The organism is Cecembia lonarensis LW9, assembly GCF_000298295.1.
Taxonomy (GTDB): domain Bacteria; phylum Bacteroidota; class Bacteroidia; order Cytophagales; family Cyclobacteriaceae; genus Cecembia; species Cecembia lonarensis.
In genome coordinates, this window is the sequence record NZ_AMGM01000018.1 from 1 (window position 1) to 57,671 (window position 57,671).

General features: G+C 41.8%; 49 protein-coding genes (1 of these 49 running past the window's edge). 23 read left to right on the forward strand and 26 right to left on the reverse strand.

Going from position 1 to position 57,671, the window contains the following annotated elements:
• Positions 1–531 (forward strand): M20/M25/M40 family metallo-hydrolase (locus tag B879_RS07635; RefSeq protein WP_040400366.1); only part of this gene is annotated, 531 nt, incomplete at its 5' end.
• 127 nt (positions 532–658) lie between these two features.
• Positions 659–2,728 (forward strand): protein-disulfide reductase DsbD family protein, encoded by a 2,070-nt coding sequence (locus B879_RS07640; protein WP_009184583.1) that lies wholly within the window; start codon positions 659–661, stop codon positions 2,726–2,728.
• A 458-nt stretch (positions 2,729–3,186) separates the two neighbouring features.
• On the opposite strand, the gene B879_RS07645 is transcribed toward B879_RS07640, so the two are convergent.
• Positions 3,187–4,212, reverse strand: a complete 1,026-nt coding sequence (locus B879_RS07645; protein WP_009184584.1) for a phosphotransferase enzyme family protein — start codon at positions 4,210–4,212, stop codon at positions 3,187–3,189.
• 213 nt (positions 4,213–4,425) lie between these two features.
• Between B879_RS07645 and B879_RS07650 the strand changes: the two genes are divergently transcribed.
• A complete protein-coding gene (locus tag B879_RS07650) occupies positions 4,426–6,207 on the forward strand; it encodes a sodium:solute symporter family protein (protein ID WP_009184585.1) in 1,782 nt (593 codons plus the stop codon).
• Between the two features lie 4 nt (positions 6,208–6,211).
• Here the strand turns inward: B879_RS07650 and gldD are convergent, their stop codons facing one another.
• Positions 6,212–6,790: a gliding motility lipoprotein GldD gene (gldD, locus tag B879_RS07655; RefSeq protein WP_009184586.1), complete on the reverse strand. Its 579-nt coding sequence runs from the start codon at positions 6,788–6,790 to the stop codon at positions 6,212–6,214.
• A gap of 77 nt (positions 6,791–6,867) precedes the next feature.
• Between gldD and B879_RS07660 the strand changes: the two genes are divergently transcribed.
• Positions 6,868–7,398, forward strand: coding sequence for a DinB family protein (locus B879_RS07660; protein WP_009184587.1), 531 nt, complete (start codon positions 6,868–6,870; stop codon positions 7,396–7,398).
• Between the two features lie 265 nt (positions 7,399–7,663).
• A complete protein-coding gene (locus B879_RS07665) occupies positions 7,664–8,797 on the forward strand; it encodes an amidohydrolase (protein ID WP_009184588.1) in 1,134 nt (377 codons plus the stop codon).
• On the opposite strand, the gene B879_RS07670 is transcribed toward B879_RS07665, so the two are convergent.
• The 3 genes from B879_RS07670 to mfd all read right to left on the reverse strand — a co-directional run bounded on the left by B879_RS07670 (position 8,794) and on the right by mfd (position 14,952).
• Complete coding sequence (locus B879_RS07670; protein WP_009184589.1) at positions 8,794–10,095, reverse strand: aminotransferase class V-fold PLP-dependent enzyme; 1,302 nt, start codon at positions 10,093–10,095, stop codon at positions 8,794–8,796. The two genes, B879_RS07665 and B879_RS07670, sit on opposite strands and share 4 nt — an antisense overlap.
• A 95-nt stretch (positions 10,096–10,190) precedes the next feature.
• Positions 10,191–11,414: a gliding motility lipoprotein GldJ gene (gene gldJ / locus B879_RS07675; RefSeq protein WP_009184590.1), complete on the reverse strand. Its 1,224-nt coding sequence runs from the start codon at positions 11,412–11,414 to the stop codon at positions 10,191–10,193.
• 181 nt (positions 11,415–11,595) lie between these two features.
• Positions 11,596–14,952 carry a transcription-repair coupling factor gene (gene mfd, locus B879_RS07680; protein ID WP_009184591.1) on the reverse strand — a complete coding sequence of 1,119 codons (3,357 nt, stop codon included), beginning with the start codon at positions 14,950–14,952 and terminating at the stop codon, positions 11,596–11,598.
• Positions 14,953–15,097: 145 nt separating this feature from the next.
• On the opposite strand from mfd, the gene B879_RS07685 reads away from it, so the two are divergent.
• The 3 genes from B879_RS07685 to hflC are packed head-to-tail and all read left to right on the forward strand — an operon-like array spanning position 15,098 to position 17,673.
• Positions 15,098–15,706: a cytochrome c oxidase subunit 3 gene (locus B879_RS07685; protein ID WP_009184592.1), complete on the forward strand. Its 609-nt coding sequence runs from the start codon at positions 15,098–15,100 to the stop codon at positions 15,704–15,706.
• Between the two features lie 54 nt (positions 15,707–15,760).
• Positions 15,761–16,738 carry an FtsH protease activity modulator HflK gene (gene hflK / locus B879_RS07690; protein WP_009184593.1) on the forward strand — a complete coding sequence of 326 codons (978 nt, stop codon included), beginning with the start codon at positions 15,761–15,763 and terminating at the stop codon, positions 16,736–16,738.
• Positions 16,735–17,673, forward strand: coding sequence for a protease modulator HflC (gene hflC, locus B879_RS07695; RefSeq protein ID WP_009184594.1), 939 nt, complete (start codon positions 16,735–16,737; stop codon positions 17,671–17,673). Before hflK ends, hflC begins: the two co-directional genes overlap by 4 nt.
• A gap of 74 nt (positions 17,674–17,747) precedes the next feature.
• Here the strand turns inward: hflC and guaB are convergent, their stop codons facing one another.
• The 3 genes from guaB to B879_RS07710 form a co-directional block, all read right to left on the reverse strand.
• Positions 17,748–19,226, reverse strand: coding sequence for an IMP dehydrogenase (gene guaB, locus B879_RS07700; protein ID WP_009184595.1), 1,479 nt, complete (start codon positions 19,224–19,226; stop codon positions 17,748–17,750).
• A 139-nt stretch (positions 19,227–19,365) separates the two neighbouring features.
• Positions 19,366–19,806 (reverse strand): ABA4-like family protein, encoded by a 441-nt coding sequence (locus B879_RS07705; RefSeq protein WP_009184596.1) that lies wholly within the window; start codon positions 19,804–19,806, stop codon positions 19,366–19,368.
• Positions 19,807–19,890: 84 nt separating this feature from the next.
• Complete coding sequence (locus B879_RS07710) at positions 19,891–21,087, reverse strand: RsmB/NOP family class I SAM-dependent RNA methyltransferase (RefSeq protein ID WP_040400371.1); 1,197 nt, start codon at positions 21,085–21,087, stop codon at positions 19,891–19,893.
• Positions 21,088–21,162: 75 nt separating this feature from the next.
• On the opposite strand from B879_RS07710, the gene B879_RS07715 reads away from it, so the two are divergent.
• The 7 genes from B879_RS07715 to B879_RS07745 all read left to right on the forward strand — a co-directional run bounded on the left by B879_RS07715 (position 21,163) and on the right by B879_RS07745 (position 26,245).
• Positions 21,163–21,447, forward strand: coding sequence for a hypothetical protein (locus tag B879_RS07715; RefSeq protein WP_009184598.1), 285 nt, complete (start codon positions 21,163–21,165; stop codon positions 21,445–21,447).
• Between the two features lies 1 nt (position 21,448).
• Entirely contained in the window at positions 21,449–21,799 is a 351-nt protein-coding gene (locus B879_RS07720) for a hypothetical protein (protein WP_040400367.1), read from the forward strand.
• Between the two features lie 4 nt (positions 21,800–21,803).
• Positions 21,804–22,646 (forward strand): peptide chain release factor N(5)-glutamine methyltransferase, encoded by an 843-nt coding sequence (gene prmC / locus B879_RS07725; protein ID WP_306413692.1) that lies wholly within the window; start codon positions 21,804–21,806, stop codon positions 22,644–22,646.
• A gap of 149 nt (positions 22,647–22,795) precedes the next feature.
• Entirely contained in the window at positions 22,796–23,326 is a 531-nt protein-coding gene (locus tag B879_RS07730; protein ID WP_009184601.1) for a hypothetical protein, read from the forward strand.
• 96 nt (positions 23,327–23,422) lie between these two features.
• Complete coding sequence (locus B879_RS07735) at positions 23,423–24,274, forward strand: TorF family putative porin (RefSeq protein WP_009184602.1); 852 nt, start codon at positions 23,423–23,425, stop codon at positions 24,272–24,274.
• A complete protein-coding gene (locus B879_RS07740; protein ID WP_009184603.1) occupies positions 24,249–24,923 on the forward strand; it encodes a response regulator transcription factor in 675 nt (224 codons plus the stop codon). Before B879_RS07735 ends, B879_RS07740 begins: the two co-directional genes overlap by 26 nt.
• Before the next feature lie 5 nt (positions 24,924–24,928).
• Positions 24,929–26,245: a sensor histidine kinase gene (locus tag B879_RS07745; protein ID WP_009184604.1), complete on the forward strand. Its 1,317-nt coding sequence runs from the start codon at positions 24,929–24,931 to the stop codon at positions 26,243–26,245.
• Here B879_RS07745 and B879_RS07750 read toward each other — a convergent pair.
• Positions 26,235–26,852 carry a hypothetical protein gene (locus B879_RS07750; protein ID WP_009184605.1) on the reverse strand — a complete coding sequence of 206 codons (618 nt, stop codon included), beginning with the start codon at positions 26,850–26,852 and terminating at the stop codon, positions 26,235–26,237. The genes B879_RS07745 and B879_RS07750 overlap by 11 nt on opposite strands.
• Positions 26,853–26,873: 21 nt before the next feature.
• Positions 26,874–27,866, reverse strand: a complete 993-nt coding sequence (locus B879_RS07755; RefSeq protein WP_009184606.1) for a dipeptidase — start codon at positions 27,864–27,866, stop codon at positions 26,874–26,876.
• An 88-nt stretch (positions 27,867–27,954) separates the two neighbouring features.
• Between B879_RS07755 and B879_RS07760 the strand changes: the two genes are divergently transcribed.
• Complete coding sequence (locus tag B879_RS07760) at positions 27,955–28,467, forward strand: 3-hydroxyanthranilate 3,4-dioxygenase (RefSeq protein ID WP_009184607.1); 513 nt, start codon at positions 27,955–27,957, stop codon at positions 28,465–28,467.
• A gap of 482 nt (positions 28,468–28,949) precedes the next feature.
• Here the strand turns inward: B879_RS07760 and B879_RS07765 are convergent, their stop codons facing one another.
• The gene (locus B879_RS07765; protein ID WP_009184608.1) at positions 28,950–29,438 is read right to left on the reverse strand and encodes a DUF6702 family protein; all 489 of its coding nucleotides are present in this window, start codon (positions 29,436–29,438) and stop codon (positions 28,950–28,952) included.
• Positions 29,439–29,527: 89 nt separating this feature from the next.
• Here B879_RS07765 and B879_RS07770 point away from each other — a divergent pair, with 89 nt between their 5' ends.
• Both B879_RS07770 and B879_RS07775 read left to right on the forward strand, forming a co-directional pair.
• Positions 29,528–30,109 (forward strand): HupE/UreJ family protein, encoded by a 582-nt coding sequence (locus B879_RS07770; protein WP_009184609.1) that lies wholly within the window; start codon positions 29,528–29,530, stop codon positions 30,107–30,109.
• A 43-nt stretch (positions 30,110–30,152) separates the two neighbouring features.
• Complete coding sequence (locus B879_RS07775) at positions 30,153–32,489, forward strand: M1 family metallopeptidase (RefSeq protein WP_009184610.1); 2,337 nt, start codon at positions 30,153–30,155, stop codon at positions 32,487–32,489.
• Between the two features lie 34 nt (positions 32,490–32,523).
• Here B879_RS07775 and B879_RS07780 read toward each other — a convergent pair whose 3' ends face one another.
• From B879_RS07780 to B879_RS22085, 4 genes are all read right to left on the reverse strand, one after another.
• A complete protein-coding gene (locus B879_RS07780) occupies positions 32,524–33,648 on the reverse strand; it encodes a carboxypeptidase-like regulatory domain-containing protein (protein WP_009184611.1) in 1,125 nt (374 codons plus the stop codon).
• Positions 33,645–35,870, reverse strand: coding sequence for a hypothetical protein (locus tag B879_RS07785; protein ID WP_009184612.1), 2,226 nt, complete (start codon positions 35,868–35,870; stop codon positions 33,645–33,647). Before B879_RS07785 ends, B879_RS07780 begins: the two co-directional genes overlap by 4 nt.
• 73 nt (positions 35,871–35,943) lie before the next feature.
• Entirely contained in the window at positions 35,944–36,294 is a 351-nt protein-coding gene (locus B879_RS07790; RefSeq protein ID WP_009184613.1) for a HepT-like ribonuclease domain-containing protein, read from the reverse strand.
• On the reverse strand, positions 36,284–36,871 hold the full coding sequence (locus tag B879_RS22085) for an XRE family transcriptional regulator (protein WP_009184614.1): 588 nt from the start codon (positions 36,869–36,871) through the stop codon (positions 36,284–36,286). Before B879_RS22085 ends, B879_RS07790 begins: the two co-directional genes overlap by 11 nt.
• Before the next feature lie 300 nt (positions 36,872–37,171).
• Here B879_RS22085 and B879_RS07800 point away from each other — a divergent pair, with 300 nt between their 5' ends.
• Positions 37,172–40,303: a WD40/YVTN/BNR-like repeat-containing protein gene (locus B879_RS07800; protein ID WP_009184615.1), complete on the forward strand. Its 3,132-nt coding sequence runs from the start codon at positions 37,172–37,174 to the stop codon at positions 40,301–40,303.
• Positions 40,304–40,550: 247 nt separating this feature from the next.
• Here B879_RS07800 and B879_RS07805 read toward each other — a convergent pair whose 3' ends face one another.
• Positions 40,551–41,480, reverse strand: coding sequence for a DUF4097 family beta strand repeat-containing protein (locus B879_RS07805; protein ID WP_009184616.1), 930 nt, complete (start codon positions 41,478–41,480; stop codon positions 40,551–40,553).
• A gap of 321 nt (positions 41,481–41,801) precedes the next feature.
• Here B879_RS07805 and B879_RS07815 point away from each other — a divergent pair, with 321 nt between their 5' ends.
• The 4 genes from B879_RS07815 to B879_RS07830 all read left to right on the forward strand — a co-directional run bounded on the left by B879_RS07815 (position 41,802) and on the right by B879_RS07830 (position 46,899).
• Positions 41,802–44,477 carry a ligand-binding sensor domain-containing protein gene (locus tag B879_RS07815; RefSeq protein ID WP_009184617.1) on the forward strand — a complete coding sequence of 892 codons (2,676 nt, stop codon included), beginning with the start codon at positions 41,802–41,804 and terminating at the stop codon, positions 44,475–44,477.
• A 2-nt stretch (positions 44,478–44,479) separates the two neighbouring features.
• Positions 44,480–44,860, forward strand: coding sequence for a response regulator (locus B879_RS07820; RefSeq protein WP_009184618.1), 381 nt, complete (start codon positions 44,480–44,482; stop codon positions 44,858–44,860).
• 114 nt (positions 44,861–44,974) lie between these two features.
• Positions 44,975–45,781, forward strand: coding sequence for an alpha/beta fold hydrolase (locus tag B879_RS07825; RefSeq protein WP_009184619.1), 807 nt, complete (start codon positions 44,975–44,977; stop codon positions 45,779–45,781).
• On the forward strand, positions 45,778–46,899 hold the full coding sequence (locus B879_RS07830) for a sensor histidine kinase (RefSeq protein WP_009184620.1): 1,122 nt from the start codon (positions 45,778–45,780) through the stop codon (positions 46,897–46,899). Before B879_RS07825 ends, B879_RS07830 begins: the two co-directional genes overlap by 4 nt.
• 18 nt (positions 46,900–46,917) lie before the next feature.
• On the opposite strand, the gene B879_RS07835 is transcribed toward B879_RS07830, so the two are convergent.
• From B879_RS07835 to B879_RS07880, 10 genes are all read right to left on the reverse strand, one after another.
• Entirely contained in the window at positions 46,918–48,084 is a 1,167-nt protein-coding gene (locus B879_RS07835) for a lycopene cyclase family protein (protein ID WP_009184621.1), read from the reverse strand.
• A 381-nt stretch (positions 48,085–48,465) separates the two neighbouring features.
• Positions 48,466–49,614: a hypothetical protein gene (locus B879_RS07840; RefSeq protein ID WP_009184623.1), complete on the reverse strand. Its 1,149-nt coding sequence runs from the start codon at positions 49,612–49,614 to the stop codon at positions 48,466–48,468.
• A gap of 21 nt (positions 49,615–49,635) precedes the next feature.
• Positions 49,636–50,655, reverse strand: coding sequence for a S41 family peptidase (locus B879_RS07845; RefSeq protein WP_009184624.1), 1,020 nt, complete (start codon positions 50,653–50,655; stop codon positions 49,636–49,638).
• Positions 50,652–51,419, reverse strand: a complete 768-nt coding sequence (locus tag B879_RS07850) for a hypothetical protein (RefSeq protein ID WP_009184625.1) — start codon at positions 51,417–51,419, stop codon at positions 50,652–50,654. The genes B879_RS07845 and B879_RS07850 overlap by 4 nt, the downstream gene beginning before the upstream one ends.
• Before the next feature lie 68 nt (positions 51,420–51,487).
• Positions 51,488–53,812, reverse strand: coding sequence for a TonB-dependent receptor (locus B879_RS07855; protein ID WP_009184626.1), 2,325 nt, complete (start codon positions 53,810–53,812; stop codon positions 51,488–51,490).
• Between the two features lie 147 nt (positions 53,813–53,959).
• Positions 53,960–54,823: a LytTR family DNA-binding domain-containing protein gene (locus tag B879_RS07860; RefSeq protein ID WP_009184627.1), complete on the reverse strand. Its 864-nt coding sequence runs from the start codon at positions 54,821–54,823 to the stop codon at positions 53,960–53,962.
• Between the two features lie 94 nt (positions 54,824–54,917).
• On the reverse strand, positions 54,918–55,733 hold the full coding sequence (locus B879_RS07865) for a type II CAAX endopeptidase family protein (RefSeq protein WP_009184628.1): 816 nt from the start codon (positions 55,731–55,733) through the stop codon (positions 54,918–54,920).
• Positions 55,730–56,488 carry a CPBP family intramembrane glutamic endopeptidase gene (locus tag B879_RS07870; RefSeq protein WP_009184629.1) on the reverse strand — a complete coding sequence of 253 codons (759 nt, stop codon included), beginning with the start codon at positions 56,486–56,488 and terminating at the stop codon, positions 55,730–55,732. Before B879_RS07870 ends, B879_RS07865 begins: the two co-directional genes overlap by 4 nt.
• A gap of 114 nt (positions 56,489–56,602) precedes the next feature.
• Positions 56,603–57,394, reverse strand: a complete 792-nt coding sequence (locus B879_RS07875; RefSeq protein ID WP_009184630.1) for an alpha/beta fold hydrolase — start codon at positions 57,392–57,394, stop codon at positions 56,603–56,605.
• Positions 57,391–57,671, reverse strand: the end of a protein-coding gene (locus B879_RS07880; RefSeq protein WP_009184631.1) for an alpha/beta fold hydrolase. 505 nt of this gene lie beyond the right edge of the window; the window shows 281 of its 786 coding nt (coding positions 506–786); its start codon lies beyond the right edge, outside the window — the gene reads right to left on this strand; it ends in the stop codon at positions 57,391–57,393. Before B879_RS07880 ends, B879_RS07875 begins: the two co-directional genes overlap by 4 nt.

The following is a 57,671-nucleotide window of genomic DNA, read 5'->3' on the forward strand; positions in this document are numbered from 1 at the left end:
GGTGAAGCTAGTTACACTACCATTGAAAGGGTAGGTATCCGACCAACTTTGGATGTCAACGGTATCTGGGGAGGTTACACCGGTGAAGGAGCCAAGACGGTTTTGCCTTCCAAAGCCTATGCTAAAATTTCCATGAGATTGGTGCCTAATCAGGACCATAAAGAAATCGCCAAGCTATTCGAGGAGCATTTCAAGGCAATTGCACCAGAATCCGTGAAGGTGAAAGTGACCTCACACCACGGTGGTGCAGCGGCGGTTGTTTCCACGGATACGCCAGGTTATAGGGCTGCTGACCTTGCCATTCAGGAAGCTTTTGGCAAAAAAGCCATCCCCACCAGAGAGGGTGGTTCCATTCCAATCTGTGCCCTATTCCAACAAGTGTTAGGACTTGATCCCATCTTGTTAGGCTTTGGACTGGATACAGATGCGCTCCATTCCCCAAATGAACACTATGGCGTGAAAAACTACCTGATGGGCATTGAAACCATCGCTTTGTTTTTCAAGCATTTCAAAAATGAAGGAAGCAAATAGTAGCCCAAAAAAGGTCCATAAAGCAAAAGAGTGATTTTATGGACCTGCTTTGGCTTATGTAAGACATATTACTGAACTATTTTACCCAAACTCCCATTATTACAGATTAGTCAAGCTTAACACCGAGATGTCAAAATACTTCAAAATCAGCATCCTTCTTTCACTGTTCCTGCTTTTTGCAAATCTGGGTTATTCTCAGATCATTGCACCACCAAAATGGACCATTCAATTGTCTGAAAAAGAATTGAAAGTAGGTGATGAGGTTAAAATCATATTCAAGGCCCAAGTCCCCAGAGATTGGTACATTTATTCCAATGATTTTGACCCCGATTTAGGACCAATGTTGACAGAATTGGAGTTGAGCCAATCCCAAGGCTTTTCATTGGTAGGGGGATTGAAAGCCATTAATCCCAAAAAGAAATACGACGAGATCTGGGAAGGAGAAGTCACCTATTTTGAAGGGACAGGAACCTTTGAGCAGACCATCAAAATTACAGGTACCAACATCAAGGCAGAAGGATTCATTGGTTACCAAATGTGCACGGACGTTACAGGACAGTGCATCCCTTTTGAAGAGGATTTTACATTAACGGCCAGTGCCAAGCAAGCACAGAGCAGTAGCCCTGTGCCACCTGTTGAAGTGGAAGAGCAAATTGAGGAAATTGCAAGTACGCCAGAAGTAGACGAAGAACCCGCTGAAAATGTAGCTGAGTCCGCCAATCAAGAGAGGAGTTTCATCAGCTTGGATGATGAGGAAGAGCAGGGAGGATTGATCGGGTTCATGATCATAGCATTCCTGGCAGGGCTGGCAGCCCTTTTGACGCCTTGTGTATTCCCTATGATCCCCATGACGGTTACCTTTTTTACAGGAAGGGCCAAGTCCAGGATCGGAGGCATCCGAAATGCCTCCATTTATGGATTTTCCATCATCGCCATTTATACGGTAGCGGGCACTGCGGTGGCTTCCATTCAGGGACCTGAGTTTGCCAACTGGCTTTCCACCCATTGGGTTCCCAATGTATTCTTCTTCTTGGTCTTTATCTTTTTTGCTTTTGCCTTTCTAGGTATGTTTGAATTGACTTTGCCCAGCAGCTTTGTCAATAAAATGGATGCCAAAGCCGATAAAGGGGGTCTGACAGGCATCTTCTTTATGGCTTTTACTTTGGTTTTGGTTTCTTTTTCCTGTACTGGTCCCATTGTAGGATCCATTTTGATCAGTTCAGCTGGGGGAGCCCTACTTAAACCCATTTTGGGAATGTTTGCCTTTTCTTTGGCCTTTGCCATACCTTTTACCTTATTTGCGATTTTCCCTGAATGGCTGAATTCCTTGCCCAAGTCCGGTGGCTGGTTGAATTCCGTCAAGGTGGTTTTAGGTTTCCTGGAATTGGCTTTGGCCTTTAAGTTCCTGTCTATCGCTGATCAAGTTTATCATTGGGGTATCCTGGACAGAGATATTTACCTTGCCATTTGGATTGTGATTTTTGCACTATTGGGATTCTACCTACTTGGAAAAATCAAGCTACCTCATGATTCTCCGATGGACTATATCGGTGTCCCTAGGTTAATGCTGGCCATTACCACTTTCGTATTTGTGGTCTATCTGATCCCAGGATTATGGGGTGCTCCGCTTAAAGCCTTGAGCGGCTACCTTCCACCCATGGCTACCCATGATTTCAACCTTTTTGAAAATAGGTATGCGGCCATCGCTCCGGAAAACCAGTTGGATGATGTGCCCAAGTACGCCGATTTACTTCACTTGCCGCATGGCATCCAAGGTTATTTTGATTACGAACAAGCTTTAGCGGCAGCCAGAAGAACAGGTAAGCCACTTTTCATTGATTTTACGGGACATGGCTGTGTGAATTGTAGGGAGATGGAAGCCAGGGTATGGTCTGATGCTCAAGTGCTCAAAAGGTTGAAAGAAGATTTTGTCCTGGTGGCTTTATACATCGATGAGCGCTTTGAATTACCGGAGTCAGAATGGTACATATCTGAATATGACGGCAAGGAGAAAAAAACCATCGGCAAACAAAATGCCGATTTCCAAATCACCCGGTTCAACAATAATGCCCAGCCTTATTATGTGATTTTAGATCACAATGAAGAGTTATTGGTCAGGCCCAAAGCCTATGATACCAATATTCAGAACTTTGTGAACTTCCTGGAGGAAGCCAAGGAAGAGTTTGGGAGGAGGTAAGTTTAGGTAAGGCATTCAGGTTCAAGAGCTTATTTGCAATAGGCAATGACAGAAATGTACGTCACTCTGAGAATTCAACATTTAGGAAAATGTTCAGAAAAAGAAATGACAGTCATTGAAGCTTCATCCCTCTCTACCGCAGAAGGACATTTTTGGCAGATTTTTTTTAACCACATAGGAGAAGATAGCACACATAGCTTCCCTGTATCAACCGGTTGATTTTAAAAACAAAGGTTTGCTGCTGCCCTGCTATGTATACTATGTTTCTATCCCGCATGCAGGACAAGTTGTGGCAAATAAAAAAGGATTTTTGTGGAGGTTCAGGTTGTTTTTGGACAACATAGTAACATAGTTAGGCTGTCGCTGCCGTGGTTTTTGGTATTGGAACGGCCTGGATCTGATGACCGTATTATTTGCCGGATTTTTGCTATGTATTCTATGTCGCTCCTATCTGTCAATTACATATCCTGTAAGGCCTTCAATAGTACCATCTGATTCTTTGCCCGGTGAAAGTTTTGTTCCTCATAATGGATGCTGTAATAGACGTTTCCATCAAGGTAATCTGCCAAGAATCGAAAGCCCATGATACAGGTCATCATTTGGCCGCCAAAAGGCAAAGACTGCATTTCTTCTTCTGTAAAAATACCCTCACCTACCTCAAGAAACCCCTGTAGCAAAGCATCATATTTTGCCTTATCCGCTTTGATATTTCCCCAATTTTGGGAAGATTCGCCTTCTGTACAGACTACCGTTCTGACCAGGTCTCCAAAATCATAATACACATAACCGGCCATGATGGTATCCAAATCGATCACTGCATTAACTTTTGAAAAATCATTGGCGTAAATCAGGTTATTGATTTTCGTATCGCTATGGGTCATCCTCAATGGAAGCCGATGCTTCCAAGAAACATATTCCTCTACTAATTTTTTTTGCTGCAGGTAGAAATCCACCAATATCTTTAATTCACCTACAACTTCCCTTTTGGTATCATGAAGTGCTTGCTTCAATTGCTGATAGCGCAGTTCAAGATCATGAAAACCAGGAATAGATTCCTGAAAGGAAGTTGACTGAATATGGATACCTGACAAGATAAACTCAGCAAAAGCCTTAGCAGCCAAATAGGCTTGATGGGGAGATGTCACCTCATTGACGCATTTACCTGCTACGAAAGGAGAAAGTCTGAAATATTGCCCATCGACCAATGAAAACAATTCCCCCTGCTGATTGGGTATTGGAAGGGGCAATATAAAGGGCAAAGCTTCCTGATTGATTTGATCAAGGAGAATTTTATGGTTATTTGAAATCCGTTCTGGGTATTTAAAAACCTGTTGATTGAATTGTTGCAGGATCAATTTTTCATATCCCATATCAACCAAATAAGTTTTATGTATATGGCCATCTCCGAAAAGACTGACCTGATCCTGCTTGATTTGAAGCAGATAAAGCCTATTGATCTCATCTATCCAAAAAAGTTTTTGCATGGCGTAAAGTGATTTTTGTTCTAAAGCTAATATATTCCTGCTTTATGAAAATATATTTTGCCTAAGTTGCCAAGGGGCAATCCCGTCAATTTGAATTTTTTAGGTTTTGCAATTCCTGATTTTCTATTTACATTAGAAAAATTTATTGAACAAGTGTTTCTCTATAAATAAAAAAATTTAAGAACTCCGCCTAAAATTTAACCCAAAGCACCTATGAACATCTCCTTAATCGACTGGGCCATTATCTTGGCATTCTTTGTGATTTCCATGCTGATCGGGGTGTTGACCTCCAGAAAAGCAGGTTCTTCGGCCAAAGAATTCTTCCTTTCCGGTAGAAATATGCCCTGGTGGTTATTGGGTGTTTCCATGGTGGCGACCACCTTTTCAGCGGATACACCTAATTTAGTTACAGACATCGTTAGGAAGGATGGAGTCTCCGGCAACTGGGTTTGGTGGGCCTTTCTTTTGACAGGCATGTTGACCGTCTTTGTTTATGCCAAATTGTGGAGACGCTCAGAGGTGACCACTGACTTGGAGTTTTATGAGCTGCGCTATGGCGGTAAACCAGCAGCTTTTCTAAGGGCTTTTCGCGCCATCTACCTTGGGGTATTCTTTAATGTGGTCATCATGGCTACTGTCTCCTTGGCTGCCATTAAAATAGGTGGGGTCTTGCTTGGTTTATCACCCTTAGAAACCCTGCTTTTGGCATCTGTAGTGACGGTAATTTACAGTTCCCTTGGTGGTTTGAAGGGGGTTTTATTGACAGATTTTTTCCAGTTTTTCATTGCCATGGCAGGAGCGATAGGAGCCGCTTATTATGTATTGGATTTGCCTGAAATCGGTTCACTGGATAACCTATTGAGTCATCCCAATGTATCTGATAAGCTCAATATCTTACCTGATTTTAATGATTGGAATCTCGTGATCCCTTTGTTGATCATGCCCTTGGCCATACAATGGTGGGCTACTTGGTATCCTGGTGCTGAACCAGGAGGAGGGGGCTACATTGCCCAAAGGATGCTTTCAGCAAAGGATGAAAGAAATGCCATGGGAGCAACCTTATTCTTCAACATTGCCCATTATGCCTTGAGACCATGGCCATGGATCATCATTGCCCTTTCTTCTTTGATCATATTCCCGCAAGTTTCCGACATGCAGGAGGCATTTCCGCATATCCCGGTAGATAAGTTGGGAAATGATTTGGCTTACTCTGCCATGCTAACATTCTTGCCTACAGGTCTTATCGGAGTGGTGCTTGCTTCCTTGATTGCGGCAGTTATGTCCACCCTATCTACCCACTTGAACTGGGGTTCATCTTATGTGGTCAATGACTTTTATTTGAGGTTTGTCCGCCCGGAGGCTACAGACAAAGAACTTGTCGCAGTGGGAAGAATTTCCACAGTATTGCTCATGGTTTTGGCAGCCATTTTGGCATTGGCACTTTCTTCTGCTTTGGAAGCTTTCAATATCCTTTTACAAATCGGAGCGGGTACGGGCCTGATATTTATCTTGAGATGGTTTTGGTGGAGGATCAATGCTTACACTGAAATTGCGGCCATGATCATTTCCTTTTTGGTAGCTATTTTCTTTGAAAGTATCAACCCAAGAATGGGCATTATCGATATTCCGGCAGACCAACAATACCTGAAACTATTGTATGGTGTAGGGCTTACCACAGCAGTATGGGTATTGGTTACTTTATTCACCAGACCCGAAAAAGATGAGGTACTGTTAAGTTTTTACAGAAAAGTAAAGCCAGCAGCTTTTGGGTGGAAAAATTTGTTGAATAAATACCCGCAAGAACAGCAGGAACAGGGTCAATTACCTATGGAAATTGGGTTGATGTTGACCGGATCCATCATGGTCTATGCAGCCTTATTCTCCGTAGGTTTTTGGATTTACGGCAATGTCCTCGCCGCTTCTGTAGCCACCGTAGTAGCCCTAGTAGGTGGGGGGATTATCATTACAAAGTGGAAAAAGATTAAGTTTTCTTGATTGATTATTGCTTAAATTCCAAAGTATTCATCAGGTGGGCCATATCCACCTTGATATACTCAATGACTGGAGCTAAGGAATCATTTTTCATGGCTGTTTCAAAGTACAAAGCTCCACGTAAAAAATTTCTGGTAGAATCTGTCACGAAAAACTGAAACTGTGTGGGCACCTCTCCAGTAAGTTCAGCAACAACCCCAGTATAGCCTTGGGGTGTTAACAGTACGGACTCTTCTATACCATAGGCTTTGATCTGATGTTTGGCCGTAAGGTTGATCGCATCATTGACCACTGTCTTTATATCTTTGCCCTGGGTATCTAACTCCAAATAAGTGAAATGTACTTTTCCCCCCATTCCCTTGTAATTCAAGTTGATCCAAGCAGTCTCCTGCAAATTGAAAGAATCCACTTCTACCAAAGCATGTACAGAATGTTCAAAAGTATAGGGGCGTCCATTTTCCAAAGAGATAAAGGCTCTTTCAGGAAGATCAATCCTGTTATAGCCCATGGGTTTGGGTAGGTAATCTTCACTGCATCCAGCAAAAATGAACATAATGGAAATAAGCAGGTTCAAATTCTTTGACATGGTTCAAATTTATCAAAATCGTTTGATATGAAACCAGTTCATCGGATATTTATATAATCAACAAAAACCAAAACAGAATGAAAAATCTAAAAAATTCATTAGCCATTGGCTTAAGCTTAACGCTTTTGCTATTTGTTCAAGGTTTTGCGCATGCGCAAACTACCATTGAGGAGTTTGCTGCAAAATGGGAAAACAGCAAACAGTTTACGCTGGAAGTAGTAGATAAAATGCCGGATGATTTAATGAATTACAAGCCTCATGAGTCAGCCATGAGTTTTGCTGAACAGATCATTCACCTTTCCTCTGCAGCGGCAGGAATCAGCCAAAGGTTTCTTAATGGAGCGGCCCCAAGTTTTGATATTGGCGCTAAACCATCCAATAAAGCTGAGATGAAAGCATTCGTCACGGCTTGTTTTGATTATGCCAAAGCTACAGTCGGAGCTCTATCAGCCGAACAATTAGCAGAAAGCGTTGAAATCTTTGGAAGCACAGGTACCCGTCGACAAGTGGTGGGCTTAATTGACGATCACACCACACACCATAGGGGAGCTGCTATTGCCTATATCAGGGCCAATGGTATAGAACCTCCTAGGTTTAGAGGAATGTAAAAACAAAAAGGGTTTGTTATTAATGAAATATCAAACCCTTTTTTCATTCTGCACCTGTATTGGGGATTGAATTAATTTTCAGATGGTTTAGTGGTTAGCAATGCTTAAGATAAAAAAGTTCTTTTAAGTTTTTACCTGCCTGGCTTACAATGGCATAATTTTTTTAGTAAATAACATACAACAAAAATTTACATTAGCTTGAGAATACCTTACTTTCAGGGCCAGAAAGATAACTTCTCTTTCTTCGAATAAGTCGCCTTAGATCATGAACAATTCAGACATCAAAAAACTATCCGTTTTTAGAAAAACCCTACATCGGTATCCCGAGCTTTCAGGAGAGGAAAAGGAAACCGCCAAACGGGTACTGGAATTTTTTGAACCTTTAAAACCAGATATGGTTTTCAAAGGACTGGGGGGTAATGGACTGGCCTTCATTTTTGAAGGCAAAGAAGAAGGACCGGTATCTTTGTTCAGGTGTGAGCTCGATGCACTTCCCATAAAAGAGGAGAACGATATCAAACACCTGAGCAAAATTCCGAGCAAATCCCATGTTTGCGGTCACGATGGGCATATGGCTATCATTTCGGGCTTAGGCATGGAGCTGTCGCAAAACCGCCCCCAGAAAGGAAAAATAATCTTGCTTTTCCAGCCTGCTGAGGAAACAGGCGAAGGGGCCGAAGCCATCATCAGGGATCCTAAATTCAAGGAAATCCAACCGGATTATGCTTTTGCTTTGCACAACCTTCCGGGTTTTGAGTCCCATCAAATTGTGATTAAGAAAGGTGCTTTTGCTGCCGCCTCTATCGGGATGATTATCCTGTTTAAAGGGAGAAACAGTCATTCGGCGCATCCAGAAGCAGGCAATTCTCCGGCAGAAGCCATGGCCAAAACCATAGTGGCCTTGGAGAAGCTCCCGGATGCCATGAAAAAATTTACACTTGTCACCGTAATCCACGCAAAATTAGGTGAAGTTGCTTTCGGTACCACGCCCGGGGAAGCTACTGTCATGGCCACATTAAGGGCCCACGAAAACGAAACCCGAGATCTATTGGTGCTTTATGCAGAGAAACTTTGTACGCAAATTTCCAAAGAATATGGTTTAGAGGTTGCTTTTGAATACACGGAAGTATTTGCAGCGACCCACAATGACCCAGAAGCTTGGGAATTAGGGAATCAGGCAGCTAAAAATCTTGACCTCAAAACCAAACATATCCGAATCCCTTTTCGATGGTCTGAAGATTTTGGTTTGTTTTCCAGTTACACTAAAACTTTACTATTTGGACTTGGCTCAGGCAAAAACCAGCCCCAACTACACGAGCCCAATTTCGATTTTCCAGATGAACTGATACCAACTGGTGTCAAAATGTTTAAAGAAATCATGCAGCAACTGCATTATTAAGATTTAGAAATTTTCCATAGGGCCTCCACCAACCTGTCCAAATCAGAAATTTTAGTATAGACATGCGGAGATACCCTTACGCAGTGGATATTTTCCAAAGAGATAGAAGTTGTATGAATTTTATAATCCCGCATAAGCCTTGAGCCAAGCTCTCCCGATGTCATACCATCAACAGAAACGCCTGCCAAAGCACAACTGTATTCTGGTTTTAAAGAAGTATGAATTTTGACGCCTGGGATCTCCAAAGCTTTTTGGGCCCAGTAGTTTTTCAAATAGCGTATCCTTTCTTCTTTTCTTTTTGTGCCAATGGCATTATGAAAATTTAGCGCCTCCCCTACTCCCTGTTCAATTGGAAAGCTTCTCGTACCAAGGTTTTCAAATTTACGAATATTGTCACTTTTTGGATCTCCTGCGCAAACCAAAGGCCATAATTGGCTGATTTTATCTTTTTTGACCCACAGCATCCCGCTTCCGATAGGTGCAGAGAGGTATTTATGAAGGCTTGTACCAAAATAATCTCCCCCAAGGTCCGGAATATTGAAATCCAAAAGTCCATAGGAATGGGCCCCGTCGATAATAACTTCTAAACCATATTCATGCGCCATACTTGCAATTTTTTTGACCGGCATGATCTGCCCGTTCCAATTGATTACGTGGGTAAGGTGAATAAGCTTGGTTTTGGGTGTGATGGCAGCCTTATATTTTTCTACGATTTCTTCATCATTTTCTATGGGGAATTCAAATGTAAGCTGTTTGTAAACAATCCCGTCCCTAAGTGCTCTTTGCTTCCAAGCCTGCATCATATTTGGATAATCCTGGGTGCTTCCAATCACTTCATCTTCCCGTTTCAGGTCCAAACCATAAATGATGGTCACTAATGCTTCAGTAGCATTCCTGTTGATCGCAATTTCTTCAGCCGAGCATCCACCTAAATTAGCCAACGCTTCCCTAAGGTTCTCCCTTCCTTGATCCAGGATTTGCCACATATAATAGGAAGGCCCTTGATTACTCAATTCGTTATATCGTTCAACCGCTTTTTGGACAACTATGGGGCTTGGAGAAACACCCCCATTATTGAGTATGATAACTGGAGAAGAACTTGCAGAATAGCCTTGCTGTATCACTGACCAATAGTCCTCATTGGTGGCCAAATCGCTTGCTCCCCAATTTTTGAAAGAAGCTCCTGCCTCATGCCAATCAGTGGCATGTATTTTATTGAAATAGCTGTTTATAGAAAAAGCACCGGCTAAGGCGCTGGCTTTTTTGATAAAAGACCTTCTGCTGTGGGAATTGTCCATTTGCTTGCTGGATGATTGGCTATAATTTGCAAAAAAATCGGAAATAAAAAAAGGAACCCTTGAGAGGTTCCTTATTTATTCAAATGGATAAAGTTTTATTTTCCTTGCTGACCGATGGCAATCATAGCACATCTAAAACCAATATGGTTGGTAGCGGAATCCTGATGCATGAATCTTCGGGTACCTGGCGCTAACCAATAGGTAACGTCTCTCCAAGAGCCACCTTTGTATACCCTATAATCGTCAGTGATAAGCGTGGTAGCATAAGTATCTGCTTCGTCAAAGATACCATCCTTCCTCAGTGGGTTTAGGTCATCGAAATCCTGGAATGAAAGTGGTCTGTAGACATCATTCACCCATTCGTTAACGTTACCAGACATGTTATACAAACCAAAGTCATTGGGTGGGTAATCATACACATTGGCAGGGATGATATCTCCATCATTGGAGACTGAACCCGCAATACCGGCATAATCACCACGACCACGCTTAAAGTTAGCGAGGAAATCCCCTTGCCTACCCTTTCTTTTGATATTATATGGATTTCTTACACCACGACCATCCCAAGGATAAATTCTTCCCTGCTCCTGATTTTCATCCATATATTGGGTTCCAATCATAGCCTTGGCCGCATATTCCCACTCTGCTTCTGAAGGTAGCCTATATTCTGGTAAACTCACACCTCTTTCAATCAGCTGGTTTTTGTTGAGCGCTGAATCAATTTTATTTTTTTCACGCATCAATTCACTGACATATTCTGTCCTCCACTTGGAGTAAGCGGTCGCTTGTGACCAAGTTACACCCACTACAGGATAGAAATTGAATCCAGGGAATCGGTAGTAATAGGTATCATACACATCATTGTATGAAAGGGAACCCGCCCATACTTTTTCTGAAGGTTCAAGATTTTTAACGGAATCTGCACTGACCTTCTTTCGCATGTTGAAAATAAATTCCCGATAATCATTATTGGAAATTTCTGTCTCATCCATGTAAAATGAAGCTATGGTTACTGTTCTTTCCACATTATCCCGGAAGGCCATGACGTCCTGCTCTTGGGAACCTAAAACGGCTCTACCACCTTGAATGTACTTTAGATTTGGACCTACAATCTGCTTGGCTAATCTAGTTACCCTAAAACTGGTGGTATCCTTGTCGTTAAAACTAAAAGCTGCCCCGGTTGTAGGACTTGCTTTGCCGGGCTTAGCCGCGGTTCTCCTACCGTAACCGGTCTGTTTGTTACAGGATGAAAGGATGGCTCCGCCAACAATCAGCAAACACGCTGCGATCAATCCTAATTTTCCTTTTCCAAAAACCATTGAACAATACTGTTTTTTGTGCACGTTTAGAACGCTAATATATAAGCAATAATATCTTTTTTCCAATAAAATTTTCAAAGCCCACTTTTTATCTTTTGGGCAGTTGTATGGAAATCAACAAAATACTACAATTATCCTTGAAGGAAAAGCAAATATCGCGCCATTAATTTTTTTCAAAATTTTATGATTTTTTTATATCCTGAAGCCATTTTTTGGCAGTTTCGACAGTTTTTACCCCAGATACAATTAATATTAACCGTCCCTTAACCTCCTTGATCTTGCAGTATTTTGGCTGGGTTTGTATATAACGCAGAATCTTGCCAAAAGTATCTGACTTGTAATAACTCTCTTTGGAAGAAGGCACAAAATAACATTTCATCAGCTCATTTTTTAAGGTAAGCTTTTCAAAACCCAATTGCTCCGCAAGCCACCTCAGCCTCACCGTTTCAAAAAGATCATTAACCACATCAGGTACGGGACCAAACCTATCTTCCACAGAAGCTGCATATTGCTGAAGCTCCTCTTCCTTTTTGATATTGTCCAACTTGGAATACAGGTTTAATCTTTCGGAAATATTAGAAACATAACTTTCCGGAATCAATAATTCAAAATCTGTTTCAATCACACAATCCTGAACCAATACCTCAACTTTTTCTTTCAGGTCAACTTCAAAAAGGGCGGCAAATTCATTTTCTTTCAATTCCTGAACAGCCTCATCCAGTATTTTATGGTACATATCAAATCCAAGATCCGTGATAAAACCACTTTGCTCTGCTCCAAGCAAATTACCTGCTCCACGAATATCCAAATCTCTCATGGCCACTTTAAAACCATCACCAAGGTCTGAAAACTCCTCCAAAGTTTGGAGCCTTTTCCTGGCCTCAGGGGTAAGCCCAGAGGTAGGCGTTGTCAAAAGATAACAAAAAGCCTTTTTATTGCTTCTTCCAACCCTGCCGCGCATCTGATGCAGATCACTGAGTCCAAACATATGGGCCCTGTTGATGATGATCGTATTGGCATTGGGAATATCCAATCCTGATTCAATAATGTTGGTAGAAATCAAAACATCATATTCCCCTTCAATGAACTTGACCATGATTTTCTCCAGCTTTTTCCCATCCATCTGTCCATGGGCTCCTGCCACACGGGCATCAGGGACCAAACGCATGATGAGATTCGCAATGGAATCTATTTCCCCTACCCTATTGTGCACAAAGAAAACCTGTCCACCCCTTCTTAATTCGAAAGCTACTGCATCTCGGATGATTTCTTCGTTGAAAGTGTGTATTTCGGTCGTAACCGGCTGTCTGTTTGGTGGGGGTGTAGCAATGACCGATAGGTCCCTTGCTCCCATAAGTGAGAAATGCAGTGTTCTTGGGATTGGGGTTGCCGTAAGTGTCAATACATCCACATTGACCTTCAGTTCCTTGAGTTGATCCTTTACCTTAACACCAAACTTTTGCTCCTCATCTATCACCAATAATCCCAGGTCTTTGAACTTGATGTCTTTATTGACGATGCGGTGGGTGCCCACCAAAATATCTATTTCCCCAGAACTTACTTGTTTGGTGATTTCCTTAATTTCTTTAGCAGTACGGAAGCGGTTGATGTATTCAACCTTTACCGGAAAGTCATTTAACCTCTCTTTGAAAGTTCTGTAATGCTGCATTGCCAAAATGGTGGTTGGAACTAAAACTGCTACCTGCTTACGGTCATTTAGGGCCTTGAAAGCAGCACGAATTGCAACTTCTGTTTTACCGAAACCCACATCTCCACAAACCAGCCTGTCCATAGGATAAGCCTTCTCCATATCTGTTTTGACATCTGCCGTTGCCGTAGCTTGATCAGGGGTATCCTCAAAAACAAAAGAGCTTTCCAGTTCCACTTGTAACACCGAGTCCCTTGAAAAAGCAAAACCAGGTGCATTCCTTCTTTTAGCATACAAAGCAATCAGTTCTTTGGCTATGTCCTTGACCTTGCTTTTGACTTTTTTCTTTTTGTTTTCCCATTCCGGTGAGCCCAATTTGGACATGGAAGGAGCAGAGCCCTCCTGACCGGAGTACTTGGAGATTTTATGCAAAGAATGAATGTTGAGATACAACAAGTCATCGTCCCGAAACACCAGTCTGACTGCCTCCTGCATTTTGCCATTTACATCCACTTTTTCCAATCCCGCAAATCTACCCACACCATAGTCCACGTGTACCACATAATCTCCAGGGTTTAGGGTCTTCAGTTCCCTTAAGGTCAGCGCTTTACTCTTACTTGTCCTTTGCTTGGTTTTGTACCGGTGAAAACGTTCAAAGATCTGGTGATCGGTGTAGCAGGCCAACTGCAAGTTTCTATCCACAAACCCTTCCCTCAACCCAATGAGCATAGACTGCACTTTCAGAGTAGGGTCCAATTCCAGAAAAATGTTTTCCAGGCGGTTGATCTGCTTATCACTTTCTGAACAAATGATGTTCAACCATCCATTTCTTTCATTCTGAACCAGATTATCCACCAGTAACTCAAAATTTTTATTAAAAGAGGGCTGGGGCTGTGCATCAAAAGTAAAAATCTGACAGTTGTCGAAATAAAATTTATGCCCAAACTCTAGTAATCGATAACTTTTGATTTTTTCAATAAACTTTTCTCCATTGTCGAATAAGTCTGCCGGTTTTATGAGCAACTTATCATTTTCAGTGGTTTTGACGATCTGATGGAATTGTTTTTCTGCTTTATCAAAACTATCATCAAGGGTATCTAAAGTAAACTGATAATCTTTAAACCATAGGCATGTATTTTCGGGAAGAAATTCAAGAAAGGACTGCCTTACTTCCTGAAGCAGTTTGGTCTGCACATTTGGGATAATGCTGATCTGATCAATTGGGTCAATTGACAACTGGCTCTCCGGATCAAAAGTCCGGATACTTTCAATTTCTTTACCAAAAAGTTCCAAACGGAAAGGAAGATCGTTGGCGTAGGAAAAAATATCAACAATTCCCCCTCTAATGGAAAATTGTCCAGGCTCGTATACAAAGTCTGTTTTTTCAAAATCATAGGTTAAAAGCAACTCTGCAATAAACTCAAGATCTACTTTCTCACCCACTTTAGCTTTAAATGTATTGTCTCTTAGGGCCCTTTTATTGATTACTTTTTCATACAGTGCTTCCGCATAGGTCACGATAATCCCATTTGGCCTTTCTTTGGTCAGAATTTTATTGAGTATTTCTGCCCGCATCAGTACATTGGCATTTTCTACCTCATCATACTGGTAAGGCCTTTTGTATGATGAAGGAAAAAGAAAAACGTCATGGTTGGGCGAGAGTAATTCCTGTAAATCATTGTTCAGATAGGCTGCTTCCTCCTTATCCTGTGCAAGGATAAGATGATGACCTCCTATCTGATTAAATATGGAAGAGAAAAGTACTGTATCCAAACTCCCGGAGAGTCCTTTGACCTGGAACCGGTCTTTATCATGATGCTGAAGATTTTCAGCTATGTTTTTAACAAAAGGATCGTTTGCGTAAAGGCTTAAGAAACTGGATTTGTCCAAGGCTCAGAAATTGATTTGTGATTCAGGTGCAAAGGTAGGAAAATGATTTTGTTTCCTTGTTTTTAGAGTTGAATGTGAAAATGTATCCAATAATCCTGAACCTACCGGGCTTTAAAATGTTTTATGTACAGAGCAATTAAGGAATATGGAAAAACCCAAGGAAACCTGGTTTCAAAAAATTGAAAATATGCATCCCTATCAAACACTCATGTATTTGGGTATGTTTGGTAGTGGCTTGATCTTTATTTTTATGACGGTGGCTTTCTTAGCATCAGCTACTGGAAATACGGAAGGCCTTGGATTTAAAATGCCAAAATCCTTTATCATCAGCACCTTTGTCATATTAATCAGTGGCTATACGGTTTCCAAAATGCTCTTACATTATAAAGAAGAATCTCTTTTCAAACTCAAAAACAGCCTATTATCGACTTTTTTTCTAGGCCTAATCTTTACATTGCTGCAGTTTTTGGGTTGGAAAGAGCTGACTTTAATAGGTGTAGATTTCAGAGGACTTCCCAGTGGGAGCTTTTTATATGTATTGAGTGGCATCCACATTTTCCACCTTCTGGGAGCCATGGTTTTTGCCATCATCATGGTGGTTAAATATAAACGCACCGAAAAGGATGATATCAAACACCTGGTATTATTGACCAATCCTTATGAAAAAATGAAGATTCAACTTTTTACTACTTACTGGCATTTCATGGATGCCATTTGGTTGCTGCTTTTTATGACTTTTGTTCTAACCTTCTAAGAATTCATTCGTAAATTAATTTCTTGAAAGATTAAATAGCCTAAATACTTAAACATGTCAGATAACAAATATGAAATAAACATTGACCCGGATTGGTTCAAGAAATATGCCTTACGCATCGTTGCGGGCTTCTTGCTCTTGGCAGCTTTGGTCACCGGAGTCAAGACCGTTGGTCCTGAAGAAGAAGGAGTAGTCATACAACTTGGAAAATACAACAGGACCGTACAGCCCGGATTGAATTTCATCATTCCCTTTGGCTTTGAGTCTATGTATAAAATTCCTGTACAAAGACAGCTCAAGCAAGAATTTGGATTCAGAACCAGAAGTGCAGGTACTCAATCCGAATATGCAAAGAGCTCATTTGGAGACGAGAGCATGATGCTGACTGGAGACCTGAACCTGACCGATGTGGAATGGGTAGTTCAATACCGAATCGTGGATTCTTACCGCTATTTATTTAGGGTTAGAAATGCTGAAAAAACCCTACGGGATATGTCAGAAGCCGCCATGAGAAAAATTGTGGGAGACAGGACTGTCAACGAAGTCCTGACAGTAGGAAGGCAAGAGGTAGCCAGTGCAGTGGAAGTATTACTCCAAAGAATGTGTGATGAATATGAAAACGGTATACGCATAGACCAGGTGGTATTACAGGATGTCAACCCGCCTGAGCCAGTCAAACCTTCTTTCAATGCTGTAAATGAGGCACAACAGGAAAGAGAAACTTTGATCAACCAAGCAGAAGCAGAATACAACAGGGTAATCCCAAGAGCAAGGGGTGAAGCAGAAGAGACCATTCAATTGGCTGAAGCTTATGCTTTGAACCGGGTTAACAGGTCCAAGGGTGAAGCAGACAGGTTCAATGCTTTATTTGAATCCTATGTAAAGGCACCAGAAGTGACCAAGCAAAGGATTTATCTGGAAACCATGGAAAGGGTGCTTCCTAAAATCGGGAACAAAATCATTGTAGACGAAAAAGGAAATAACGTACTACCATTGTTGAACATTGACAAAGTAAAAAGCAACACACCATGAAAACGAAAAGTACTATATTGATCATCATTGGAGCAGTAGCCGCCATTTTGTTGCTGAACGGTGTCTATATTTTGGATGAAACCAAGCAAGCCATAGTCACCCAATTTGGAAGGCCCGTAGGTGAACCGCGCACTGAACCAGGATTGAATTTCAAAGTCCCATTTCTCCATAAAGTTCAATTCTTTGATAAGAGATACCTGGAGTGGGATGGGGACAAAAACCAAGTTCCTACCAAGGACAAGAAGTTTATATTTGTGGATTCTTATGCACGATGGGAGATTACCAACCCTTTACAGTTCTTTATCCGTCTCAGGGATGAGCGTTCTGCCCAATCCAGGTTGGATGATATCCTTGATGGAGAGACCCGGAATGCAGTAGCCAGCCACGATCTTTTGGATTTGGTCAGGTCATCCAATAGGGATCCCGAGGTTACTGAGGATTTCATGGAGGAAATAGAAATCTTGGAGGATATTTCTGTTGGAAGAGCTATCATAGAAAAGATCGTCCTTGAAAAAGCCAACGAAAGAACAGCCGACCTTGGAGTAAGAATTTTGGATTTCCGTTTCAAGCGAATGAATTATGTGGATGAAGTGAGGGATAGGGTTTACGATAGAATGATTTCCGAAAGGTTAAGGATTGCCGATCAGTTCAGATCAGAAGGTCAGGGTGAGGCTCGCATCATTGAGGGTAACAAGGAAAGGGACCTGGCTCAAATTCAGTCTGAAGCTTTCAAATTGGCTGAAGAAATCAAAGGTAGGGCAGATGCTGAGGCAACGGATATTTATGCTTCTGCCTACAACCGCAACAGACAGGCTGTTGACTTGTACAAGTTTTTACGTACTATGGAAAGTTTTGAAAAATCTATGGATGAAAATACCAGCTTAATACTTTCCTCAGATAGTGAGTTTTTCAAATATCTAAGAAGATTGAATTAATCTGGGAATAAAAACCTGAAATTGCCTCTGATTTGTAGGACAAAAAAAGCGGTGGATTTCTCCACCGCTTTTTTTTACATTTTAGCTGAATAATTAGGTGCCTCCCTAGTAATACTTACATCGTGTGGGTGAGACTCTTTTACACCGGCAGCGGTTATTTTCACAAATTTACCATCCCGCTGAAGGTCTTCTATGGTCTTGGTACCACAATATCCCATACCTGCTTGCAAGCCTCCAACCAATTGGTAAAGCACTTCAGCAACCAATCCTTTATAAGCGACCCTACCGACAATACCCTCTGGCACTAATTTCTTGATATTGTCTTCCGCATCCTGAAAATAACGGTCTTTTGAACCAGATTCCATAGCTTCTAAAGAACCCATCCCCCTGTAGGTTTTGAATTTTCTTCCTTCATAAATGATCATTTCTCCCGGAGCTTCTTCAGTGCCCGCCAGTAAAGACCCGATCATGATGGAACTCCCTCCTGCAGCAATGGCCTTTACCAAATCGCCTGAATAACGAATCCCCCCATCAGCAATTACCGGAACATGCTTTCCCTTCAGGGCTTCAGCACATTCAAATACGGCTGAGAGTTGGGGAACTCCCACGCCGGCAATGACGCGGGTCGTACAAATACTACCTGGACCAACACCCACCTTTACCGCATCCGCTCCAGCTTCTGCCAAGGCTATGGCCGCCTCAGGCGTAGCGATATTACCAACAATCACATCCAAATCAGGGAATGCTTTTTTAATTTTTCTACAGGTCTCAATGACACCCTTGGAATGTCCATGTGCAGTATCAATGGAAACTACATCAACTCCAGCATTTTTCAAGGCTTCTACACGCTCTACGATGTCAGCGGTAACACCAACTGCAGCACCCACACGCAACCTGCCGTATTCATCTTTACAAGCATGAGGCTTGTCTTTCCTTTTTAGTATGTCCTTATAGGTGATGAGCCCGGTAAGCTTATTTTCCTCATCTACGATTGGTAGCTTCTCAATTTTATATTCCTGAAGGATTTCTTCCGCCTGTTCCAGAGAAACCCCTGCCTTAGCAGTAATCAGGCCATCGACCGTCATGATGTCTTTGATCATGACGTTTTGGTCTTTGATAAAACGTAAGTCTCTATTGGTGATGATGCCTTTGAGAATCCTGCTCTCATCCACTACAGGAATACCACCAATGTGGAATTCCCTCATGATGGCTTCAGCATCTTTTACCCTTGCATTGATGTCCAATGTAATGGGGTCCAATATCATCCCTGCCTGAGATCGTTTTACCTTACGGACCTGGGCAGCCTGCTTTTCAATGGACATATTCTTGTGGATGAAACCCAATCCTCCCTCAAGGGCCATGGCAATAGCCAGTTCGGCTTCTGTAACCGTATCCATAGCAGCTGAAACCAAAGGAATATTCAGCCTGATGTTTTTCGTAAGTTGGGTGGAGGTATCTGTATCCCTTGGAAGGACTTCTGAGTATCCAGGGACTAGAAGCACATCGTCATAGGTGAGTGCTTCGTAAAGGAATTTATCTGTATTTCTGTTCATGGCAAATAATGGTTATAGGTAACCCTATTTGCCCGTCAAAGATACAAAGATTTTAACTTGCCAATCAAACCTGCTTCAAAATAAATTTCAGTTTTACCGAATATTTTTTCGACTTAACAAATTTTATTCGGCATGTTTGTCAATGATAAGGACTTTGATTCAGGGTCTTGGTCTTAATGCCTCTTACAACAAAATAGACCAACACACCCACTGGGCCCATCATAAATGTAAATAGCAAACAGGGAAAAACTGCCCATCTGCTGATATCCTTTTCCCAGGCATCTTTGGCTATCCACATCCCTACAAATAAGTCAAAAGCCAGGTAATGAATCCAGCCTGCCAAAAGGGCCTCGTCAGATTGGAAAACAGCCCTCACTTTGGATAGGCTGTCAAAATTCAAATCAGCAGGACTTCCAAATGCATAAAAAATATAATACACATACGTGATTCCAAGTATGATCAAAGTTCCAGAAAATAATGTCTGATAGATCCATTTTCTGGGATAAAAAATAAAAAGGGCAATCCATGAAAAAATAGCCAGTAAGCTGACCATGCTGAATACGGCTTCTAATGTGCTCATAGTGTTATGCGGTTGAGTTGATAGAAATTTACACAAAAAATTTACTTTGCGCTTAAAAACCAAGAGAAAATACCGGAATCCACTTTATTTGGCTTTTCTTTTCAGCTTGGCGATATAAAATCCATCAAAACCACTTTCATGCGCCAATACCTTTTGATCCTCCATCAATTCAAAATCTTTTCCTTTTTCAGAAGATAGAAATTTTTCTACTTGAAGCTGGTTTTCGGAAGGAAGGATACTACAGGTAGCATAGACCAAAAGACCTTCTGGCTTGACCATGGAGGCATAATTCTGGAGAATCTCTTGCTGCATTTTCTGTACTTTCTCTATGGATTCCGGGCTAAGTTTCCATTTGGTATCAGGATTCCTCTTTAGAACTCCAAGCCCTGAACATGGCACATCCAACAATACCCGATCAGCTGATTCATTTAACCTTTTGATGGTTTTACTGCCTTCTATGACGCGGGGTTCAATAATGCTTACCCCGTTTCTTCTGGCTCTCAGTTTGGTGTTCTGAAGCTTCCAACCTTCCACATCCATGGACAGGATACGACCTTTATTTTCCATAAGGGCAGCCAAATGCAGGGATTTCCCACCGGCACCTGCACAGGCATCAATCACCCGCATACCAGGTTCAACCTCCAAAGCTGCGGCCACCAATTGGGAAGAAGCATCCTGAACTTCAAAAAGCCCATCTTTAAAAGCCTGGTTCTTGAAAATATTTTGCCTTTTAGCCAAAACCAAAGCGTCTTTATACCCTTTTGGGGAATAAGTTTCTATTCCATCCTGGGCCAATCTGTTCATCAATTCCTCCCTGGAAATCTTAAGGGTGTTTACCCTGATCACTACTGAGGCCTGCTGGTTCAGTGTGTCAATTTCCTCATCCCACTTATCACCGAGAAGCGCAGCACCCATTTGATCCAACCAGTCCGGAATAGACTGTTTGAGAGCCCGTATATCCTTCACCTTTTCATACTTGGTCTTGATTTTATAAGCATCCAGTCCATTGAATTCCCGCCAATCAGGCAACTTATTGCCTTGTAGCAGCCAATAAGTACCAAATAGATGATAAAGGTCTTTACTTGGACTCACTTCATTGATCAGCCTCCACCAGCGTACCATCTCATATATTGTTTCTGCAACAAAAGCCCTGTCCCTTGCTCCCCATTTCGGATTGGATTTTAGGGTTTTTTCGATCACCTTGTCCGCGTATCGGTTCTGATTGAAAATTTCGTCAATGGCCTGAACGACTCCTCTGACAGTGTTGGGAAATAATTTCATGGTACAAAGATAGGTATTCCTTTCCTCATTGAGGTTCAAAATGGGCAAATTGAGAATCCTTTCTTATTTTTGAACATGGGACAGAAGAAATGCCCCCATTGTGGGGAATGGTCCAGCTGGACTACCAATATGAATGATATCTGCGACCACTGCGGCAAACCACTGGGGGGCAGGGATTTAGAATACCATGAAATCCGGCAAAGGGATGAACAGGCCAACAAAGAACAGTGGATTTTTAATATCCGAGAAGACGATTCTGAATTGATGAAAGTGTTAAAAAAAGTGGGTAACTTCTTCTACACCGTGTATATGGCTATCTTGACCTTTTTGGCCTGGTTAATCGCCGCTTTACCAGGATAAGATGCATGTACTTAAAAATCCCTTTTTCTTAACTGCTTGTCTATTGTTTTGGATCAATCAATATCTGGAAAAAGTAAAGGGTGTTTTTATTCCTTATGTCCATGCCTATTTGGATGACTTACTGGCCATGCCTGTTGTTTTGGGCATTAGCCTTCAGGTATTTCAATGGATCCATCCCTTAAAAGCGGGGTTTAGGTTTACTAAAGTGCAGGTAATGGTAGGTTGGCTCTACTTTTGTCTGCTCTTTGAAGTACTGCTGCCCAAATGGTCAGATCAATATGTAGCAGACCCTTGGGATGCACTGGCCTATGGCATTGGGGCAGTTATTTTTTACCTGTTTATCAATAAATAAGTCAATGATGATCACACTAAGGCAATTATTTTCCAAGTATACAACCCAATTGGACTCCCTCTACTCCGCCCAGGAAGCAGAAAGTCTTTGCTTTTGGCTTTTTGAAGAATATTTGGGTAAAAAAAGACTTGACATTGTCAAAGATGGAGAGCTACAAGAAATCCCTGATTCACTTCAACAAGCTTTTGAACAATTGCTTGAAGGCAAACCCATTCAATACATCACCGGAAAGGCTCCTTTTTATGGACGGGAGTTTGAAGTTGGACCGGAAGTATTGATCCCAAGGAATGAAACCGAGGAACTGGTACACCTGATCATAAAAGAAAATCCACAAGAGGGTTTGAAAATCCTGGATATAGGCACTGGTTCAGGCTGTATTCCGATAACTTTGGCTTTGGAGTTAAAACAGCCAAAAATATTTGCTGTGGACATCAGTCCGGAGGCACTGAACATAGCCGAAAGAAATTCGGCCAAGCATGGAACCTCCGTAATTTTTAGAAAACTGGATATTTTGGAAGAAGCAATTCCCATTGAAGCAATCGATATTCTCGTCAGTAACCCCCCTTATGTGCGGTATTCTGAAAAAGAAAAAATGCACAAAAATGTACTGGAATATGAACCGCATTTGGCGCTCTTCGTTTTTGATGAAGATCCTTTGCTTTTTTATAGGGTCATCGCAGAAAAAGGCAAAAAGGCATTGAAGCCGGGTGGTAAACTATATTTTGAAATCAATGAGACCTTGGGAGATCATGTAAAAGGACTGTTGGAAGAATTGGGTTACGTACAGGTAAGAATTATAAAAGACCTGAATGGAAAAGACAGGATAGGAACAGGTCAGCATGTTTAGACCGTTTATTTATCTCTGCAAACAAAAGGGAAATCCAAGCATTTAGAATTGAAGAAAAAATTTTTGTAAATTTTTACAAATGATGGAATTTTCATTTTCCCTTCATCTTGACACCTTTCCTTTGTAGAAGAAACTTAAAGAACCAAGATATGAAAAAGTTAATCTTAATCCCTGCTTTTGTGATGGCTGTTGGTTTAGCCTATGCACAGACAGAAGAGAAGAAAGACCCTGTTCGTCCTGTCAATACAGAAATCAACGAAAATGCTGCCAAGGGGCAAGAAATCAGTAATATGGGAACCACCTTGGAAGGTGGAAAAGAAAAAGGCTTGGGTATTTCCAGTGCTGCCAGAAGAAGTACATTGATAAGAGAAAGGGCTGCGAAAGGAGCTGAAAATTCAGAGGCTGGCAGAGAAAGGGCGGCCATGGGAGCTGAAAATGCTGCTGCTGGCAGAGAAAGAGCTACTATGGGGGCTGAAAATGCAGAAAGGGGCAGAGGAATATCCAATCAGATGCGACCTGCTTCTCAAGTAAGACCTGAAGTTCCTGCACAAGCTAGGCCAAATGTGACTGTACCACAATCCAGACCTAATGCACCTGTGGTAAGGCCCAATGTACCTGCACCCAACAGGCCCACACCACCTGCCGGAAGACCTGGTGGCCTACCTGGCGGAGGTATTTAAATTTGAAATATTCGGTCTATCTTGCTGTCCTTACTGCCTATTTGCAGTAAGGCAGCTTCTTTTTAAGCAATAAATCACCCCAAATACCTTTTGATCATGAAATGGAAAAGCCTAGTTTTTACGATGCTTTGGCTGGGTACATTCACGCACAGTATGGCGCAGGAAGCCGATACATTGGCAGTCAGTGATGAAAAAACCGTTTATGATTTTATCATTCTTAACTCCAGGTATCAAAATGCCTTTACTTTTCTCGGTAGAGATTTTGGACTGAACATCCCTCTGGTTTCTTCCGATGTGATGTATTTCTTCAACTCGGGTCTGTACTTCAATGCCAGTGGAATCAAGTTTTTTCAAACTGGTGTACCTTGGCAGTATGCACTTACCGGCGGCTACGCGAAGGATATTTCAGATAAAACAGACATTAATTTGAGTTACTCTCAATTCATTGTAGTCGATGAAAGTGCCGTTACAGGCATACAAAACCTTGCTTTTCTTCAAGGTACCTTTGGTTGGGAATGGGGTCCCCTTTATAGCAGTATTCAGGGTCAATTTTTATTCAATGAGGATTTAGACTATTTCGTAAGTACCCACCATTCCAGGTATTTCGAGTTTGATAGAAAGTTGTTTAAAGCATTTACAGTATCCTTCGAGCCAAGACTTTCCATAATGGCAGGAACAAGTAGGTTTTACCTGATGGGGCAATATGAATTTACCCCCAATGAGTTGGATGACCTGGATAAATTCAGACTGCAAAGTTGGGAATTCATGCTTCCATTGACATTCAATGTGGGTTATTTTGATTTTGAATTCCAAGCCAGGTATGTGAGGCCACTGAATGTACCTGATTTTGATTTATCAAATGGGAGATTTGTCTTTGGTGGACAGCTGTCTTATGCCATTCCAGTAAAAAGAAAAAGAAACCATGAGGATATTGTTGGTAGAAGATGAAAAAAACCTTGCCATGGAGATCAAAAGCTTTATGGAAGTTGAGGGGGACATTTGTGATCTCTCAGGGAGTCTCAGGGAGGCCTCAGAAAACCTAGCGGTCAACCCTTATGATTTTGTTTTGCTGGATCTTGGACTACCAGATGGAGATGGGTTGGATTTATTGGAAGAAATTTCCGATTACCAAGAGCGCACTTCTGTGATTATCCTTACTGCCCGATCAGAGGTAGATGATAGGGTAAAAGGACTTCAATTGGGGGCAGATGATTACTTGGCAAAACCGTTTTCTTTAGTAGAATTAAAAGCACGCATGCAGGCTATTCTGAGAAGAAAAAGTGGTTGGAACCGGGACTTAATAAGCATTGGAGACTTTGAAATGGATCTGAATAACAAGAGTATTTCCTACCAAAAAGAAGAGATTGCTTTGACTAAAAAAGAATTCACGCTACTACATTTTATGGTGATCAACAAAAACAGGGTCCTAAATAGGTTTCAGCTTGCGGAACATCTTTGGGGAGATCATTTGGAAGATGACTATCAATCCAACTATATTGATGTACACATCAAAAATATCCGTAAAAAACTAGGACAATATGCACCTACGGATTGGCTGGAAACAGTCCGCGGATTAGGATATAAAATTAAAGCTTAAACCCTATGCGGCTTTCAACCAAGTTTTTATTATTCAATTTTTTAGCTAAGGGAATCATTCTCCTTGTTTTTTTAGCTGCCAGTCCTTTTGTATTGAGGTACTTTGCGATCAAGAGTACTGACAGGCAACTCGTTGAAAAGAAAAACGAAGTCTTGGCGATTGTAGCGGCTGAAGGCATGGAAAGTTTTATTTCCCAGGAAAATCCAGAGTTGGGATTTGGTTCCTATAATATTTTGAAGGAAGAATACATCCTCTTAGAACAGGTCCCACAGCTTTATGATACAGACCTGATTTTTGTAGAAGAGCGTATTCTGGATAATGAATCTGTCACTTATAGGGTGTATTCTTATGCATTTGAAATGGATGGTGCATACTTTCTATTGGAAATAGGCAGGAGCTTACAGACCATCAAAGAAATAGAGGCTCTCATTTTTAAAATACTTATCAGCACAGTGATTTTGTTTTTTTTCCTATCATTCTTCCTGGACAATACCTTTAATAAAAGCATTCTTCGCCCTTTTTCACAGATTATTGACAAAAAGCTTTCTCATATTAAGGAGCCACAACAATTTTCTTACAAGGCGATTGAGACGAATACCGACGAATTTGTTTTACTGGACGAATCTCTTTCCGAAATGATGCGCAGGATACAAAGGGCTTTCAATCAGGAAAGAATTTTCATTTCCCATGCTTCCCATGAGCTTAAAACCCCGATTTCTGTCTTACAGACCAAGGTTGAAACCCTATTTGCCCAGGAAGGCCTCAGCGGTGAGCAAATGGATAAGCTGATGGACATGCAGCAAACCATTCAAAAGATGAAGAAAACGGTCAATGCCCTCTTGCTGATTTCCAAGGTCAATAATGCGCAGTTTATAAAAACTGAAGAAGTCCCCGTGCACGAGGTCCTGGAAGAATTAATAGAAGACTGGGAAGCTATGGCTACTGAAAAAAACATACAGCTTTACTTCGAAGAAGCCGATGCTTTTGTAATTAAGGAAAGCAACCGGTCCCTTTGTCTGATGATGTTGAGAAATGCCTTGGTCAATGCCATCAAATACACACCGGAGTCCGGTAAGATTTACATCACTGGAAAAAAGCAAGAGAATCAGTACAGGGTTTCAATTAAAGACAGCGGCCCCGGAATTTCTACAAAACTTTTGGAACAGGTGGAAAGGGGTACGGTTTTTCTTAAAGATGTGGAAAAAGATAAATCAGGTTTTGGCTTACAGATTTTATATAAAGTAGCTTTATACCTGGGGGTAAAAGTTGAAATTAAGAGTGGGAATTCAGGTACAGAGGTCATTTTTGATTTTACGAATTAGATAAAAACTCCCCTATCCAAAAAATCCCTTTGGAAGAGAACTCAGAAGTACCTTCGGGTAATTCCATCATGGTGCTATGGTGCACTTCAATAATTTGAGCTGCCTCCTCGTTTTTTACTTCAATCAATGTGCCTTCGGGAGCATGCAACTGAACGTTACATGGGACAAACCACTTCCTGAAATGGCCAGATTTGATGGGAAAATACCGAATCGGTCCATCCCATACCACCAAATCTAACCTTTCCAGTTTGGGTTCCAGGTCAAATACCTTTTGATGATTAAAACCAATGATATTGGCTGCCCCATGCTTGGTCGCCACAAGGTATTGCAAAGCTTCTTCCAGGTAGTTCCCATTTTGCACCCCTAAAAATCTGACCGGATATTGCTCTTCCAGTAAATTGAAATGACTTTTTTGAAATGCAAGATCCGCCAATATTATGTCAATTTTGATCCCCCAGGAAATCACTGTGTAAACCTCTTCCTGAGTTACCAGTACTGTGGGCACCCATTCTAAAAGTGGAGCTATTTGCTCAAATTGGATATTATTGGTATCCAAGATGATAAGGGCCGGTTCCTGCTGCTCTTTGACAAAGTGATGGGAGGACATACCTTTAAGTTATTACTGTTATTACTGTCTCCAGATCTTGGAGAAAAACCTTTGCCCATTTTTGTAGGCCAACTTTTCCAATTGGATTACACTGAGGTTTTCAGATAGTTGTTCCAATATGTTGGGATATTTTGAAGCATTTTCTACCAAGGGGAAGTAAAAGGGATGCCTGGACTTATCGGGAAAATCCTTGGTATAGAAGAAGTCTGCCCCAAAACACATTTGGTCTTCCGCTCCAATATCAAAGCCATGAAGGATATGTTCGAAAATCCTTTCAGGCTCCTTATCGTCCAAAAATGCCCGCAGAAAATTAATACCAATAAGTCCTTTTCTTCGGATTACTTCCTGAGCAAATTCATGATTGAGGTTGCGTTTGTGGTCCCAAACCGTTCTAAAATTAGAGTGACTGGCCATCACGGGGATAGCTAACTTTTGGGCATCAATATGGCTTAAAATGCCTTTGGCCAAATGATCAGAGGTATGTGAAAGATCTATGGCAATTTTTTTCCCCGAAATATAATCCAGCAATAACTTTCCGTCCTTTTTAAGACCTATTCCAGTAGTATAATTACCCCCCCCAAACCTGTTTTCGGTATGGTGGGTCAAGCTGATATAAGCAATTCGCCCCGTCAATTTGATCAATTGGTCGAGTTGGGCAAATGCATCCTCGATGGGGACTTCATCCTCTGCCAGTCCCGCAGCATTTTCTATGGCTGCCACCATACCAATCTTGGAATTCTGATCAAGTGAATCTAAAAAATCTGCATCTGCCTGCATTACCTGATCGGCATAGGTCATAAGCATTTCCCGGTATTTAAAGGCCTGCTTGATTGCCAAGCTCATGCTACCCGGCTTGACATCGGTGTAGATGGCGCAGACCTGCATTTTGACATTTCCCTGCTGCAGCAAAGGAAGGGCACAGGCGATCTCTTCTGCTTGGTCCGGTCTGGCTCCAGGGATTTTGGCCAAATAGGATAGAATGTCACAATGCGTGTCGATAATAGGTATTTGCATGGGCTTTAGATTGATTCACCAAAGAAACCAAAAATTGCTGTTTTTTTGGCTATTTTAGCAGTCATAAAAATCTAAATGTAGAATAATTATGTCTATCGCCCAACCCATCAACTTTCAAAAGTGGATTGAAGAAAACCGTCATTTGCTGAAGCCACCCATTGGCAATCAGGTAATGTACAAGGGAAATGATGACTTCATCGTCATGGTAGTCGGTGGGCCAAATTCCCGTAAGGATTTTCATTACAATGAAGGGGAAGAATTTTTCTATCAAGTGGAGGGTGAGATCGTTTTGAAGGTTGTGGACGAAGGTGAGGTCAAAGATATTCACATCAAGGAAGGAGAGATGTTTTTACTGCCTGCCCGTACGCCCCATTCACCCAGAAGACCGGCCAAAACCATAGGGTTGGTCATGGAGCGTTACCGAAAACCGGGGGAAAAGGATGGCTTTATCTGGCATTGCGAAAACTGTGGAAACAAGTTGTATGAAGAGTATCATGAAATTACTGATATCGTGAACCAGTTACCACCGATAATGGAGCGGTTTTGGAAAAATCCCGACAACACCAAATGCAAAAAATGCGGAAGGGTGATGAAACCGTGAAAAGAGAAGCGAGATGTAAGAAATTAGAATTTTATGGGTAGAGAGATTGTGGGGGTAAACTAAAACATGCTTTGTGATATATTTTAGAAATACTCCTTTTATCAAAGCTGAGCCGGACCAAAACAAAAACCACATCAAATATGGGAAAGCTATGTTTTCTATGATTCTATGCGGCTCAAAAACCTTATTGAAAGTCTATTATCATTTTTTATTTACCACATAGGATCGACATAGCACACATAGTTAAAACCCCTACCCATGTTATCCTGGTTTTGCAATTTGAAAGCATGGTTTTAATCATCCACAGGACTTGTTCCGCAAAGCGGGATGAATTTGGGAAACTTTTGTTCTCTTTTGTTACTGTTGTGGTTTAAAAAAATTTAGATTCATTGGTCTAATTTTCGGAATAGCTATTTTCTTAATGAAATCTTTAAATCCCTTAACTAAATGGTTTCATCCGAAATCCAACTTGAAAGTCCCTTTCAAAACCTCAATTCCCCTCTTTCCTTGCCTTTATATAAGATCAGGCTTTTAGGTTTACGGTCCATATAAAAATTCACAATGTTCTGTTGTCCGTCAAAATGCTGGATCAAGACGGAACTATAAACCTCCACTGTCTTTGGGGTGGGCACTTTTTCCGCTTCTAGATAAAACCATGCTGCTTCTTCCTCAATTTCAAAACCCAGGTAATTCAAGGTCACTTTTTGCCCATTGATGCGTATTTCATTTTTTTCCAATAGATAACCTTTGGCCATTTCCTCCAAAGCTTTGCGGTCCATTGGATTCAAAAAATCTACCTTGGTCTTATGGATATCTCCTAAGGCTACTTCCAGGTCGTCCCAAAATATCTTTTGGGCAATTTCAAGACTTTTATTGGCAGGGTTGTACCTGATCTCTGTGAGACTGATGTAGAAAGGATGAAAAAACGCCTTCCATCCTAAAAAGAGCAGGAAAATGTAATTGAATTGCATTCGGAACGCTTATTTTATTTTCTTTGCAAATTAGAGATTTAATATACATACCTGAAAACTATTCGGGAAATAAAAATTATAGCGCATTAATGGGACAGTTTCAACTGTATTTTCAATTGGGGGTCCAACATATTTTGGATCTGGACGGTTTTGATCATATTCTCTTTGTTGTGGCCCTATGTGCCATCTACGTCCTGAGAGATTGGAAAAAGATCATCATTTTGGTTACTGCATTTACTGTGGGTCATTCCTTAACCCTGGCTTTGGCCACCTTAAATTTGGTCAGGGTCAATACCGATTTGGTAGAATTCCTGATTCCTGTGACCATTGCCATTACGGCATTGAGTAATGTCGTCAAACCCAAACCCAGTACAGGCAGGGGAATACAGGTCAATTATATCTTCGCCCTTTTCTTTGGTTTGATCCATGGATTGGGTTTTTCCAACTACCTCCGCTCACTTTTGGGGAAGGAAGCTTCCATTTTTGAACCTTTATTGGCATTCAATATCGGATTGGAAGTGGGACAGTTGGTAATTGTCGCTATATTTATGGTGGCAGGCGGTATCCTTCATGGAATCATTGGCATCAATCGTAGAGATTGGTCTATGATCATTTCTGCCATTGTATTGGGTATGTCCCTGATGATGATGTTGGATACAAAATACTGGTAATAAAATTTATCACTAAACTAAAAGGCACAGCAACCTATAACGTATGAAACAATTATTTACTCTTTTCGCCATGCTCTGCGTTATGCTCTTTTCCATCCCTGCAAATGCACAGTGGTCGGAGCAGAACCATGCCGAGCGATTCGAACAATTGGGCCCTATGCTCCGCTCCCCTAATGTGTACAGAACGGCTTCCGGAGCCCCGGGTCACATGTACTGGCAGCAAAAAGCTGATCATGAGATAGAAGTAGAACTCAACGATGACAACCAGTCTATCAAAGGTTGGCAAAAAATTACCTACTTCAACAATTCACCCGACCCCTTGAAATACCTATGGATCCAACTGGATCAAAATGAAAGGGCAGCTGACTCTAATACGCCAAAAATAGCGCAGAACAGCATCAACCCAAGAATGAGCCTGCGTCAAATCGAAGGCATCCTTTGGCATGACTTGGATCTTGGTTATAAAATCCTTAATGTCAAAGATATGGAAGGGAATGACATCCCGGTTACCATCGTCCAAACCATGATGCGTGTGGATTTACCAGAGCCTTTGATGCCAGGACAGCAGACTGAGTTTACCATGGATTGGACATTTAATATCCACGACAGAATGAGTTTCATCGGTGGTCGCCCAGGCTATGAGTATTTTCCAAAAGACGGCAATTACCTCTACACCATGGCGGAGTGGTTCCCAAGAATGGCCGTTTACTCTGACTTTGAGGGCTGGCAGCACAAACAATTCGTTGGACGTGGTGAATTTGCCTTGACATTTGGAGACTATAAAGTAAAAATTACCGTTCCCGCAGACCATATGGTGGGATCTACCGGTGTTTTGCAAAACGCCGAAGAAGTACTGAGCTCCACGGAATTACAGCGCTGGGAACAAGCTCAAAAATCCTATGACAAACCTGTTATCATTCGTACCCAAGCCGAAGCAGAGAGATTAGAAAAGCAAAAAGCCAGAGACAAAAAAACCTGGGAGTTTCACGCAGAAAATGTAAGAGATTTTGCCTGGACCTCTTCCAGAAAATTCATCTGGGATGCCATGGCGGTCAAGCAGGGAGGCAATGATGTCATGGCCATGTCTTACTATGCGAAAGAAGGTAACCCACTTTGGGAACAATATTCCACCCGCGTGGTAGCACATACAGTAAAATCTTATGCAGCGAGAACTTTTGACTACCCCTATCCCGTAGCCATCTCTGTAGAGGCAAGCAATGGGATGGAATATCCGATGATTTGCTTCAATTATGGGCGACCTGATGAGGACGGGACTTATTCGGATGCGATTAAGTATGGTATGATTTCCGTGATCATCCATGAGGTAGGACACAACTTTTTCCCTATGATTGTCAACTCTGATGAACGTCAGTGGTCTTGGATGGATGAAGGCTTAAACACCTTCCTTCAATATCTGGCGGAGCAGGAGTGGGACAGGAATTATCCTTCCAGAAGAGGTCCTGCCCATAAGATAGCCCCTTATATGGCCAGTGAAAGGCATTTGCTGGAACCCATTATGACGAATTCGGAAAACATCATACAGTTTGGACCCAATGCCTATGCCAAGCCGGCCACGGCCTTGAATATCCTTCGCGAAACCATCATGGGTCGTGAACTTTTTGATTATGCCTTCAAGGAGTATTCTCTAAGATGGATGTTTAAGCACCCTACCCCTGAGGATTTCTTCAGGACCATGGAAGATGCTTCGGGTATTGATTTGGACTGGTTCTGGAGAGGCTGGTTCTTTGGCACCGATCCAGTGGATATTTCATTGGAAGAAGTAAAATGGTACAAGCTGGATAACCGTACACCTGCAGAGAAGAAGGCAGACCAGAAAAAGGCAGCTGATAGAGAAGCTTACCATATCTCTATGGATTATAACAAAAAAGATATTCCACAGACGGTGGTTGAAGCCGATCCGGCCACTAGGGATTTCTACAACTCCTACAATCCCTTCACAGTAACCCCTGAAGATGAGCAGGCCTACAAAAACTTTATGGCTTCGCTTACTCCAAAGGAAAAGGAGCTAATGAACAGCGGATTGAATTTTTACGAGATGCGTTTCAGAAATGTGGGCGGATTGGTAATGCCATTGATCATTCAGTTTAACTATACGGATGGAACCTCAGAAGTGGAAAGGATCCCTGCTGAGATTTGGAGACTTAACGAATGGGAGGTGACCAAGGTGTTTGCCAAGAAAAAAGAAGTGGCCAGCATTATTTTGGATCCTTACAGAGAGACTGCAGATATTGATGAAGGTAACAACTACTGGCCAAGACAATTTGTGCCAAGCAGGTTTGAATTGTTTAAGGGAGCGACAGGTGCCAGAGGCGTATCCACCGGAGATAATCCAATGAGACGCGCTCGGAGTAGGAGATAAGATTGATTGAAGGAATTTTAAAAGCCCTGAAAAATTAATTTTCAGGGCTTTTAATTTGTAAAGTAGTTTCCCCTTGTGGAACATATCCAAAGGGCATCAAATCACCTACGCGCTCCCAACCCATATATCCTTCCGTATAAATCCCTGATGCTGGAAAATATCTTCCATCCTGTTCCAATCTAATTCGATGCACCCTCAAGATAAATTTACTGGTTTGATAGAGGCTTTTTCTTTTGTTGAAACGCATACTGAATGCGGTCTCTTCTGATTCATTATTGTATTTAACGAAGATGGGTTTTCTGTAATGAAAGTATGCATTGCCTTCTTCATTACGAAGCACCATTTCTCTAGCACTTACAGCTACCTCTGAAGGCACTTCCTCATAAAGTTGATCTTCGCGTTTCAACCGATTAACCAAATACACCTCAAAACCCTCATCCTCCAATTTATCTTGATAAACTGCTTGCAAAAAATGCGTCAAGCTGCCGAAGTATGCCCTATCTCTATTTTTGGCTACCCGATTCATCCGACGGGCTGGGACTTCCAGCTCCTCAAAATAGGGGTAACCATAGTAGCTCCATCGCCTTTCTTTTGGGTTGCACTCAAAGGATTGTAATACAAATCGAATCTGATAACCCAGATTAGGATTTTCAATCAATATAGGTTCTCTAGCAGAAACTATTAGGTGTCCTGGCTTTTGTTGATCATCCATAATGAGTATTTTAGGGTTGAGGATCTTGCTCCTCTTGGCATTCATGCTTGTACCTAAAAAATACTCTTCGAATATTTTCAAGTTTGCATACCAGGATTTATCTCTTATATCTTCGACTAAACTTTCCTTCAAATCTATTACTTGGGGGGTCATCACAAGTTCTACCCGTAAAATTTTTCCTTCTTCTACCACCACTTGCTGTTGCAGGGGATAATAACCCATAAAACTCACGATGATCTCATATTCACCTATAGGAATATTCGTGATGTTAAATGTCCCCTCTGTATCAGTTACAGCACCAAGGGTGGTATTGGCAAGGAAGACTGTGGCAAAAGGAAGTGGGGCCCTCGTCTCACCATCTATGAGGGTCCCTCTAATTTGTCCTTGCGCCTGAGCCAGGGAGGAGCAAAAACTGAAAATGACTATCCAAAATAATAGTCGAATCATTCTTCAACAAGGATGGTATGAATTCCAAATATGGGTTGACCCGTTTTGCTCATCCCTTCCACAATGATTTTCATTTCAGATTGTAAATCATTTAAGACAAATTCAAAGTTTCCTTGGCCTTCGAAATCTGTCCCCAAATAGGGATTCCAATAAACGGTCGAGTTCCAATTGGTCCTGAAAACGTCCTTTTCCAAGTCCCCCGACTCAAGTTTTGGAAAGGGAATAGATTGATTATAGCCCTGTGCATAGGCGACATTGTTCCGTTCAAACCTGGCTTGGTTGGGGTCTATTTGCCTGGAAACAATGTTCACAGCGCCCATACCTCCCCTCATTCCTGCAACCGCGCTAGCTCCTGCTACATTGTTGAAAACTTCTATTCGTTTCACTTGCGTCATTTGAATAGTGGCTACCAATTTCGGATCAACTAAGATTCCATCCAATAAAAAGACTGCTCCTCCCCCCATATTTTCTGTCTGTCCTGCACCAGAAGATGCTATCTCTTCCTGACCCTGATTCCGACTGATTAACTTTAAATGGCTAGCTCTAAAGAAAACGGCCGGAGGATTAGCAAAGTCATTTATATTTCCTTGGATAATCATACCTGGAACTCTGCCTTGTATGTATTGAAATACATTGAAGTGATCAAACATTCCTTCTTCTACATCCAGCACCACATTTGCCCATGAGGTAAGTTCATTGGTATCTCTAGCTCTACCAAAGGTCCAAGGTTGCCGTTGTACCGTAAAAGTATCCAGCTCCACAACCCTCTGATCCAATCGGTTATTGCGTATTACTGCATATCGCCTGATATCATCAAGACTATCTTCCTCATTCGAAGCCTCAAAACGGGCGTTCAGCGAAGGTTTAGGTAAATCCAGGGGCTCAAACGTGAGCTGATGGCTTTCTAAGATTTCTGAGAAGGTACGTTTTCTTTTGTTTTCAATTTTCCTTGCCACTACAGATGCAATACCTTGGAAAAAAAGGTCCTCCAGTTCAAAAGTCCCATTTTCTCCGACTGTAGCAGAAGCCATGATTGGCAACCCTTGCTCAGGATACATTAGAAACTCCAATTCCACGCCGGCACTCATAGGCTTGCCCTCTTTGTCCATGGCTTTTCCTTTGAGCTTGAAGCCTGTACCGCTCCACAAAAACTTTTCTGTCTGCTGATTAAAATTTGACAAGGCAGAGCGACTTTTCTCATTAGCCAAAATATCGTTGATTTCCTTTGCCGAATTTTCCTGCCCAAATAGTAACTTGGTAAAATCGAAATCCCTCCCCAAGGCAGCACCTAACTCCATTTCGGTCACAATGTTGCTCATATCGGCTGGCCAACTCACTTGTTTGGAATCGACTACTGATACTGAAAAATCAGCTTCCAGCCCTTCTCCAAATTCATCCAATACATTCAAAAGGACTTGTACACGCTCGCGTGGCCGGTAGGTTTGCTGATTAGTAGAAATCTTTAGGGAGGGAATGGCTTGGGGGTGGAAATAGACAGGCCTTTCAGCGACTATCTCTCCAAGCTCATCGACCAAGGCAAAATCTGCTAATCCAGGCAAAAAGTTTTCCGGATCAAGCGAGTAAATATTTTTACCTTCTTGTAAAGACAGAATTTGTTCGTACAAAGGATTTCCATGCTGTAGGCCCAGGAGCTGGAATACGCTATCTGCTTGCTCTGTGGATCGATCGATGATCAACTGATACTTTCCCTCGGTAAGGTTGAATCCTATGCGTAATCCATTTTGATATGGGAGGGGTTTTTGCATGGAATCGGAAGACCTAACAAGAGCCACTGCACCAACCTCAGAAACCCTGATGGGTCGTTGAAAAACATAGGCTGAATCCCAATCGGCCATGGCCTTACTTTGGGCCAGCAATACATAATCACCGGCAGGAATATCACTTAAGGCAAGTTGGGCAGTACCCATTCCTTCATCCAACAATACAGGAGTTTGAAATAGACTTTCGCCAGTTTTCTGATTTTTCAGCGCCATGTACAAGGTTCTGCTGTTGGAAGGTTTTAATCCTTCCCCGGCTACAGCTGACCAGGCATAGGCCTTCACCCATATGGTATCCTTCAAAAAATAATGGGGTCTGTCTGTATGCAGATAGACTTTTTCAAAGGCCACTTCCATTGGAGGAGCAAATTCCTCTTCTTGCTGCGCTTGTAAATGAAATTGGGGAAGAAAACCTAGGAATAAAAGCAAACAGATTTGTCTCATAATAGCCTGAAGTTTAGTGTGGTATTTGCTATCACGAAAGAATTCTTAGGAAGGTTTAAAAATAACCAAATCATTAAGTGAACTCAATGTTGATCATTTTATCGATTATCTGAGATAAAGCTTCAAGCTCTTGTGAAATAATTTCCCAAACAGCACTTAGCTTGAGATTAAAATATTCGTGGGCAATGAAGTTTCGGAAGGATTTAACTTTGTACCAAGGGTAGGCATAGCGGTTAAGGATTTCATCATCTACATGATTGATAGCCTCTCCAATAACAATAAACTGCATTAAAACTGCTTGATGCACCAACTCCTGCTTTTCAAAGGATGCTTTATCCAGATCTTTGGTAAATCTTTGAATGGATTTGATGGCTTGTTGGATGTGGATAAGCCTAGCCTTACTTTTCAGCCTTTTATCTTTCATAAATCAACCGCAAATCTTTTTTAATCTTTTGGGAAGCGACTGAATCTATCGCATCATAGAAGCCAATATCAACAGGTATTTGCAAAAGTCCCTCTAATACGAATTTGATTTCGGCCAAATCAAAATAGGAAATATTCTCCTCTGCTTCAATGGCTAGGTCTAAATCGTTTGGAGGGAGTTTATCCTCGCGAGCAAAAGAACCAAAAATCCAGGCTTTTTTTACTTTATGAAAATTAAGAAGCTCTTTGCAAATCGTTTCTTCCACTTCTTTCTTATCGTAATAGGCAGGCGAAATATAAGCTGCCTTTTCCTCCGCAACAGCGAGTGCTTCTCGCCCCAACTCTTCTCTATTGACCTGATACAGCAACTTATCAGACATCCATTTTACCAATAAGTCAGATTCGGACACATTAAAAAATGAAGCCAGCTTACTGACCTGGGACTTGGTGGCGTTTCTTTTTCCTCGTTCTATTTTACTCAACAGCCCTTGGTCGATTTCCAAAAATTCGGAAACTTGCTTCAATGAAAGTTTCCTGCCTTTTCTTAATTCCCGTATTTGTTCTCCAAAGTTCTCCATAAGAAACCTTATTTTAATAAATTTAGACAAAATTTGTCTAACTATGAAATGGGAAAATAAAAACTGGTTAACATACGATTTAATTGCACATCCAATAAAGACCAAAGCACAGTCCTCGTGCTATTCCGGGCAATTGAAAAACAGTTTCAAACAGAGGCAAAAAAAGCAAATGGGTCCAAAATATCCCCACTGAGCGCTATACCAATGGAAGATTTAATTGGAGCAAACAAAATTTGGTATAGCAGTAAGTAATTATAGTTTCTGTTGCTTAAATTGATCCATTAAAAAACCATCAAGAAAATGAAAAAAGCGCTCAGCATATTCCTGATCCTAATCGGATTTCAGGTAATGGCACAGGATCTTTATGAAGCCTCCAATCCGATGAAATACCGCAATATTGGCCCATTTCGGGGTGGAAGATCAGTAGCCGTGAGTGGCGTACTGGGCGATCCACTGACTTATTATATGGGAAAAACCGGTGGAGGAGTATGGAAGACCTCAGATGCGGGTCAGTGTTGGGAAAATATTTCGGATGGATTTTTTACTACGGGTTCGGTAGGTGCAATAGCAGTATCTGAAAGCCATCCCAGGATTGTTTTTGTCGGCATGGGAGAACATGCCCCGCGTGGGGTGATGACTTCTTATGGAGATGGTGTATATAAATCTACGGATGCCGGGAAAACCTGGAGAAAAATGGGATTGGAAAAAACCCAGCATATCTCCCGTATTATCATTCATCCGGATAATCCGGACATTGTTTATGTGGCCGCCCAAGGGGCATTGCATGGTCCCAATGAAGAAAGAGGGATTTACAAATCTACTGATGGAGGGGAAACCTGGGAGCGAGTACTTTTTGTGAACACTTTGACAGGTGCTTCAGAATTATCCATGGACATGAATTTCCCCGATGTCCTATATGCAGCCATGTGGGAACACCAACGCTTGCCTTGGAAAGTAATCAGTGGCGGTGATGGAAGCGGGTTGTATAAGTCCACGGATGGGGGTGAAACTTGGCAAAAACTGGAAAATGGGCTACCTAAGGAAATGGGAAAAATGGCCATTGCCGTGTCCCGTGCCAATTCGGAAAAAGTGTATGCTTTAATTGAAAGTGACTCAGACAAAGGCATGGGTGGGCTTTTTGTCTCCGAGAATGGGGGTAATTCATGGAGTAAGGTCAGTGGAGACAATCGTTTGGTGCAGCGCGCATGGTATTACATTGAAGTTTTCCCAGATCCAAATGCTGAAAATACAGTTTATGTTCTCAGTGCTCCTGCCCTGCGTTCTATTGATGGGGGGAAAACCTGGGAAGTGTTGCCTTATGCCCACGGGGATTACCATGACATGTGGATCAATCCAAAGAACTCCAAAAACCTGGTCATTGCAGATGATGGTGGAGCAGCCATCAGTTTTGATTTTGCCCAAAATTGGTCCAGACAGGACAATATGCCTACCGCACAGATGTACCGTATCAATACTGATAACCAGTTTCCTTACCGTATCTATGGAGGCCAACAGGACAACACCTCTTTAGTGATCAATAGTTTGGCCTTAGGCAGGGGGGGCATTACGCAAGAGCATTGGAATTATTCAGCGGGTGGAGAATCTGCGTTTTTGGCTTTTGATCCTGATAATCCAAGGTATGTCTTAGGGGGAAGCTATTTGGGAACCATTGAAGTATTGGACAGTAAATCTCAAGCTTCTACCAATATCATGATTGCTCCTATCCAATATTTGGGCAGGGATGCCAGTGATATGCGGTACCGCTTTAATTGGAATGCCCCAATCATTTGGTCGCAGCATGAACCGGGTACTTTTTACCATGCCGCGCAATATGTATTGAGGACAAGGGATATGGGCAATTCCTGGGAAGTAGTATCTCCTGATCTTTCCCGGGATGAAAAAGAAAAGCAGGGCAAAGGAGGCGGCCCTTATACCAATGAAGCAGTGGGGGCCGAAAATTATGGCACCATCGCCTACCTGATTGAATCACCCCATGAAAAGGGGGTTTTATGGGCAGGAAGCGATGATGGCCTGGTCCATCTGACAAGGGATGGAGGGGCCACTTGGGCCAATGTGACGCCAAAAGGGATGCCGGAAACCTTGGTCAATGCCATTGAAGTTTCCCCTCATGACCCTGCCACTGCATATATTGCTACGACAAGGTACAAGTTCAATGATTACACCCCTGCCATTTACAAAACCAAGGATTATGGAAGGACTTGGACCAACATCAGCAAAGGCATTCCCTATGGTGCCTTTACCAGGGTAGTCAGGGAAGATAACGAAGTGAAGGGGTTACTTTATGCAGGAACAGAAACAGGCCTTTACCTTTCAAGGAATGAAGGTGAAAGTTGGGAATCTTTCCAATTGAATATGCCCATCACCCCCATTACGGACCTGAAAATTGCCCACAATGACCTGGTAGTAGCTACTGCCGGAAGGTCCTATTGGATTTTGGATGACCTCAATGTGGTCAGAGAAATGAAGACTAAGGTAGACAAACCTCATGTCTATAATCCTGATGACGCCATTATCGGACATTGGTATTCGGCCATGAACGGCAGCAACCCTACTGGCACTGACCTTTTTGAAGGGGTTAATCCTGCCAATGGGGTTGTCATTTATTACCACTTGCCTGACAATATGGAGGAAGGCTTGGAATTAAGCTTAGAGATCAAAGATGCTCAGGGAAATGTAGTCCGATCATTTAGCAGCAAAGCTAATCAGGAATTCATTTCCTATGATGGGGGCCCATCTCCTGAACCGGTTTTGAGTCTTAGAAAAGGATTGAACCGCTTTGTATGGGACATGAGGTACCCCACCATGCCTGGTATTCCTACTGCTTTTATAGAAGGAAGCTACAGGGGGCATAAGGTGGTTCCAGGGACGTATACCCTGCACTTAAAAAGCAGCTTAGGAGAAAGTGAGGCTAAGGCCAAAGTTTTAGAGAATCCGTTATTTGAAATTTCTATCGAGCAATACCAAGTGTATCATGAGTTTATGCAGGTCATGGAAACTGAACTCATTCAAATGCATAACATGGTTAATGCTTTGATGGATTATCAAAATCAATTGAAGGCATTTCTAGACCGTATCCAATCAGATAACAGTAGGAAGCCTCTTTATGAGGAAGGTCAGAAGCTGCTGCTTGCTATGCAATCTTGGGATGAAGACATGGTGCAACGCAAGTCAAAAGCTTATGATGATGTGGAAAACTTTCCCAATAAATTTACGGCCAATTACCTCTTCCTGATCAACCAAACAGAAAGTCAGATACCTCGGGTCAATCAGGGTTCAAGGAAACGCTTTGCCGAACTTAGCCAACAGTGGGCAGTGTTGAAGACAGAAGGAAATCGCTTAATGAATACAGCCATTCCTGCCTATAATCGTGTGTTGCAGGAGGCTGGAATCGGATTATTATTTGTGAAGTAAAAATTTGTGCTTTGGAAGAATAGGGTCTGCTGAAAAGGTCAGATTTGCGTAAGATACGAGTTGGGGAAGTGAAGCTGTATCATTATACTGCGAACTGAAGCCAACGAAGTAGATTGCGTAAATCTGGCTAATAAAACTACTCCAATACACTCCAAGGGCATTTTTTTACTTTAAATTATGGATCATTATTATAATTCCTTTGTCGTAAATACACACCAAAAAACTGTTTTATGTTTTTCAGCAGGCCCTATCTAAAATCTACCCTTACAGTAGCCCCCGAGGTTCCAATGTGGATAGGAATGCCTCCACCATTGATGGTTCCCTTTATCTGGGTCTTTTTACTTTCTCCTTGAAAATTGGGCGGTTGACTGGTCACAATGCTACCACTGAAGTTGACTGTCATGGGCAGTTCTCTAGGCAACACAGCATCAATACTCCCTCCAGTGGATTTGAGCAATAGGTTATCTTCCAATTCAATAAAATTCGCTCTTATACTCCCACCGGCGCTTTCTGCTGTAACTTTCCCACTGATATCAAACAAGGACATACTTCCTCCCAATGATTTAGCAAGTAACTCTCCATTAAAGTTTTCAATTCTTACCGAACCTTCTGCTGCGTTAATGGACAATTTTCCTTGAAAGGTATCTACAAAAAAACTTCCCCCGGCACTATTGGCTACTAACTCACCTGTACAGTTGATCGCCCTGATACTTCCGCCTTCACTTCGAAGTTCCTGTCTTCCCTGCATGCCAGATAAGGTAATGGAACCTGACTCAGATTTGATCATTGAATTCAATTGGGAAGGACCCTGAACCCTGATAAATAAGATGATATTGTCTCGGTTTCGGCGTAATCTCGATGGTTTTTCGGCTTCTACCTCCAATAAAACACCCTGCCCCTCTTCCCTCAAGTCAAATTGATACAAATCCATTTTTCTTTGTAATTGAGGGTCTTCCTGGCTTAGGTACTCATTTCCTCTCTGAGCCAGTACTTCGATTGAAAAGTGCTCCTTGTCCCAGGCCGAATAACTCAAACTTAACCCGGCAGTTTTAAACTCTACGGTTTCTATTTCAGACGCAGACAATTCCCATGTCATGATAGCATTTTCCTGACCCGATTGCATGGAAAAGGCTAATACAGGAGAAAGAACTGTCAATAAAATAACAAATAGTTTCATAAAAACACTATCTAGGAATGAAGACCGGGTTAGAGCCTGAGAAATAAGATTATTTTAGCCTCGGTAAATTACGTGATGTTTTTTTAGTAATCCATGAAATCTTTAAATGAATGGAATAAGTTTGAATATCAATGCAAACTTGCCCTTTCCCAAACTGGCTTCAAATTCATTTTTTTACGCTTTAAATGCAGGGAAAAGTTTCTCTTCACAACGACCTGCTTTTATCTCAATTAAATTTGCTTTCTATTATCCAATGCGTTTTCTTCACCCGAATTTTATTCTTTATCAGTCTGTATCTCAGATATAAGAAACCCTAGTGATTTGAAGAAGTTTACCTTATCCTTCTATTTCGTTGCACTCATTATTGCCAACTTTAGCTATATACAAATAGGCAGGGCTGCAGATGACTTTTTCCTTTCCCAGTCAAGCTTGGATTCGGGAATGATAAATCCTGTTATCCGATTTTGGAACAACACCAATGGCCTCCCGCACAATACCATTTATGCCATGGAAAAGGATGAATTTGGGTTTGTTTGGATAGCAACAGAGGAAGGCCTGATACGCTTCGATGGATCGGAAACTAAGGTTTTCACGAGAGAAAACGATCCAAAACTAAAGGAAAATGCCTACTACCATTTATTTCCCTCACCAAAAGAAGGTATTTGGGCTGCGGGAGATTACAGCTTGGTTTTCCTTCAAAAGAATATTTACCAAGTCATTGATTGTTTTGACATTTTCGAAAATACCTGGATGGCTGCACTTTTGGAGGACGAGGATGGTAGTTTGTGGATAGGTACCAGACATGGCACCCTGTATCATTATAAAGAAGGACTATTTGAAAAGGTTCTGAGTTTAGGAGGAGAAAGCACGGTTTTAATCAATGATTTCCTGATCGATCGTAACCATTTGTTGATTGCTACCAATAAAGGGCTATATAAACTTGGACTTCAAAAAAAGTCCCCACCAGAAAAAGTCGGCTCGGAAGACCTAGACATTGTTAAACTTATAAAACACAAGAGTGAAATCATACTAGGCGTACATGGTGGTGGACTTTTTCAATTGGATGAGTTTTTTCAACTTCACTTGCTAATTCCCGATTCAGAACTTCCGGATTTCAATTATGGAAGCTTGAGCCTTGGACATGCTGAAAGCATCTGGGGGGGCACCACTGACGGAACAGTGATTCAATTTACAGGAAATAAGGTAATTAAAACCACATTGGACGAGATTGCAGATTTTAATGTTCGAAGTGTCCTGGCCAATGAACACCACCTATTTATAGGAACGGGAGGATTAGGGTTGGCAGTGGTTCACCAAGCAGAAGTAGCGCAGTTCAAACACCCATTTCTTTCTACCCAAAATATTCGTCCTATATTGATGGCCAATGATAGCAGCAAATGGATAGGCACCGCTTCTAAAGGGCTTTATAGGATTGATGATAAAGGAAGTACGGCATTTGGAATGCAACAAGGACTTAAAAACGAAAACATCGTAAGTCTGGCAGAATGGAAAGGGAATATTTACGTGGGAACAAGGGGTGGATTATTTGTTATAGACCCAAATTCCAACCAAGTGATAAAATCGTATTTGCCAAAAGATGATTTTTCCATAGGGTTGGTACATACCCTGTTTACATCAAAAGATGGCAAATTATGGTTTACTCTGGGAGGAAAAGGTATATATTACTTCGATCAGGACGAAAATATTCAGCAGCCATCCCTCCCAGAAAATCTGAGTTCCAGCAGCTATTTAAGCGTATACGAAGATGATCAAGGTTTACTTTACTTTGGCGCTATAGATCAGGGTTTGGTCATTTTAAAAGATGGTCTCCAACAAGAAACACTTAAATTGCCCCTTTTGCCGGGAGAACAGATAATTTATGCAATTACCAAAGACAAGGATGGGGATCTTTGGCTGGGAACCCAGGGTGGCTTACTGGTATTCCATAATGGGCTATGGCATGGCCTGACACGAAGCCAAGGATTAATTGCCAATGGGATTTACTCCATTGTTAAGGACAATCAGGATCATATATGGATAAGCAGTAATTTTGGCCTTCAAAGAATTCCTGCGTCTGAATTACTTCGGTTTAAAGCAAACCCTTCCCCTGATTTTTACCTGAATTCAACCCTTTTTGACGAGACCCAAGGAATGGGAAATGAGGAGACCAATAGCTATATTTATCCAAATGTCGCCGTAGATTCCAAAGGGCAGCTATGGTATCCCACCATTCGAGGAGTAACTATCGTAGATCCTTCAAAAAGTTTTGCCAATAGAAGTTATCAAGATTTTCAATGGGACATTGTCCAATATGGAGACAGCATTTTAGATATTTCTGGTGACTTGGAAATTCCAGCAGGAAACAATTGGTTTATCATTAAATTCTCACATATCGATTACCTTAACCCGGATCAAACCGTATTTTACTACAGGCTAAAAGGGCTGAAAGAAGATTGGGTTTCCTTGGGCCAAAAAAGGGAATTGCTATTTAGCAATTTAAGCCCAGGAAATTACACCTTGGAGGTAAGGTCCCTTTCCTTTGGCAACCAGGAAAAAATTCATCAACTCAATATTAGGGTTACCCCTCTTTTTTATCAAACCTTGGGATTCAAAATCATATTGGCATCCATCTTGCTCTTTTTCATTGCCTTCATTTATAGATTTACTCTCGAAAGAAGATTAGGGAAAAAACTGGAAGAAATGGTTGCCATCCGCTCTAAGGAGCTCCATGATTCAAACAAAAGCCTTAAAAACTCGCTTTTGGAAATAGAACAAAAAAATCAAGCCTTAAAAGAGATCAATTGGCAACAATCTCATATGATCAGAGGACCATTGACAGAGGCAATGGGTTTGGCTAACTTACTGATGAAATTTGATAATTACACATATGTAAAAAAGTCAAAGCATGAGATTTACGAAAGGATCAGCAGTGCCCTAGAGGAGCTTGATGTCGTAGTAAGGGAAATGAATGAAAAATCCGAAAACCTAGAAAAATAAGGATGTTTGACGAGGTATTGATCATAGATGATAATCCCAGTATACTTTTTCTCCACGAGCTGATGCTGGTTGAAGAAAATATCTCAGAAAACCCTGTGCTTTTTTCCAATCCGAAAAAAGCCTTGGAACACATTGCTGCCCACAAAAATTTAAACTTTCTGATTTTTTTGGATATCAATATGCCACATATGAGTGGTTGGGAATTCCTGGAAGCTATTCAACAGCAGGATCTAACCGAAAACACAAAAGTGATCATGGTCAGCTCTTCTATCAGCAAAGGGGATAAACAAAAGGCAAAAGAATTCTCCAATATATTGGAGTATTGGGAAAAACCGATTACTGAATCACACTGCCACCTATTAAAAGAGCTTTACTTTAAGTAAATACCTAGTTAGGTTGTTAATAATTTACTATTTATATCACCACACCCAAACATGCCTTTATTCATGTATTTTAAGTCATGTGAATTATTGATTACTCAACACCCTTAAAAAATAATGCAACCCGCGATTCAAAAGAAGTATAATATTAAATACCAAGATTCAGGTAAACCAGTCCTAGTTTTTGCCCATGGATATGGCTGTGACCAAAGTATGTGGAGGTTTGTAGCCCCTGCATTTGAAGAAAAATACGATGTCCTTTTATTTGATTATGTAGGTTCTGGAAATTCAGATATCAAAGAATATAATCCATCTAAGTATAATACATTATACGCCTATGCAGAAGATGTGTTAGAAATAATAACTTATTTGAATAAGTCAGAGGTTATTTTTGTAGGTCATTCTGTATCAGCTATTATTGGTATTTTGGCTGCCAAAATGCAGCCCCAATTTTTTCAGAATTTGGTTTTAGTCTCCCCATCTCCCTATTTTATAAATGATGGTGCCTACAAAGGAGGTTTTTCTAAAGAGGATATTGAGGAAATCATCACTACTGTTGAAGATAACTTTATTGGTTGGACCTCATTTGTTACCCCAGTTATTGTTGGGAATAAGGAAAGAATGGAGTTTGCCTCTGAATTAGAGAAAAGTTTTTGCAGTATGGACCCTGTCGCTGCCCGACAATTTGCAAAAATTACATTCTCTTCTGACCATCGAGAAGACTTAGCAGGAATAGATGTCCCTTGTTTGATTATCCAATGCCAATTTGACCAATTAGCACCTATAGAAGTTGGCGACTTTATGCATGAAAAACTTACCTCTAGTCAATTGGTAGTAATAGAAGAATGGGGGCACTGTCCCCACTTAACCAGTCCTGGGAAAGTCATCGCCAGTATTGATCAATTCTTGCAAGCACATCAATGAATCAGCTGAATCACAATCACCCAACTATCGATCTTTTCAATCAAGCGCCTTGTGGTTTTTTATCCATGGATCACGAAGGAAAAATCGTTGCTGTCAATAATAGCTTATTAAACTGGTTGGATTATAATCGGGAAGAAATGCTTGCCCTTCCCTCATTTGTCCATATTTTGACTCTAGGCAGTAGAATTCTTTTTGAGTCTACGCTAATACCAAAATTAAGACTTCAGGAAGAAGTGGCTGAAGTCAGTATGGAAATGTGGAAGAAAAATGGAGAGAAAATGCCCATATTGGTAAATGCCTCCATGATCAAAGACGAAACCACAGGTAAGTCGGTTTACTGGTTTTCCATTTTGGATATAACCAAAAGAAAAACTTTCGAAAGGGAACTGAATGCAGCAAAAAAAGAAGCGGAGGAAAAGGCCAGACAACTGGAGTTAAAAAATAAGGAATTGGAGCGTTTTGCCCATGTAATTTCCCATGATCTAAAAGGACCGCTCAATACCATTTCTGGGTTATTAAACATTCTTGATATAAGAGATCCAAGTAAATCGCAGAGAAATGACCAGATTCTGGAACTCGTATTTGGAAGTACACAAAAAATGAAGCAGATGGTGGATGGGCTGTTGTCCTATTACTTATTGGATCAAAAGGACTTGGCAATACAACCAGTTGACCTTCAGCTGCTATGTAATCAAGCAGTTTGCTTATTGAATTCAGACATCCAAAAATCAAATGGAAAAATTGGAGTTGATAAACTGCCTGTCGTCCAAGGTATAGAAGGCCAGTTACTCAGCCTATTCCTAAACCTTTTTTCCAATGCACTGAAATACCGCTCGAAGGCTGATCCAGAAATCCAAGTGAAGGCGAAATTAGAGAGAGATTGGGTAAGAATTGAGGTGCAAGATAATGGTTTGGGCTTTGAGCCGGATCAATCGAATAAGGTCTTTGGTTTCATGGAAAGGTTGCCCCAACATTCAAAACTTGAGGGAACCGGGCTAGGCTTGGCCAATTGCCAAAGAATCGTAGAAAGGCATGGGGGAAAGATTTGGGCAACTTCTGAAAAAGGCAAAGGGTCTTGTTTTTATTTTACACTCCCTTTGCCTGTTTCGGCAATATAAATGATAGCCAGCCTTAATCTACTGTTTACCCAAACCCATCAACTGCTTCATTCCCGAAAAAACAAAGGGAAACTGGGGAACACTATTCCGGATGTTAAACTCTTCCCAAAACCCGCTTTCATTGGCCAAAAAGGCCAAAATCCGCTCAGGGTCCACCCGCTTGAAAAGACTGGAAAATATCTGCTCACCGCTCAGACTTTTGGTCAAAAGTACATCCAATAATGTCCTGTCGTACCATTCAAACATTTTTTCCCTGAAAGAAAGGGTCACGATAGGGGATTGGTTTTCCTTGAGTTGAGCCAGTATTAAGCCGATATGCTTCTGTACAAACTGGAAGGTATATCCTGTACTGGGCTTGGTGTAGCCACCAGCTGTTCCAATGTTGACGATGCGTTTGTTTTTCCCAAGGTAGGAAGGAAACCTAGCCAAAGACATGGGAATCACCCCAAATTCGGTATGTGTAATTTGATAGTTCTCTATACCCAATTTATCTTTGATATATCCCTTAAGGGCAACTTCATATTCTTCCTCTTTGAGGATGCGCTCTGTAAACAAGGTGTATTCCACCAAAGCTACATTTTCAGCCGTTGGCAATACATACATAAAAGTCGTTCCATGCGTCTGAGGTAAAGTAAAGTCCATCAAGGTCCCCACTTTTGGATCAAAAATAGGTGCCTCTGTTTGGATGTACCAACCCAGAAAATGCTGCAATAAGGTATTTTCCTCTGTCATTTTGGGATAAAACAGGGAGGTGGAGTTGAATACATACTCCGCTGAGTAGTTGCCCTTTTCGGTTTTGACCAGGCCTTTACCTCCTGCTTCCACAATCTCCAGGATTTGCTCCTGAACAAAACTGACATTGGAAAAACCTTGGATAAATTCCAGCACATGATTATAAAAGTCCCCGGATTGGATCATTTTGTAACGGTATGCCTTCATTTTAAATTCCTTGGAAACCTGAGGGGAGAAAAACTGCAAGGTTTCCCATTGGTGGCATACAAGGGATTCAAAGGGCCCTGCTTCCTTTTCCCAAAAGCACCAGGTACGGTCATTTTGGGTTTTTTGGGCAGCATCGATGACCAGGATATTTTTATGCTGTAAACGTTCTTCCTTTAAAAGTCTGTACAGGAAACTCAATCCGGCCAATCCGGAACCTGCCACTATATAGTCGTATGTGTTGGACATGCTGGTTGGCAAATATTTTTATTGGAAAAGGTATTATTACTTGGACCATATTATTCGGATACATTCAACCTCTTCGGGGTTGCCGAAAATCGACATCTCTCTCTTCCCCGGGTGGCAACCCGGGGCTACTCATGGTTAAACCCCCTTGGGGTTTTGAATTGTTTCTTATTCCCCATTTGAACAGTACTCCAATTGTCGAAAACACTACTGAAGCCAAATCCATTTCTCGATAGTAACAAATCCCATCCAATAATACCATAAAAGTGGGAGAGTGTTTAAGGCATTGGTGGAATATCTTATTTGATTGGGTTCCAATATCTGATTTTATGCAATAATAGTCCCCTGATTGTTTCTTACGCTATAAAATTTTACCTCGATCGGCTATTCTCTTACTCGCTTGATTTCCAACCCATAAAAAGTCAGGACATCTTCTTCTACACCAAAAAACTCCTGATTTTTTTGGGCAATAATGGCGCCATTATTATTTACTACAGATGACAGTCTTATCCCTTTTGGCACAAGTAAATCCTTCTGAATCAATTCATGATGGGTATCAAAAATGGCAGCATATAGTGGAATACTTTCCAGAAAAGCCATCCACTCCTCCCAGTTATCACGACTGTATTGATTGGCAATTTCCTCACTTACACCTTTGGTATAGATAACCACCACATCACCTTCTCTTCTATAAATTTGTTCGATCCTTCCAAAAATAACGTTGCCGTATTGCTCATACCAATCATTGTACTGGTTCATGGAAATACCGGGCATTGGAATCGCATCTTTCAAGTTGAGGTCTACTACTTTTGATAGCAGAATTTCACCCTGTTCCTCTTTGTAGACAAAATATTTTTGTTCGGCCAACATCCATAAAATCCACTCATTATCATGTTTGAGAATGTTAGGAAAAGTCCAATTGTAAAAATTACCGGAGCTATACACCGTATTGGAGGGAAAAGGCATCGTCGTTCGGGTTTCTCCAGTTGTTGGATTCAAAACTTCCAAAATATCTGATGCATACACATTTTGCATCATTGATGGATAATTCAAAATACTTTCTCCACGTTCCGGCCGAATATATGCTAACTCTTCAGAGACTGGATAAGCAGCGAAGTTCAGCCCATTGATAAAAAAATAACCCGCTGGGATTTCCTGTTTTTTTTGAAAAACCCCACTTGGGGAAAAATAATGCAAGCCCTTACTTTGATCCATCACAGCAATGCTTTCTTCTAAAAAATTCAACCCTTGGACCCATCCAATTGTATTCGGTCCATCTTCGCTTAATTTGAAGGTATGTTTAATTTGTCCCGACTCATCAAAAAGCACATATTCCTCCTGAGCATTCCACCTTCCTAGGTACAGTTCTTCTTTAGGGTCATAATCCAATAAAAATAACTCCCCCATGTAGGCTACTTGAATGGAATCCTCGAACACCCAAGAGAAAGTCTTCGGAAAATCTCTGGATGTCTTTTCTGAAGTACAGCCAATCAAAAAAAATATTAATCCAACTTCAAACTTTAAATATTTCATGGGCTAAATGTAATAAAAAGTTTAATTGGAGCTTTTCAACCATTCAAGGGCCTCTTCAATGACTCTGTCTTTACCCTCGACTATGCTCATGGGATTATCCAAAACCTGATCTACGGACACGCCAAACTCTAGCTGTGTGCCCTCCATATCTATGGTCTGACTCCCTGAAAAACGGTAAGTCCAGCCATTAGGCAATTCTGCAAAAACCGGAATTCCTCCTCCTCCACCTGTCTGATCGCCAAACAAACGGGCCTGTGGCAAGGTCCGCATCATTTGTGCAAAAAAAGTGGTGGTGCTGAATGAACGCCGGTTGGTCAGGACTGCTACCTTACCGAGATACTTTTCTCCCGAATGGGGAAAGATCCGCATGTCTGCCCATGGGGTAAAATCCGCCCGTCCAGGCCCCGTTTTAAAACGCTGACGGGCATAGGTCACTTCCTCCTGAATAAGCCGGGAAGCAATATTGAGTGCATTTTGCAAATTACCTCCCCCATTACTTCGCACATCTATGATCAAGCCCTCATGAAACTGCATCAAGCGGACGATCTCATCCATGTGCTGTGCGGTTATGGTCCGTTCAAAGGTCCTGTAATTGACATACAACATGTTATCCACGGTCTGTGCATGCAAGGGACCTATGATCCTGAAAGTCGTGCCAAGGTAAACATCATCGATCAGCTGCTGGTCGTAAAACAAAGGAAAGCCTTCAAACCAGCTCCAATTGCGGGAACGGTTAAAGGTGCTCAATAAATTGACATGGCCGTCCTCCAGTTCCCCAAGCATATCCCCCAATACATCAAAAAGCGCATCCGGAGCCATGTTTTCATGGATCAAGGGACTGTATTGCTGTCTGACCGCTTCCCAATCAATCTGCTTCTCATCAAAAAAGCTGTACCGCTTATTGACATCATTCCATAAATGCTCAAATACAGCCCTTGGACTAGCCTCCGGCGCCCTGGGAGCAATGATTTCTTCACAGGACATGGTCCATAGGGCCAATAACACCCCTACTAATCTGCTTAAAACTGCCTGCTGTCTCATAGCTGAAAATTTAATTGGAAGAAATAATGACCTATGGAACGCTGGGAACGCTGTGCGTTTTCCAAATTGGTGTAATTGAAACGGTAACCCACACCGATTTCATTGCCATTGGGCAATTGGTAGAACAGCTGGTTCAGGATGCCCAAATCCTGCTGCTGAAAAGGTTGAAACAAACGTATGGATTGCCAAAAAGCATTGAATGTAGACTGTTCGTGCAAAAATGGATCCGGAGGACTGGTCACATATGAGGCTGAGAACAGGAAACCGATCACCTGCCAATGGGCCTGGGAGGAAAACCTCCACTGTTCCGCTTTTCCAAAGAAAGTTTGATAGCGTGCTGCCGGACCAAAAGAAGTATGAAAGTCAAACCTGGGATTGAAATTCTGGGCATCTTGGAAATTACGTAAGCTCAGGGCATTGTTATTGGACCAACCCAGGGTAAATTTTTCAGGCAACCAGGCCGCTTTGTAGAAGGTATAGGTCATCACTTGGGCATGGGTACCAATCATGCTTGCCTCAAAGGCATTTTGCATGGGAATTCTGCTAAAATGTAGGTAAACCTCATCGGTTTTCTTTTCCCCTACACTGGCATAGCCCAAGGTAAAACCGAAGGAGGCTCCCTGATACAACAAGGGCGAATAGGCAAAATCCCTTTCCCAAGTATTATGGGTGCCTGCATTCCAAAAAAGGGTACGTTGCTTGTCCTGGGCAAATACAGCTACCTGCACCAGTACGAAGGACAACAAAAAAAGCCATCTTTTCATTGCTATGGGTTTAGACTTCAAAGTTAGGTATAATACATTCAGAAAAACATGACATCTGTCAGGTCAGCTCAGAAACCTTTTTTATTGATGTGCAAGCCACTGGAGACTTCCTTCTTTTCTTTTTGCACAGACTTTCCTTTTTGGAAGGAGTAGCTCAAGGTGAACCAGAGAGGAATCCTTGACATGTGGATCTGACCTGTGCTGAGTTGTTGAAAATCTTTTCCTCGGGTTTCCAATCCATAATAGGTAAACCTTCGGGAAAAGGGAAGGGCCGAAGTCATCCCCAGCTTCCATTGGTCCCCGAGTTTTTTCTCAGCGGCCAGAAAATAAAGGGGGCCGCTGAAAAAATCTGATTGTATATCATTGACCGGAGAAAGGTATCGGAAGCGGAGAGTGAGGAAGATATCCTTTTCCAAGGCAAGCACTCCTGAAAAACCGGTTTCAATGGCCACTCGGTCCCTTACAGGAAACTGCTCCCGATCATTCCCTATACCCCTGCTATGGAATACCCTCAGCATGTGGTTGATCGAAAATTGTTTACTCAAGCGCATCGCTCCGCTGGATTGAATCCCGGTCTGGAACAAATCACCCAAGTTGCCAAAGGTTACCTCCATCAGTCCTTCGGAATTGAGTGCATACAGCTCATTGATCATTTGGCTTCTTTTTTCAAAGAATACCGCATTCATCAACAAGAGATTACCGGTATTCCAGGTATGTTCCACATTGGCCTGATGGAAAGTATAGGGCTGAAGGTCCTGATTCCCAAAAGATAGGGTAAATGGATCCAAGAAGGCCTCAAAGTTGTTCAACTGGTGAAACAAGGGATAAACCATGGCTGACCGAAAGAAAAACCTGGTGGAATGTTTTTCATTCCAAACATGTCCCAATCGGGCATTGGGAAGAAAGAAAAAATGGTTTTTTCTGCCCTCCTGGCTGAGGGTTCGAAGCTGTATTTCTTCCACCCTCATTCCAAATTCCGCATCCCAGTCTTCCCCTTTCCAATTGAAGGAGCCATATAGCGCGCGGACCTGGCTTCTGAAGTCGAAATCATTTTCATGACCATTAGCAAAATGCTGGCGTTGCAACTGAAAACCTGTTATCAAACGCCAATTGGGATTCAATTGGGTGCTGTAATCGGTGCGCAGGTTGGAAACCTGTTGGCTGGGACGGATATAGTTGATGAAGCGCTCCTCTTCCTGCAAAAAGCGCAATTGATTTTCTCCACGTAAGCGGCTTTGGGTCCAATCGACCGTTATACTGCTTTCTTTTTCACCATAAAACCGATGCTGGAAATACAGTGCTGTTGTCAAAGATCTGTTACGGTCTTCCTCTTCCCGCTTGGCAGTCCAAGTGTCCCCTTGGTTGCTTTGAAGTTCAATGCTCCCATTATGGGTTTCTGAAAACCAACTTCCTGCAATGTATCCATGCAACAAGGTATTGGAAGAAAGGGCATACTCGAGTCCTTGATGGATTGTATTGGAAATGCTTCTTTGACGGGTTTTTTGTTCCATTTGGATTTGGGTTCCTTTTGTGGTATTCCGCTCATATGCCTGCACCACATCAAATATGCTGAATGCGCCATTGTAGCTGGTGTAGGCGTGAAATTTTGGGGTGTAAAAGGACATACTGGCGCTTGGAAAGCTGTACACTTCATTCCTGGAAATGGGCATTTCTCCATAGACCATTCCTGAAAAACCACTTTCTCTTTCTGCCAGGAGGATATGAATAACTGCATCTGCTTCTGCTGCAAATCTGGCAGAAGGATTCAAAATCACCTCTACCTGATCAATTTGCTCTGCCCTCAGCTGTTGTACAAATCGGTGGTCCCTTTCCGCACCGTTGACAAAGATCAATACCTTATTTTTTCCACTGATACGGATGTTTTGATTGAAATCTACAAAAACTCCAGGAATCAGGTTGAGGATGTCCATTCCGGTATTGGACGCTCCCACATGCTGCTTATTAATCATAAAAACAGCCTTTTCGCCCTCCGTTATTCCTTTTACTTTTTCTCCTTCAATGAGTACTGCTTCCAACAAGCTTTCAGATTCCTGGAAATACAAAGTACCCAAGGCGTTCCCTTGCAACTCTTCAGAAGACAAGGTAAAACTCTCAAAACCCATATAACTGAAGCGTAGAAAGAATGACTTTCCCACTAAATAAGACAGTTCAAAAACACCATCCATATTGGTATTGGCCCCGGCAATAAATAGGGAGTCAGGAAGCTGGTACATAACCACATTGGCATAAGCCACTGGGGCTTCAGTCTGTGAATGGAGCAAAGTACCTGTGAGTTTTTCGGTAGATTGGGCATTTGACAGAAAGGAAACTGTCAGCGCGAAAGCCATCAGGGCGAACGCAAACCTTTTGTGGAAGTTGGGAAATGATTTCATGGCCTTTTGGTCCTTTGGTTGTACAGAACAAAGGAAAAGAAGGCTTTTGACATCGCCGAATTACTGGTACAGACACCAAGTTTTTGGGTTGAAGGACAAAAAAATTGAAGGGCTTGTTACCAAAAGCAAAATTTTGGGATGAATGGATTAGTGAAATTCAGCCAATTTTTCCTCAAAATCCTTGACTTTATTACGTGAAACGGGAACTTCCATATCCAGTCCATGCAATCTCAGCATGTAACCCAACGCATTTCCCTTTTTATGGGTGATTTTTTTGAGATTGACTAAAAAAGCCCGGTGTACCCTTAACAGACAAGCGTGACCTTGAAGTTGTGCTTCAACTTCATTCATGCTGTTTCGGATGATTTTTTTCTGCAGTTTATCCGCTTTTTGCAAATAGAAAACCACATAGTTCCCTTCAGAGCTGATACAAAGGAGTTCGGAAAGGTAAAAATCCAGGGATTCTTTTTTGAGTTTGGAGCTGATATTGATCAGGGGTTCATGTTCGGCCCTTTCCATGGGGAGGCGTTTGAAAAATTCTTCCTGCACAGGCAGATTACTGAACCAAAAAGGGAAATGGATCAGGCTGAAAAAGACATAAGGAAGAAAACAAATGAAAACAGCATATTTGAAGGAGTCAAGGAATGTGGGCAAGTTCCAGCGATCGGCTGAGGGCTCCAGCAAAAAGGCAGCAAAATAGATGGTCAGGCCCATGGCCAACAAAACCACTGCAAAAGCCAAGAGTTCTTTGCCAATATTCCAAAAGCTTCCTTTTTTGGAGAGCAATGGGTGCACAATTGCCCAGGTTGCCAAAAAAGCGGAAGCACCAACCAATAAGCCATATACCATCAATTTTCCAACCATTCTTCCTTCCGCTTCCTGTCCACTGGCAAATGGACTGTAAATGATCATGAACAACAAACCAAAAACAGTAACCGCCGCAAAAGCGGCCCAGGGCTTTTGTAGTAAAAAGTTTTGGGGGATTTCTTTTTTTAACCAGTTGGACTGCATGATGGAAAAGAAGCAAATCTTTCACAATTAAAATAATAACCAGGCAGAAAGCAAACCGAATAGCAGGCTGAATTTAAGGTAAACAAGCATATTTTCATTGTTTTTTTAGTGATGCCAAAGCAACTATACCAATAAGCAAATACAAAATCTCCAAGATCCAAAAATGGAGCTGGAAAACTCCTGAAGCCAGGATCAAACTGGGAAAAACGGGTAACATGGCATTGGAGGTGCCATGGGCTATCAAGGCAGATAAGGGCTTGTTATTTGAGGCTTTTACTACCCAGGAAAAGAAAAAGGACAATCCGATACATCCGATCAGAAAGGCAGAAAAAGGCATAAAGACCTGAAAGGAATCCGGTATAAACCACAAGGGGGCATGCCACAAGGTCCAAATGATTCCCAAGATGATATTCCCCAACCAAATGCCATACCTGGATTCCAAATAGGGCATGATGTATCCACGCCATCCGATTTCTTCCTGGCCTCCACCAAAAAAGACCATGACCAGCCAGTAAATCGGGAAAACCAAAATGGTGGGCAGCAGCATGGGCAAGCGCTCATAGCCGAAAAATCCCGGTAAGTACCAAGCCAAAAAATTGGCCATTCCCATAGCCCCGAAAATGATCAGCCATACTTTCCAACCAAATTTGAAAGAGAGAAATGACCGGAGAAAGGGTTTAACTGATGATTTCCCTTGGAGGGTCCTGATAGAATAAACCGCTGCGATGCCAGGACCAAATGCCCCCAAAATGATTGTAGGCATACTCAAAATACTTCTAAGGTTTTCGTCCCAGTCCCAGATACCCAATCCGCCCAAAACAAAAGGCAACCAAAGTAGCCATGACCATAAAAAGGTGATTACAAAGAACCGGATGGGAATGGATTTATTATTTGATATCTCTGGCTTCATAAGTAAATTTTTTCAAGAACAACCATGCCCACATGCGCGAAAATATGTGCCAAAAAAGCACTTTCCAGCCCTTTTTTCCAGTACAGCCACCCGAATACAAGACCCCCTAGCGAATTGCCGATAAGAACATAAGTAAGCATGATACTGCTAGGATGATCTACTGACTGAAAAACTATAGGGAAATGGCCTAGGGCGAAGAGGAGTGCTGCCAAGGTGATTCCTATCCAATAAGCCATAGGTTTAGTCCCCTTAAAAATCTTTGCCGCTATCCAGACCAGCAAAGTCATCAATCCAAAACGTATTAGGATTTCTTCCGTGATGCCACCATATAGGAACCTGGCGGCTAAAGTAAGTTGAATATTTGCGGTGAGTTGTTCAAATTCGGAAGGTACCAAGCCTCTACCAATTAGCCCAAGTAATCCCAATACAATTCCTGTAAGTAATCCTCCGAGAATCCCATAGATTAGTATTTCGCGGGTTTGTGGGGAATCTTCTTTTAGGCCGACCATCTTTTCGAGGATGGGAACACTCAGGTTAACCTTTTCGTAGAGGAGGGTTCCCACAATCACCGCTATCAACATAATGATAGTGGGGTTGATCAAGATCAGCCATTGGATTTGGGATGGAGTAAACTGTTCCTCCAAAATAGATTGCATTTCCTCAGGCAATGGAAAATCCACAGTCAACATGGACAACATGCCCAATAGGCCAAGGAAGAATAAACTTAGCCCGAGATAAAACTTTTTTGATTTCATGGATGCTGGGGAATTGAAGATATTGATAGAAATTAATTGATATTGATTGATATTGGATACTGATAGATATTATTTGTGGATAGTAAGGGAAACCTGTCAGGTCTTTCTAATGGTTTACAAACCTTCCAAAAAAGCTTTCAATGTTTTGTTAAAATGTTTAGGATTATCCTGATTGGCAATATGGTTGGCATTGGGGATTTCAACACATTGGCTGGCGGGTTCCTTTTTATGCCAAGCTTTGGAAGCGTTTTTGATAAAGCCCAAGTCTTTTTCCCCATAAAGCATCAAGAGGGGAACTTTGGTGGGTTGGGGCGAAAGGTCGATCAAATCATAGCACATGTCAGCGGTGATTTTCAATGCTAACTTCTTACCGATTTTCCCGATACTTCTGGCTAAATAGTCCTGAACTTCCTTTTTTACTGCCCTATGTTTCCCAAAAGAGTTGCAGAACATTCTCTCCGGTATCAAGCCCATCAAAAAGATAAAAACGGGAACAAGCGGTTTAGCCCAATTCCCCACATGGGATTTCAGCTCAATTCCTGGGGCATGTACCACAGCCATCACTTTTTCGGGATATTTGAGTTGGAAATGCTGGGCAACCATACTGCCCAGGGACTGACCTACCAAAACTGCCTCGGAAATTTGTAAGGACTCCATCAGCTCATTCAAACATTCTGCAGACAATTCAGTGAAGCGCTTGTGGTAATTTTCCAAGGAGGAAGTGCCATGGCCCGGTAAATCCCAAACTAAAACCTTGTAATGCTGCTCTAAGGGTGCAAGCTGTTCTTGAAAAGTCAAATGATCCATCCCTACCCCATGAATAAACACCAAAGCAGGACCAGAGTCTTTACCTGACAGTTCATAATGGATGTCTCCGTTAGCGCTTGAAATGATTCCTTTCTTCATGGTAGCTTTTTCAAGATGTCCTTTAAGCAACTATTGAAAGCCGCAGGATCGTCGAGGTTGCCCACATGTCCCACTCCTTTCAAGTCAATCACCCTTGCTGATGGATTGGCCCCGATAGCCTTAAGTGTTGATTTTAACATGCCGTTGATCCCTTTGTCAAATTCACACCTGATCAGGGTGTAGGGGACAGGACATTGGGCAATAAATTCTGTATAGTCATAATTTACCAAATTATATCTGAAATGGGGAATGGCAGCCACGGCCTTTACAAACATTT

What these genes read in the sequence shown, in the direction of transcription:
- B879_RS07790 (WP_009184613.1), bottom strand. Translation starts at nt 36,294, where the DNA reads ATGAAAGATAAAAGGCTGAAAAGTAAGGCTAGGCTTATCCACATCCAA.
- B879_RS07870 (WP_009184629.1), bottom strand. Translation starts at nt 56,488, where the DNA reads ATGAAATCAAAAAAGTTTTATCTCGGGCTAAGTTTATTCTTCCTTGGC.
- B879_RS07800 (WP_009184615.1), top strand. Translation starts at nt 37,172, where the DNA reads ATGAAAAAAGCGCTCAGCATATTCCTGATCCTAATCGGATTTCAGGTA.
- B879_RS07745 (WP_009184604.1), top strand. Translation starts at nt 24,929, where the DNA reads ATGCGGCTTTCAACCAAGTTTTTATTATTCAATTTTTTAGCTAAGGGA.
- B879_RS07850 (WP_009184625.1), bottom strand. Translation starts at nt 51,419, where the DNA reads ATGAAAAGATGGCTTTTTTTGTTGTCCTTCGTACTGGTGCAGGTAGCT.
- B879_RS07785 (WP_009184612.1), bottom strand. Translation starts at nt 35,870, where the DNA reads ATGAGACAAATCTGTTTGCTTTTATTCCTAGGTTTTCTTCCCCAATTT.
- hflC (WP_009184594.1), top strand. Translation starts at nt 16,735, where the DNA reads ATGAAAACGAAAAGTACTATATTGATCATCATTGGAGCAGTAGCCGCC.
- B879_RS07865 (WP_009184628.1), bottom strand. Translation starts at nt 55,733, where the DNA reads ATGAAGCCAGAGATATCAAATAATAAATCCATTCCCATCCGGTTCTTT.
- B879_RS07805 (WP_009184616.1), bottom strand. Translation starts at nt 41,480, where the DNA reads ATGAAACTATTTGTTATTTTATTGACAGTTCTTTCTCCTGTATTAGCC.
- B879_RS07845 (WP_009184624.1), bottom strand. Translation starts at nt 50,655, where the DNA reads ATGAGACAGCAGGCAGTTTTAAGCAGATTAGTAGGGGTGTTATTGGCC.
- B879_RS07650 (WP_009184585.1), top strand. Translation starts at nt 4,426, where the DNA reads ATGAACATCTCCTTAATCGACTGGGCCATTATCTTGGCATTCTTTGTG.
- B879_RS07715 (WP_009184598.1), top strand. Translation starts at nt 21,163, where the DNA reads ATGGGACAGAAGAAATGCCCCCATTGTGGGGAATGGTCCAGCTGGACT.
- B879_RS07670 (WP_009184589.1), bottom strand. Translation starts at nt 10,095, where the DNA reads ATGGACAATTCCCACAGCAGAAGGTCTTTTATCAAAAAAGCCAGCGCC.
- B879_RS07665 (WP_009184588.1), top strand. Translation starts at nt 7,664, where the DNA reads ATGAACAATTCAGACATCAAAAAACTATCCGTTTTTAGAAAAACCCTA.
- B879_RS07765 (WP_009184608.1), bottom strand. Translation starts at nt 29,438, where the DNA reads ATGCAATTCAATTACATTTTCCTGCTCTTTTTAGGATGGAAGGCGTTT.
- B879_RS07735 (WP_009184602.1), top strand. Translation starts at nt 23,423, where the DNA reads ATGAAATGGAAAAGCCTAGTTTTTACGATGCTTTGGCTGGGTACATTC.
- gldD (WP_009184586.1), bottom strand. Translation starts at nt 6,790, where the DNA reads ATGTCAAAGAATTTGAACCTGCTTATTTCCATTATGTTCATTTTTGCT.
- prmC (WP_306413692.1), top strand. Translation starts at nt 21,804, where the DNA reads ATGATGATCACACTAAGGCAATTATTTTCCAAGTATACAACCCAATTG.
- B879_RS07835 (WP_009184621.1), bottom strand. Translation starts at nt 48,084, where the DNA reads ATGTCCAACACATACGACTATATAGTGGCAGGTTCCGGATTGGCCGGA.
- B879_RS07840 (WP_009184623.1), bottom strand. Translation starts at nt 49,614, where the DNA reads ATGAAATATTTAAAGTTTGAAGTTGGATTAATATTTTTTTTGATTGGC.
- B879_RS07645 (WP_009184584.1), bottom strand. Translation starts at nt 4,212, where the DNA reads ATGCAAAAACTTTTTTGGATAGATGAGATCAATAGGCTTTATCTGCTT.
- B879_RS07720 (WP_040400367.1), top strand. Translation starts at nt 21,449, where the DNA reads ATGCATGTACTTAAAAATCCCTTTTTCTTAACTGCTTGTCTATTGTTT.
- hflK (WP_009184593.1), top strand. Translation starts at nt 15,761, where the DNA reads ATGTCAGATAACAAATATGAAATAAACATTGACCCGGATTGGTTCAAG.
- B879_RS07830 (WP_009184620.1), top strand. Translation starts at nt 45,778, where the DNA reads ATGAATCAGCTGAATCACAATCACCCAACTATCGATCTTTTCAATCAA.
- B879_RS07775 (WP_009184610.1), top strand. Translation starts at nt 30,153, where the DNA reads ATGAAACAATTATTTACTCTTTTCGCCATGCTCTGCGTTATGCTCTTT.
- gldJ (WP_009184590.1), bottom strand. Translation starts at nt 11,414, where the DNA reads ATGGTTTTTGGAAAAGGAAAATTAGGATTGATCGCAGCGTGTTTGCTG.
- B879_RS07755 (WP_009184606.1), bottom strand. Translation starts at nt 27,866, where the DNA reads ATGCAAATACCTATTATCGACACGCATTGTGACATTCTATCCTATTTG.
- guaB (WP_009184595.1), bottom strand. Translation starts at nt 19,226, where the DNA reads ATGAACAGAAATACAGATAAATTCCTTTACGAAGCACTCACCTATGAC.
- B879_RS07705 (WP_009184596.1), bottom strand. Translation starts at nt 19,806, where the DNA reads ATGAGCACATTAGAAGCCGTATTCAGCATGGTCAGCTTACTGGCTATT.
- B879_RS07820 (WP_009184618.1), top strand. Translation starts at nt 44,480, where the DNA reads ATGTTTGACGAGGTATTGATCATAGATGATAATCCCAGTATACTTTTT.
- B879_RS07740 (WP_009184603.1), top strand. Translation starts at nt 24,249, where the DNA reads ATGAGGATATTGTTGGTAGAAGATGAAAAAAACCTTGCCATGGAGATC.
- B879_RS07855 (WP_009184626.1), bottom strand. Translation starts at nt 53,812, where the DNA reads ATGAAATCATTTCCCAACTTCCACAAAAGGTTTGCGTTCGCCCTGATG.
- B879_RS07685 (WP_009184592.1), top strand. Translation starts at nt 15,098, where the DNA reads ATGGAAAAACCCAAGGAAACCTGGTTTCAAAAAATTGAAAATATGCAT.
- B879_RS07825 (WP_009184619.1), top strand. Translation starts at nt 44,975, where the DNA reads ATGCAACCCGCGATTCAAAAGAAGTATAATATTAAATACCAAGATTCA.
- B879_RS07640 (WP_009184583.1), top strand. Translation starts at nt 659, where the DNA reads ATGTCAAAATACTTCAAAATCAGCATCCTTCTTTCACTGTTCCTGCTT.
- B879_RS07710 (WP_040400371.1), bottom strand. Translation starts at nt 21,087, where the DNA reads ATGAAATTATTTCCCAACACTGTCAGAGGAGTCGTTCAGGCCATTGAC.
- B879_RS07875 (WP_009184630.1), bottom strand. Translation starts at nt 57,394, where the DNA reads ATGAAGAAAGGAATCATTTCAAGCGCTAACGGAGACATCCATTATGAA.
- B879_RS07770 (WP_009184609.1), top strand. Translation starts at nt 29,528, where the DNA reads ATGGGACAGTTTCAACTGTATTTTCAATTGGGGGTCCAACATATTTTG.
- B879_RS07780 (WP_009184611.1), bottom strand. Translation starts at nt 33,648, where the DNA reads ATGATTCGACTATTATTTTGGATAGTCATTTTCAGTTTTTGCTCCTCC.
- B879_RS07730 (WP_009184601.1), top strand. Translation starts at nt 22,796, where the DNA reads ATGAAAAAGTTAATCTTAATCCCTGCTTTTGTGATGGCTGTTGGTTTA.
- B879_RS07860 (WP_009184627.1), bottom strand. Translation starts at nt 54,823, where the DNA reads ATGCAGTCCAACTGGTTAAAAAAAGAAATCCCCCAAAACTTTTTACTA.
- B879_RS07760 (WP_009184607.1), top strand. Translation starts at nt 27,955, where the DNA reads ATGTCTATCGCCCAACCCATCAACTTTCAAAAGTGGATTGAAGAAAAC.
- B879_RS07660 (WP_009184587.1), top strand. Translation starts at nt 6,868, where the DNA reads ATGAAAAATCTAAAAAATTCATTAGCCATTGGCTTAAGCTTAACGCTT.
- B879_RS07750 (WP_009184605.1), bottom strand. Translation starts at nt 26,852, where the DNA reads ATGTCCTCCCATCACTTTGTCAAAGAGCAGCAGGAACCGGCCCTTATC.
- B879_RS22085 (WP_009184614.1), bottom strand. Translation starts at nt 36,871, where the DNA reads ATGGAGAACTTTGGAGAACAAATACGGGAATTAAGAAAAGGCAGGAAA.